The sequence below is a fragment of the Lactobacillus sp. UMNPBX16 genome (genome assembly GCF_002553775.1).
Lineage (GTDB): Bacteria > Bacillota > Bacilli > Lactobacillales > Lactobacillaceae > Lactobacillus > Lactobacillus crispatus.
In genome coordinates this window covers 57,672-105,458 of the sequence record NZ_PCYU01000020.1, presented here as the reverse complement: position 1 = coordinate 105,458, position 47,787 = coordinate 57,672, and the positions used below count along the sequence as shown (strand labels likewise).

General features: G+C 37.1%; 46 protein-coding genes and 1 pseudogene (1 of these 47 cut by a window edge). 36 read left to right on the top strand and 11 right to left on the bottom strand.

Annotated features, from left to right (window positions below; all coding sequences use genetic code 11):
• Positions 1 to 118 (top strand): annotated as a pseudogene (locus tag CP367_RS05710) (RNA-guided endonuclease TnpB family protein); the annotation flags it as partial.
• 159 nt (positions 119 to 277) lie between these two features.
• Positions 278 to 1,120, top strand: coding sequence for a helix-turn-helix domain-containing protein (locus CP367_RS05705; protein ID WP_255404445.1), 843 nt, complete (start codon positions 278 to 280; stop codon positions 1,118 to 1,120).
• Positions 1,121 to 1,838: 718 nt separating this feature from the next.
• On the opposite strand, the gene thiD is transcribed toward CP367_RS05705, so the two are convergent.
• Positions 1,839 to 2,654: a bifunctional hydroxymethylpyrimidine kinase/phosphomethylpyrimidine kinase gene (thiD, locus tag CP367_RS05690; RefSeq protein ID WP_005720042.1), complete on the bottom strand. Its 816-nt coding sequence runs from the start codon at positions 2,652 to 2,654 to the stop codon at positions 1,839 to 1,841.
• Between the two features lie 124 nt (positions 2,655 to 2,778).
• Between thiD and glpK the strand changes: the two genes are divergently transcribed.
• The 13 genes from glpK (at position 2,779) to CP367_RS05625 (ending at position 19,168) form a co-directional block, all read left to right on the top strand.
• Complete coding sequence (glpK, locus tag CP367_RS05685) at positions 2,779 to 4,278, top strand: glycerol kinase GlpK (RefSeq protein ID WP_023487729.1); 1,500 nt, start codon at positions 2,779 to 2,781, stop codon at positions 4,276 to 4,278.
• Between the two features lie 55 nt (positions 4,279 to 4,333).
• Positions 4,334 to 5,107 carry a tyrosine-protein phosphatase gene (locus CP367_RS05680; protein WP_005723724.1) on the top strand — a complete coding sequence of 258 codons (774 nt, stop codon included), beginning with the start codon at positions 4,334 to 4,336 and terminating at the stop codon, positions 5,105 to 5,107.
• A 7-nt stretch (positions 5,108 to 5,114) separates the two neighbouring features.
• The gene (locus tag CP367_RS05675) at positions 5,115 to 6,065 is read left to right on the top strand and encodes a LacI family DNA-binding transcriptional regulator (RefSeq protein ID WP_089146008.1); all 951 of its coding nucleotides are present in this window, start codon (positions 5,115 to 5,117) and stop codon (positions 6,063 to 6,065) included.
• A 143-nt stretch (positions 6,066 to 6,208) separates the two neighbouring features.
• On the top strand, positions 6,209 to 7,387 hold the full coding sequence (locus CP367_RS05670) for an acetate/propionate family kinase (protein WP_089146009.1): 1,179 nt from the start codon (positions 6,209 to 6,211) through the stop codon (positions 7,385 to 7,387).
• Positions 7,388 to 7,816: a PAS domain-containing protein gene (locus CP367_RS05665; RefSeq protein ID WP_005720047.1), complete on the top strand. Its 429-nt coding sequence runs from the start codon at positions 7,388 to 7,390 to the stop codon at positions 7,814 to 7,816. It abuts the gene before it with no gap.
• Between the two features lie 112 nt (positions 7,817 to 7,928).
• Positions 7,929 to 9,590 carry an alpha-glucosidase gene (locus CP367_RS05660; protein ID WP_089146010.1) on the top strand — a complete coding sequence of 554 codons (1,662 nt, stop codon included), beginning with the start codon at positions 7,929 to 7,931 and terminating at the stop codon, positions 9,588 to 9,590.
• A 3-nt stretch (positions 9,591 to 9,593) separates the two neighbouring features.
• Positions 9,594 to 11,315: a glycoside hydrolase family 13 protein gene (locus CP367_RS05655; protein WP_013086994.1), complete on the top strand. Its 1,722-nt coding sequence runs from the start codon at positions 9,594 to 9,596 to the stop codon at positions 11,313 to 11,315.
• Positions 11,316 to 11,486: 171 nt separating this feature from the next.
• Entirely contained in the window at positions 11,487 to 13,751 is a 2,265-nt protein-coding gene (locus tag CP367_RS05650) for a glycoside hydrolase family 65 protein (RefSeq protein ID WP_013086993.1), read from the top strand.
• A complete protein-coding gene (gene pgmB / locus CP367_RS05645; protein ID WP_005720051.1) occupies positions 13,744 to 14,406 on the top strand; it encodes a beta-phosphoglucomutase in 663 nt (220 codons plus the stop codon). The genes CP367_RS05650 and pgmB overlap by 8 nt, the downstream gene beginning before the upstream one ends.
• A gap of 21 nt (positions 14,407 to 14,427) precedes the next feature.
• Complete coding sequence (locus CP367_RS05640; RefSeq protein ID WP_089146011.1) at positions 14,428 to 15,534, top strand: ABC transporter ATP-binding protein; 1,107 nt, start codon at positions 14,428 to 14,430, stop codon at positions 15,532 to 15,534.
• Positions 15,535 to 15,648: 114 nt separating this feature from the next.
• The gene (locus tag CP367_RS05635; protein ID WP_005720053.1) at positions 15,649 to 16,875 is read left to right on the top strand and encodes an extracellular solute-binding protein; all 1,227 of its coding nucleotides are present in this window, start codon (positions 15,649 to 15,651) and stop codon (positions 16,873 to 16,875) included.
• Positions 16,876 to 16,949: 74 nt separating this feature from the next.
• A complete protein-coding gene (locus CP367_RS05630; protein WP_089146012.1) occupies positions 16,950 to 18,308 on the top strand; it encodes a carbohydrate ABC transporter permease in 1,359 nt (452 codons plus the stop codon).
• Between the two features lie 2 nt (positions 18,309 to 18,310).
• Positions 18,311 to 19,168: a sugar ABC transporter permease gene (locus CP367_RS05625; protein WP_005720055.1), complete on the top strand. Its 858-nt coding sequence runs from the start codon at positions 18,311 to 18,313 to the stop codon at positions 19,166 to 19,168.
• A 185-nt stretch (positions 19,169 to 19,353) separates the two neighbouring features.
• On the opposite strand, the gene CP367_RS05620 is transcribed toward CP367_RS05625, so the two are convergent.
• Positions 19,354 to 20,181 (bottom strand): AraC family transcriptional regulator, encoded by an 828-nt coding sequence (locus CP367_RS05620; protein ID WP_089146013.1) that lies wholly within the window; start codon positions 20,179 to 20,181, stop codon positions 19,354 to 19,356.
• A 28-nt stretch (positions 20,182 to 20,209) separates the two neighbouring features.
• Positions 20,210 to 21,049, bottom strand: coding sequence for an AraC family transcriptional regulator (locus tag CP367_RS05615; RefSeq protein ID WP_089146014.1), 840 nt, complete (start codon positions 21,047 to 21,049; stop codon positions 20,210 to 20,212).
• A gap of 284 nt (positions 21,050 to 21,333) precedes the next feature.
• Here CP367_RS05615 and CP367_RS05610 point away from each other — a divergent pair, with 284 nt between their 5' ends.
• From CP367_RS05610 to CP367_RS05595, 3 genes are all read left to right on the top strand, one after another.
• Positions 21,334 to 22,953: an alpha-glucosidase gene (locus tag CP367_RS05610; protein WP_089146015.1), complete on the top strand. Its 1,620-nt coding sequence runs from the start codon at positions 21,334 to 21,336 to the stop codon at positions 22,951 to 22,953.
• Between the two features lie 27 nt (positions 22,954 to 22,980).
• Positions 22,981 to 24,198 carry an extracellular solute-binding protein gene (locus CP367_RS05605; RefSeq protein ID WP_089146016.1) on the top strand — a complete coding sequence of 406 codons (1,218 nt, stop codon included), beginning with the start codon at positions 22,981 to 22,983 and terminating at the stop codon, positions 24,196 to 24,198.
• 639 nt (positions 24,199 to 24,837) lie between these two features.
• A complete protein-coding gene (locus CP367_RS05595; protein ID WP_089146018.1) occupies positions 24,838 to 25,341 on the top strand; it encodes an O-acetyl-ADP-ribose deacetylase in 504 nt (167 codons plus the stop codon).
• 36 nt (positions 25,342 to 25,377) lie between these two features.
• On the opposite strand, the gene CP367_RS05590 is transcribed toward CP367_RS05595, so the two are convergent.
• Both CP367_RS05590 and CP367_RS05585 read right to left on the bottom strand, forming a co-directional pair.
• Positions 25,378 to 25,695, bottom strand: coding sequence for a hypothetical protein (locus CP367_RS05590; protein WP_232779174.1), 318 nt, complete (start codon positions 25,693 to 25,695; stop codon positions 25,378 to 25,380).
• Positions 25,696 to 25,810: 115 nt separating this feature from the next.
• On the bottom strand, positions 25,811 to 27,058 hold the full coding sequence (locus CP367_RS05585) for an MFS transporter (protein WP_089146019.1): 1,248 nt from the start codon (positions 27,056 to 27,058) through the stop codon (positions 25,811 to 25,813).
• Positions 27,059 to 27,209: 151 nt separating this feature from the next.
• On the opposite strand from CP367_RS05585, the gene CP367_RS05580 reads away from it, so the two are divergent.
• Entirely contained in the window at positions 27,210 to 28,193 is a 984-nt protein-coding gene (locus CP367_RS05580) for a cytochrome C5 (RefSeq protein WP_089146020.1), read from the top strand.
• 70 nt (positions 28,194 to 28,263) lie between these two features.
• Here CP367_RS05580 and CP367_RS05575 read toward each other — a convergent pair whose 3' ends face one another.
• Positions 28,264 to 28,626 carry a hypothetical protein gene (locus CP367_RS05575; RefSeq protein WP_005726721.1) on the bottom strand — a complete coding sequence of 121 codons (363 nt, stop codon included), beginning with the start codon at positions 28,624 to 28,626 and terminating at the stop codon, positions 28,264 to 28,266.
• Positions 28,627 to 28,840: 214 nt separating this feature from the next.
• On the opposite strand from CP367_RS05575, the gene CP367_RS05570 reads away from it, so the two are divergent.
• From CP367_RS05570 to CP367_RS05550, 5 genes are all read left to right on the top strand, one after another.
• The gene (locus tag CP367_RS05570) at positions 28,841 to 31,378 is read left to right on the top strand and encodes a M1 family metallopeptidase (protein ID WP_065990773.1); all 2,538 of its coding nucleotides are present in this window, start codon (positions 28,841 to 28,843) and stop codon (positions 31,376 to 31,378) included.
• Positions 31,379 to 31,492: 114 nt separating this feature from the next.
• Complete coding sequence (locus tag CP367_RS05565) at positions 31,493 to 32,986, top strand: peptide MFS transporter (protein WP_089146021.1); 1,494 nt, start codon at positions 31,493 to 31,495, stop codon at positions 32,984 to 32,986.
• 58 nt (positions 32,987 to 33,044) lie between these two features.
• Positions 33,045 to 33,326 (top strand): SemiSWEET family transporter, encoded by a 282-nt coding sequence (locus CP367_RS05560; RefSeq protein WP_080514219.1) that lies wholly within the window; start codon positions 33,045 to 33,047, stop codon positions 33,324 to 33,326.
• 140 nt (positions 33,327 to 33,466) lie between these two features.
• Complete coding sequence (locus tag CP367_RS05555; RefSeq protein WP_013086981.1) at positions 33,467 to 33,916, top strand: LytTR family DNA-binding domain-containing protein; 450 nt, start codon at positions 33,467 to 33,469, stop codon at positions 33,914 to 33,916.
• Positions 33,917 to 33,918: 2 nt separating this feature from the next.
• Positions 33,919 to 34,677 (top strand): hypothetical protein, encoded by a 759-nt coding sequence (locus tag CP367_RS05550; protein ID WP_089146022.1) that lies wholly within the window; start codon positions 33,919 to 33,921, stop codon positions 34,675 to 34,677.
• 27 nt (positions 34,678 to 34,704) lie between these two features.
• Here the strand turns inward: CP367_RS05550 and CP367_RS05545 are convergent, their stop codons facing one another.
• Together CP367_RS05545 and CP367_RS05540 are read right to left on the bottom strand one after the other, a co-directional pair.
• Complete coding sequence (locus CP367_RS05545) at positions 34,705 to 34,896, bottom strand: hypothetical protein (RefSeq protein ID WP_013086978.1); 192 nt, start codon at positions 34,894 to 34,896, stop codon at positions 34,705 to 34,707.
• A gap of 91 nt (positions 34,897 to 34,987) precedes the next feature.
• Positions 34,988 to 36,190, bottom strand: coding sequence for a L,D-transpeptidase family protein (locus CP367_RS05540; protein ID WP_089146023.1), 1,203 nt, complete (start codon positions 36,188 to 36,190; stop codon positions 34,988 to 34,990).
• 157 nt (positions 36,191 to 36,347) lie between these two features.
• Between CP367_RS05540 and CP367_RS05535 the strand changes: the two genes are divergently transcribed.
• Positions 36,348 to 37,145, top strand: a complete 798-nt coding sequence (locus tag CP367_RS05535) for a DUF4931 domain-containing protein (protein ID WP_089146024.1) — start codon at positions 36,348 to 36,350, stop codon at positions 37,143 to 37,145.
• Between the two features lie 83 nt (positions 37,146 to 37,228).
• Here the strand turns inward: CP367_RS05535 and CP367_RS05530 are convergent, their stop codons facing one another.
• Positions 37,229 to 37,873 (bottom strand): hypothetical protein, encoded by a 645-nt coding sequence (locus tag CP367_RS05530; protein WP_005721800.1) that lies wholly within the window; start codon positions 37,871 to 37,873, stop codon positions 37,229 to 37,231.
• Between the two features lie 58 nt (positions 37,874 to 37,931).
• On the opposite strand from CP367_RS05530, the gene yaaA reads away from it, so the two are divergent.
• On the top strand, positions 37,932 to 38,693 hold the full coding sequence (gene yaaA / locus CP367_RS05525) for a peroxide stress protein YaaA (protein WP_089146025.1): 762 nt from the start codon (positions 37,932 to 37,934) through the stop codon (positions 38,691 to 38,693).
• Here the strand turns inward: yaaA and CP367_RS05520 are convergent.
• The gene (locus CP367_RS05520; RefSeq protein WP_013086974.1) at positions 38,690 to 39,445 is read right to left on the bottom strand and encodes an alpha/beta hydrolase; all 756 of its coding nucleotides are present in this window, start codon (positions 39,443 to 39,445) and stop codon (positions 38,690 to 38,692) included. The genes yaaA and CP367_RS05520 overlap by 4 nt on opposite strands.
• A gap of 129 nt (positions 39,446 to 39,574) precedes the next feature.
• Here CP367_RS05520 and CP367_RS05515 point away from each other — a divergent pair, with 129 nt between their 5' ends.
• From CP367_RS05515 to CP367_RS05500, 4 genes are all read left to right on the top strand, one after another.
• Positions 39,575 to 40,174, top strand: a complete 600-nt coding sequence (locus tag CP367_RS05515) for a histidine phosphatase family protein (RefSeq protein ID WP_089143623.1) — start codon at positions 39,575 to 39,577, stop codon at positions 40,172 to 40,174.
• Positions 40,175 to 40,292: 118 nt separating this feature from the next.
• Positions 40,293 to 40,817, top strand: a complete 525-nt coding sequence (locus CP367_RS05510) for a TetR/AcrR family transcriptional regulator (protein ID WP_089146026.1) — start codon at positions 40,293 to 40,295, stop codon at positions 40,815 to 40,817.
• A 2-nt stretch (positions 40,818 to 40,819) separates the two neighbouring features.
• Positions 40,820 to 41,881, top strand: coding sequence for an ABC transporter permease (locus CP367_RS05505; protein ID WP_023488372.1), 1,062 nt, complete (start codon positions 40,820 to 40,822; stop codon positions 41,879 to 41,881).
• Position 41,882: 1 nt separating this feature from the next.
• Positions 41,883 to 42,557 (top strand): ABC transporter ATP-binding protein, encoded by a 675-nt coding sequence (locus CP367_RS05500; RefSeq protein ID WP_005721793.1) that lies wholly within the window; start codon positions 41,883 to 41,885, stop codon positions 42,555 to 42,557.
• A 32-nt stretch (positions 42,558 to 42,589) separates the two neighbouring features.
• On the opposite strand, the gene CP367_RS05495 is transcribed toward CP367_RS05500, so the two are convergent.
• Positions 42,590 to 44,002, bottom strand: coding sequence for a C69 family dipeptidase (locus tag CP367_RS05495; RefSeq protein WP_013086967.1), 1,413 nt, complete (start codon positions 44,000 to 44,002; stop codon positions 42,590 to 42,592).
• A 107-nt stretch (positions 44,003 to 44,109) separates the two neighbouring features.
• On the opposite strand from CP367_RS05495, the gene CP367_RS05490 reads away from it, so the two are divergent.
• The 6 genes from CP367_RS05490 to CP367_RS05465 all read left to right on the top strand — a co-directional run.
• Positions 44,110 to 44,352 carry a hypothetical protein gene (locus CP367_RS05490; RefSeq protein WP_005721791.1) on the top strand — a complete coding sequence of 81 codons (243 nt, stop codon included), beginning with the start codon at positions 44,110 to 44,112 and terminating at the stop codon, positions 44,350 to 44,352.
• 127 nt (positions 44,353 to 44,479) lie between these two features.
• On the top strand, positions 44,480 to 45,103 hold the full coding sequence (locus CP367_RS05485; RefSeq protein ID WP_005720956.1) for a TetR/AcrR family transcriptional regulator: 624 nt from the start codon (positions 44,480 to 44,482) through the stop codon (positions 45,101 to 45,103).
• A 152-nt stretch (positions 45,104 to 45,255) separates the two neighbouring features.
• The gene (locus CP367_RS05480; protein ID WP_005720958.1) at positions 45,256 to 45,795 is read left to right on the top strand and encodes an NADPH-dependent FMN reductase; all 540 of its coding nucleotides are present in this window, start codon (positions 45,256 to 45,258) and stop codon (positions 45,793 to 45,795) included.
• Positions 45,796 to 45,808: 13 nt separating this feature from the next.
• Positions 45,809 to 46,357 carry an NADPH-dependent FMN reductase gene (locus CP367_RS05475; RefSeq protein WP_005720960.1) on the top strand — a complete coding sequence of 183 codons (549 nt, stop codon included), beginning with the start codon at positions 45,809 to 45,811 and terminating at the stop codon, positions 46,355 to 46,357.
• Between the two features lie 91 nt (positions 46,358 to 46,448).
• The gene (locus CP367_RS05470) at positions 46,449 to 47,240 is read left to right on the top strand and encodes a tyrosine-protein phosphatase (RefSeq protein WP_068813724.1); all 792 of its coding nucleotides are present in this window, start codon (positions 46,449 to 46,451) and stop codon (positions 47,238 to 47,240) included.
• Between the two features lie 2 nt (positions 47,241 to 47,242).
• Positions 47,243 to 47,787 carry the 5' portion of an FAD:protein FMN transferase gene (locus CP367_RS05465; protein ID WP_089145809.1) on the top strand. Its footprint extends 385 nt past the window's final position, so the window shows 545 of its 930 coding nt (coding positions 1–545); it begins with the start codon at positions 47,243 to 47,245; the stop codon falls past the right edge of the window.

Genomic DNA, 47,787 nt, shown 5'->3' with positions numbered 1-47,787 from the left:
GTTTGTCTGTTATAATCCTAACTGTCCTAATTACAATAAAAAGGTTGATCGCGATGAAAATGCCATGGCCAACCTAACGCTGCTAGTAAAGCATCCAGAGTTAAATCGAGCCTTATAAGATAATTGCGGGCGAGGCTACGTCCGAAAAAATGCCAAAAGAGATAGTCAATGCGATTACTTCTAAATTGAAATATCGGAATACTAGCGTAGACGTTGGTAAGAGAAATGGAAAGCACGAATAGTCCAAAATGTATGAAAATAAAACATAGTCATACATTTGCTTACATTTTTTATAGCAGAAGCACTACGCAAAGAAAGAATAAAATTAGGACTAACACAGGATCAAATGTGTGCTGGGATCCTTAGTCGTCCTTTTTACGCAAGGATTGAAAGTGGCAAAAATCGCATAAATGCGGAGAGCTTATTTAAAATATTGCTTGAGCATCAAGTTGATCTAGTAGAGTTTTGTGATCTTATTCAAGATGATTATACGTCAGAAGAACGAAAAGTTGAGAAGCAATTTGAATTTAAAATGAATCTAGCAGTTAGTGCAAAAGATACTGAAGCTTTGGATAAGTATTGTCAGCAGATAATGAATTCATCTAATAATGAGGTTTTGAAGTTGCGAGCATTAATTACTTCGGCATATTTTAAGGGTGAAACTGACAAGATTGATGTAGAAATCAGGACGAAGATAAAAGCTGAGTTTGATGGAGGGAATAATTGGCTTGAGCGACCAGACCTACTGCGATTATTGGCTAATACGATGCCGATGTGGCCACAAGATGAATTGGACTTTTTAATTGGGCGCTTGCTTGATTTTGCAAAAAAATCTGAGCTTTCAGAGTTAACGACTGAAAGATATATAAGATTGCTAGAAAATTATCTGGTGGTTTGTTACGACAGAAAGGTTCATAAGAAAACTACACATTTTGATCATATTGATGACGCGATGGAATATATTATTGATGCTACTGAGTCGTTTCATTTGATGATTTATAGAATTGAAGTGTTTTATATGAAAGCATTATTTTTGGATCAAATGGACAAAGCAAAAGAGATTAGACAGGATCTTGGTGTATTAGGCTATAAAAACTTTATTGCTAGTTGGCCTGAGTAATAATTTGTAACAAATATGATACAAAGTCAATCGCAGGAGAACTTACATGATTTAAAATAATAGTTGAAGACTTAGATGGAAGGAAAAATTTAAGTTAATGCAAGTCGACGTTGCTTCAATTGTAACTGCAGTAGTAATCTTAATTGCTGTTGTAATAATTATTATGAAAAAAGAAAGCAAAATATCTGGAATAGCAATTATTGCTGTTGGTGTGGTATTTCTAATAGATTCATGCTTTCTTAGATATAAACCAGTTATGCAACTAGTAGTATTATCGATCTTTTTTATTATGCTTGGTATATTTTGGATCATTAAGAGCTATAAGAAATAAGTAAATCCAAAAATTAATGGAAATCGAATATATGATTTAGAAGAAACAAGGTAAAATAAATTGCGTGAATCATTACTAAGTCCCAAACTTTATCAAGCTCTAAAATACATTTTAGCTGTAACACTGATAATAATCTTAATCTTGCCATTACCAGCAATTAATCAGAAAAAGATCAATTACTGGCTGGTAGGATCATATTGTCTAGTCCTGGGCGACTGGCTAGCTACTTGGATGCAACATCATCATATTCATTGGGTTATTAGCATAATCATGGGATACGTAATAGCGTTCATTATTTGTGTAATACTGTATCTCTACACAGCAATGATTTAATTGAAAACAGACATAAAAACACCGAAGTTCAAAATCTGAGCTTCGGTATTTTTTCTATCTATTTTCTTCCTGTGCAGCCAAGTGATTGATCGGACCCCATTTTGAACCAACATCAATTGGGTGAGAAATTGCAGCGTAAGTAAAGTCCTTACCAATTTTTATAGCATCAATTACAGACTTTCCCTTAGCTAATTCTGCCGCAATAACTGCGGAGAGAGTATCACCTGTGCCATTCACGCGATCAGTCTTAAAGAAAGGCTTGGTAAATTCGTGAAATGCGCCATCTTCAGTCAACAAAATATCAGTTACTTCAGTCTGATTATCTGAGTCATGACGTCCCTTCATCAAGACATTTTTAGCACCCATCTCTTGTAGTTTTTTAGCGCCTGCGTGAATTTCTTCCTTATTATTTAGCTTCAAGCCAGTTAGCTTTTGTTGTTCATAAAAGTTAGGCGTAATTACATCGGCTAGCGGCAATAATCTGTCTAAGAAGGTCTGGTAGGCATCATCGTCAAGTAGGGTGGCACCGTGCTTAGTGATGATGACGGGATCAAGCACGATTTTACCCATGTCGTATTTTTCAAGATTATCGGCAACGCAATCGATAATTTCCTTGTTAGCCAGCATCCCTGTCTTAGTCGCATTAATCTTGAAGTCGTCGTTTAACACATCGAATTGCTTTTGGATAAAATCAAGCGGCATAATTTGTTGGGCAAAAATTCCTTTTGTATTACCAGCTACAGCCGCGGTCATCAGCCCCATGCCATAAACGCCCCGTGCATAGAATGAATGCAAATCTGCTGGCATTCCTGCACTACCATCACTATCGTTACCCGCAATTGTTACCGCAATTTTTTGATTTTTTTCCATTAAAATGCCCTCCTTAAAAAATCCTTATAAAAATTATACCGTATCTATTACATTAACTGCTAGAATCTGCATTAGAAAAACAGTAATATTATAAGAAAGCGCTTTTGCAGAAAAGAGAATAACTATGACAGAAAAATATATTTTAGCAATCGATGAAGGAACCACCTCTACTAGAGCAATTATTTTTGACCATGATGGACGTGAAGTTGCTTCTGCCCAAAAAGAATTTCACCAATATTTTCCAGAGCCTGGCTGGGTTGAACATGACGCTAATAAAATCTGGATGGCGGTCCAAACGACAATTGCCAATGCTTTTATTAATTCGGGCATTTGGCCTAATCAAATTGCCGCAATTGGCATTACCAACCAACGTGAAACGACCGTTGTTTGGGACAAGGATACAGGTGAGCCAATTTATCATGCAATCGTTTGGCAGTCACGGCAGACAACAGAATTAGCTGAAAAATTAAAAAAAGAAGGCTATAGTGATGAAATTCGTCAAAAAACAGGCTTAATTATTGACCCATACTTCAGTGCAACTAAGATTCGCTGGATTCTTGATCATGTACCTGGCGCGCAAGAAAAAGCTGAACAGGGAAAGTTGCTTTTTGGTACGATTGATAGTTGGCTAGTTTGGAAGTTAACTGATGGTGCTAAACACGTGACTGATTACACTAATGCTTCACGGACCATGCTGTTTAATATTCACACGCTCAAGTGGGATGACGATATTTTGCATTTGCTCAATATTCCTAAGCAAATGTTGCCTGAGGTGCGCTCGAATTCAGAGATTTATGGTGAAACAGCGTCATATATGTTCTTTGGTGGACAAGTGCCAATTGCTGGGATGGCCGGTGACCAACAGGCAGCCTTATTTGGTCAATTAGCTTTGAAACCAGGAATGGTGAAAAACACATATGGCACCGGTGCCTTTATTGTGATGAACACAGGGGACAAGCCAACAGACTCTAACAATAATCTGTTAACGACCATTGGTTATGGCATTAATGGTAAGATTACTTATGCTTTAGAAGGATCAATCTTTGTGGCTGGTAGTGCAATTCAATGGCTACGCGATTCGATGAAGTTGATTAAGCATGCGCCAGACTCTGAACAAGCAGCGCTTGAGTCGACATCAGAGAACGAGGTTTACGTTGTCCCTGCCTTCACTGGGTTAGGCGCACCATATTGGGATGCGGAGACTCGTGGTTCAATCTTCGGTGTTACACGTGGAACTACTGACAAGGATATAATTAAAGCAACTTTGCAGTCATTAGCTTATCAAACCCGTGACGTTGTTGATACGATGCAACAAGATTCAGGCATTGAAATTCCTGCTTTACGTGTTGATGGCGGTGCTAGCAACAACAATTACCTGATGCAGTTTCAGGCTGACATTTTAGGGATTGAAATTGAACGCGCTAAAACGCTGGAAACAACCAGCATGGGTGCAGCCTTTTTAGCTGGCCTTGCCGTTGGCTATTGGAAAAATATTGACGAGTTAAAGCATACCTTTACGATTGGACAGGCCTTTGAGCCGAAAATGAGTGCAGTTGAACGTGAAAAACTTTATTCAGGTTGGCAAAGAGCAATTCGTGCTGCTCGGTTATTTGCACATGACTGATAATGATATAATAAAAGTACGGTATTAACACTTTAATGAGGAAAGGCAAGGAAAAATGAAGCATGATCGAATATTAGCTTTGGATGGACCGCTGAATTTCAGAGACATCGGCGGCTACCAAAATGACAAGGGTCAACATGTAAAGTGGAACAAAATATATCGTTCTGATTCACTTAGCTCCTTGTCGAAGGAAGATCAAGAAAAGTTAGTTGAACGCCGAATTACCGTAGATGTTGATTTACGCTCTAAGTATGAACAAAATTCAGCGCCTGACAAGCTTTGGTCAAATGTCCGTTTTGTTGATGCACATATTTATTCTGAAAACCGCAAGCAAAATAAAGGCGATAACAAGTTATATCGCTTTGTCCATCATATTCCTGATATGGGTGACAATTGGCTTGGTCAAATTTACCAACAGGTTTTGCTTAATTCACATAGCCAACATGAATTTGCTAAAATTTTTGCGGAATTGATTGAATTACCTGAAGAAGATGCGCTAGTTTATCATTGTAGTGCAGGCAAAGATAGAACTGGAATGACTTCAGCACTGATCTTAACTGCATTAGGTGTTGATGATGACACCATTTCGCGTGATTATTTATTGACCAATGAATTGTATGACTTTGCTTTGGCTAAACAGTTCCCCGATGATAATGAAATTGCTAGCCTAGTTTCTAAAATGAACATTACCAAGGGAGAGGGACCGGCTATTCGTGGAATTACGGAAACTATTCGCCAAGGCTGGGGCAGTTTTGATGGATTTTTCAAAAAAGAGCTTGGCTTTAGCCAAAAAGATTTAAACCGATTCAGAAAGATGTACTTAGAATAGGAATAATATGACTACTTTATCAGATGTTGCTAAAGAAGCAAATGTATCAAAAATGACGGTATCACGAGTGATTAATCATCCTGAGCAAGTAACGCCAGAATTAAGAGCAATGGTAGAAAAAGCAATGGAGAAACTAAACTACCATCCCAATTCAATTGCACAGGCTTTAGTTAATAATCGGACTAACGTGGTAAAATTCGTCACTTTAGAAGATATTGATACCACTGAGCCATACTATATGAACTTGCTTTTTGGTTTTGCTCGTGGTTTAAATACTAAGCAGTATGCGATGCAATTAGTTACGGATCCTAATCAAATTGAAAAGGAACATGCAGATGGCTATTTAATTACCGGGGCGCGAAACAAAGATTATGAATTATTTGATAAACTCGATAAGCCTTTTGTTTTATTTGGTGAAAATCACCGCGGCTATGACTTTGTTGATTCTGATAATCAGTTAGCAGAGAAGATGGCTACTCAATATGCTTTAGACCGGTTATATAAGCACATTATCTTTATTGGAATTGATTTAAAAGAGCCATTTGAATATTCACGTGAAGCTGGTTATATCAACACTTTGCAACAACACCAGTTGATGCCACAAATTTTTCGGGTTTCTAATCATAGTCATGCTGCGCAAGATGTGATTCATGAACATTTTAAGGAATTTAAAAAAGATACTTGTTTCGTCTGTGCCAGTGATCGAATTGCAGTGGGTGTTGTACGGCAATTGCAAGATGAAGGCGCTCGAATTCCGGAAGACTTTGGAGTTATTGGTTTTGATGGTGTCTTTTTAGATCAAGTTTCTAATCCAAAGCTAACGACAATTAAACAACCAATTTTTGAAATGGGTGAAATGTTAGCTAAAATGCTACTGCAAAAGATTGCCCAATCAGGTTCACCTCAAGGTGAAGTAATGCTTAAACCTAAGCTAATTCGGCGCCAATCAACTAGATAAATCGAAAAAATAACGAGCACGTCTGATATCTCAGAGGTGCTTTTTTACTGCCTTTAAAATTGTTTCCTATTATGAGTGAAAGCGCTATACTGGAAACAAGAGGCAATTTATTGAGAGATAAAATATGAATAGAGGTCACGATTATGAAAAAAGTTTTGGCAATAAATTCTGGTAGTTCATCATTTAAATATAAGCTTTTTTCATTTCCAGACGAAAAAGTTATTGCTTCAGGGATGGCTGATCGTGTAGGAATGGACAATGCTGTTTTTAAAATAAAGTTGAACGACGACAAAGAATATATTAAAAATACTTCGATTCCAGACCAGGAAGCAGCTGTTAGCTTATTAATTGAAAATTTAAAGAAGTTTCACGTATTAAAAAGTCTGGATGAACTAGCAGGCGTAGGTCATAGAGTAGTTAATGGGGGCGAAGTTTTTAGGGAGTCTGCCTTAATTGATGAAAAAAAGCTTCAACAAATTTTTGACTTGGGTGAATTAGCACCATTGCATAATGTGCCAGAAGCCATGGGAATTAAGGCATTTATGAAGATTATCCCGGATGTGCCACAAGTAGCAGTGTTTGATACTTCATATCATACTAGTCTTGATCAAGTTAATTATCTTTATCCAATTCCTTATAAGTATTATGAGAAATATGGGATCAGAAAATATGGTGCACATGGTATTTCAGTAAGCTACGTAGCTCCACGTACTGCTCGACTAATGGGAAGAAACTTATATACGCTTAAGTTGATTGTTTGCCATTTAGGTTCTGGTGCATCAGTTACAGCGGTTAAAAACGGCAAATCACTTGATACTTCAATGGGCTTTAGTCCATTAACTGGGGTAGCAATGGGAACACGTAGTGGTGATTTTGACCCATCTGCTCTTGAGTATATTATGCAAAAGACCAGTATGACAGTAGAAGAAGCGGTAGACATGTTAAATCATAAGTCAGGGATGCTTGGCGTATCAGGTGTTTCCTCTGATATGCGTGATCTGTTGGCAAGTAAGAAAAAGCATGCTAGATTAGCAAGAAAGATTTTCGTAAATCGTGTCGTACGTTATGTTGGTGCATATGCAGCAGAGATGGATGGTATTGATGGCATTGTATTTACAGCAGGTATTGGCGAACATGATCCAGGTGTTCGTGCAGGTGTAATGTCGGCACTCCACTACCTTGGCTTAGAGCCAGACTATAAGGCAAATCGAACAGATGGTGAAAAATTTATTTCTAAGCCTGATTCAAAAGTAAAAGCATTGATTGTACCAACCAACGAAGAATTGATGATTGCCCGTGAAGTTATAAGGTTAGCAAAGTAAATGACAGATAAAATCGAATTAATAGGCGGCAGTTTAAGTGTCGAACAGTTAAATGCTATCTTTGAGACTATTCCTCAGGAAATGGATGTCTTAGATGAAAATGACGTGGTTGTTTGGTCATCGATGAATAAACATCGTTTGTTTAAGCGAACTGAAAAAGATATCGGCAAAACTGTCTTTGAAGTTCATCCCGGTCACAGTCAAGGTCATGTTAAGGCAGTTTTAAAGCAGATGCACGAAGGCAAACGTGGTAAATTGTCGATTATGATTCATAAAGATGGGATTCCGGTGAACATTGCCTTTTATAGTTTGCATAATGATCAAGGAAAATATCTTGGCTGTATTGAGGTAACGCAGCCAGTGGCTGATTTGCAGGAGAAAGGCAGCAAGTGGCGGAATGTTTGGAACATGATATTTAAAAAGAAGTAAGCAAAGAGCACAATTCAAATTTGAGTTGTGCTTTTTTGATACCGCTAACAATAAATATGATGTTGAAAACGGTTTCTCATTTCCCTTAAACTATGCGTGGAGGAAATTAATTATGGCACATTGGTACGATCACGCAATTATATATCAAATTTATCCTAAGTCTTTTCAAGATAGCAATGGCGATGGCGTTGGTGACCTTAATGGTATTCGCAAACGCATCCCTTATTTGAAAAATTTAGGAGTTAACGCCGTCTGGCTTAATCCTGTGTTTGTTTCACCACAGGTGGACAATGGCTACGACGTTTCAAACTACTTCGCAATCGATCCTCATATGGGGACCATGGAAGATATGGAAAACTTAATCAAGGATTTGCATAAGGCAGGGATCCACCTCATCATGGATTTTGTCTTGAATCATACATCTGATCAACATCCTTGGTTCCAAGATGCCATCAAGAACCCCGATAGCCTTTATCGAGACTACTATATTTTCGCTGGTCATGATGGCAAGCGACCTAATAACTGGGGTTCATTCTTTGGTGGCAGTGTATGGGAGCCAGATCCAGCAGGCACAGGTCAATCTTACTTTCACTTGTTTGATAAACAGATGCCTGATTTGAATTGGAAAAATCCCGAAGTTCGGCATGCTATGTTGGAAGTGGCAGAGTATTGGCTGAAAAAAGGGATTGATGGTTTGCGTTTAGACGCTTTTATCCATATTGGCAAGGCAGATTTGCGACAAAATTATCCAACTGGAGATGGGGACGTGAACAAGCCAATTGTTGCGGAACCATTTTTCGCTAACTTACCACAGGTGCAGGAATGGATGCGGCCTTTCTGTGAGCAGATTAAGCAGGATTATCCAGATACGCTTTTATTAGGTGAAGCTGCAAGTGCTAGTGTCAATCTAGCTGTTGATTACACGACTAAGCGTAATCACCTAATGGATAGTGTAATTACTTTCCGGTACTTTACCGATGATGATTCTAATTGTGATCAGCGTTTTTCAAAGCAATATCAGCCTAAAAAGTTAGACTTGACGGCCTTTAAACAAAATCAAGTGGTTTGGCAACAAACATTAGCAGGCGTATCGCAGCCTACTCTTTATTGGAATAATCATGATATGGCCCGTTTGGCTACACGCGTAGCTAGAACACAGACTCAGGCTAAGAGCTTGGCGATGTTGATGTATTTGCAACGCGGAATTCCAGTAATTTATTACGGTGAAGAATTAGGGTTAAAGAATCTACATTTCACTAGTGCAGATCAATTCGAAGATCAAACTGTAGCGCCATGGTTAAAGGATGCAGAAAAAGTTTTGAGCAAAGATGCGGCCTTAGCTATGGTTAGTGAAACACATAAATTGCCGGCCCGTGGTCCAATGCCGTGGGATGCAACTGAGAACCATGGTTTTAGTGAAGTTAAACCATGGATAACAGGTATTAAACAGGATGATGCTTGCGTAGCTAACGAGATTAACGATACCACCAGCATGTTTAATTTTTACAAAGAACTGCTGGAACTCAAAAAAGAAGCCTTATTCCAGACTGGAACGTATTATATGATTTCAACGGATAAGAATAGCTATGTTTATCAACGTGATTTACATGATGAAAGTGCCATTGTAGCTGTTTCATTGAGTGATCAAAAGACAACTGTTGAAATACCAGCCGGTTATACTGTTGCAACACTAAAAGCGGGAGAATATCAATTAACTAATGAAAAATTAACTTTGATGCCTTATGCAGGTGTTGTGTTGAAAAAGGAGAATTAATATATGCAATTAGCAGCTTTAAGACACCGAACTGAAAGTGAAGATAGTTTTGTAGTTGATCCAAGTCATGTTCGCGTGCGTTTTCACAGTGCTAAAAATGACGTTAAAAAAGTAATTGTTCACTACTGCGATAATTATTTGCCACTTGAACAGGCTAAAACATGTGAGATGGAAAAAATTGGCGTAGGGCAGTGTGAAGATCATTGGGGCATTACGCTTGAAGCACCATATCATCGCTTGAAGTATACCTTTGAAGTAATTGGCAGTGATGGCACTAGTGTAGTTGTCGGTGATCGTGCAATTAGCGGTGATGTAGACAAGGCCATTATGGAAGATGGTTCTTATTTCAAAGTGCCATATTGCCATGAAATTGATATGGTGAAAACGCCAGAATGGGTTAAACATACTGTTTGGTACCAAATCTTTCCAGAACGTTTTGCAAACGGTGATAAGTCTAATGATCCCCAAGGGGTTAAAGCGTGGAATCCGGAGGATCATCCTGGCCGCGAAGACTTCTATGGTGGTGACCTGCAAGGCGTGCTTGACCATCTAGATTACTTGAAGAAACTAGGTGTTAATGGCCTTTATTTCTGTCCTATTTTTAAAGCCAGTTCTAACCATAAATATGATACGATTGACTATTTGCAAGTTGATCCGGCATTCGGCGACAAGGATTTATTTGCGAAAGTTGTTAATGAAGCTCATGCCCGCGGAATGAAGGTCATGCTGGACGCGGTTTTCAACCACCTGGGTGATCAATCAATGCAATGGCAAGATGTTGTTAAAAATGGTCCAAGTTCTCGTTTTGCTAGTTGGTTCCACATTAATGAATATCCAGTTGAACCTTACCGCGATCCATTAAAGGGTGAGGGTAGTCCTAAGTTCGATACTTTTGCCTTTGAAAAGCATATGCCAAAGCTGAACACAGCTAATCCAGAAGTACAGGATTTCTTGTTAGAGATTGCTACTTACTGGGTAAAATACTTTGATATTGATGCTTGGCGGCTAGATGTGGCTAACGAAGTTGATCACCACTTCTGGAAGAAATTCCACAAGGCCGTTACTGATATCAAGTCAGACTTTTATATTGTAGGTGAAGTTTGGCACTCAGCTCAGCCATGGCTTAACGGTGATGAGTTTACTGGCGTAATGAATTATCCATATACATTGCAGATTGAAGATCACTTTTTCAAGCATAAGCTGTCAGCACAAGAATTAACTAGTCGTTTGACCGACCAGTTGATGAAATACCGGGATGCTACCAATGCAGCCATGATGAACATGCTTGATTCACACGATACAGCCCGAATTTTGACAGTAGCTAATGGAGACCAAGATTTGGCTTTACAAGCCTTAGCTTTTGAATTTATGCAAAAGGGTAGTCCATGCATTTATTATGGAACTGAAATGGGTATGACTGGTGGCAACGATCCTGATTGTCGTAAACCAATGGATTGGGCAAAAGAAGACGGCCCGGTTTGGCAACGAGTTCATCAATTGATTGACTTTCGTTTGCAACATGATGAAACTTTCGGTAAAGGTCGAATTAAGTTACACGTAACAGAGAATGGGTTAATTGAGGTCGATCGTGAGGGGAATGAAAGCATTAAAGCATACTTTAACACGACCGATCATCCAGTAGAGATCAATTGTGAGAACACGTTTAGTCAAGATTATGAGAATAATCAATTGGCACCAAAAGGCTTTGTAGTGAGTGTTCATTAAAAGTTACTTTTAATAAGCAAAAAAAGAAGGCAGATTAAGATCTACCTTCTTTTTCTATTAACTAATCCTGATAACGGTAACAGCAGATTTAATATTGTAAACCGCTTTCAACTAAAGGATAATGAAAGCGTAAACAAGAGAGAACCTCGAATATTACGGGAGATAGAATATATGAAACGAATTTTTGAAATTGATCCTTGGAAGGTCGTTACCCATAAGTTCGAACCAAAAGATAAAAGATTGCAAGAAAGTATGACTGCAATCGGCAACGATTACATGGGTATGAGAGGAAACTTTGAAGAAGGCTATTCAGGTGACAGCTTACAAGGTACTTACCTTGCTGGTGTTTGGTTCCCTGATAAGACGCGTGTTGGTTGGTGGAAGAACGGATATCCAAAGTACTTTGGTAAGGTTCCTAACTCACCAAGTTTCATCAACATGGGAATTACGATTAATGGTGAAAAACTTGACTTAGCTAAAGTTAAGTTTAGTGATTTCTACTTAGCACTTGATATGCACCAAGGTCTTCTGACTAGAAGTTTTACTTATGAAGGTAAGGATACTAAGGTTAAATTCGAATTCGAAAGGTTTTTACATATTACCTTAAAAGAAGCAGCTTTAATTAAAGTTAAGGCTACCGTTTTAAGTGGTAAAGCTAAGATCGACTTTGATGCAGCACTTGATGGAACTGTTGTTAACGAAGACAGTAACTACGATGCAAAATTCTGGATGCCTTTAGGTGAAAATGCTGAAGCAAGAACTATTAAGGTTGAAACTAAGGCTAACCCATACAAGGTTCCACAATTTACAGTCCTCCTTAAGCAAAGTCTTCGTCATAATGGTGAAGTAGTTAAGGGTGATGTTTCAACTGAAGCAGCCCAACTTCATGAAAAGCTTTCAGTTGAGTTAAATGAAGGCGAAAGCTACGATCTTGAAAAAGATGTTATTGTTGTTACTAGTCGTGACGTCAAACCAGATGATCAAGATGCTAAGGCAGCTGAATTGATGACCAAGCTTCAAGCTAAGAGTTTTGAAGAAAACTTAGCTGATCATGAAGCCGTTTGGCAAAAGCGCTGGGACAAATCAGATGTTGTAATTGCTGGTGATGATGCTGCTCAACAAGGTATCCGCTTTAACATTTGTCAATTATTCATGACTTATTACGGTGAAGATGAACGTCTTAACGTTGGTCCTAAAGGTTTTACCGGTGAAAAATACGGTGGTGCTACTTACTGGGATACTGAAGCCTACATTGTTCCAATGTACTTATGTGTTACTGATCCTAGTGTTACTCGGGCACTTTTACAATACCGTCACGATCAATTGCCAGGCGCATACCATAACGCTAAAGAACAAGGCTTACCAGGTGCATTGTTCCCAATGGTTACCTTCAACGGGATTGAATGTCACAATGAATGGGAAATCACCTTTGAAGAAATTCACAGAAATGCGGACATTCCTCACGCAATCGCTATGTACACTGATTACACTGGCGACGACAGCTACGTTAAGAACGAAGGTATGGACGTTTTAGTTGGTACCGCAAGATTCTGGGCAGCTAGAGTTCACTGGTCAAAGTGGCGTAACAAGTACGTAATGCACGGTGTAACGGGTCCTAATGAATACGAAAACAACGTAAACAACAACTGGTTCACCAACACCATGGCAAGATGGCTTCTCAAATACACTTTGGAACGTTTGCCACTTGCTACTAAGGAAGCTCAAGAAAGAGTTCGCGTAACTGACGAAGAAAAGGCTAAATGGCAAGACATCGTAGATAACATGTACTTACCAGAAGACAAGGAACGAGGCATTTTCTTACAACAAGATGACTTCCTAGACAAGGATATTCGTCCAGTTAGCGAAATCGAAGATCAACGTCCAATTAACCAACACTGGTCATGGGACAAGATCTTGAGATCACCATTCATCAAGCAAGCCGATGTTTTACAAGGTATCTACTTCTTGAACGATGAATACACTGTGGAACAAAAGGAAAAGAACTTCGACTTCTACGAACCATTAACAGTTCACGAAAGTTCACTTTCACCATGTATTCACTCAATCTTAGCTGCTGAACTTGGCAAGCAAAAGAAGGCTGTTGAGCTTTACCAAAGAACTGCTCGTCTTGACCTTGATAACTACAACAACGACACCGTTGATGGTTTGCACATCACTTCAATGAGTGGTTCATGGCTTACAATTGTTCAAGGTTTCGCAGGCATGCGTTACGATCACAACCAATTGAAGTTTAACCCATTTGTTCCTGAAGGTTGGGATCACTACAGCTTCAAGATCAACTACCGTGGTCGCTTGATCGAAGTTTATGTTGATCATGAAGGAACTAAGCTTACTTTGCTTAAGGGTGAAGATATTGATGTATTAGTTCACGATAAGAAAGTTACTCTTAAAGAAGGTGAAACTACAAATGCTTAAAGGATTGTTATTCGATTTAGATGGTGTTTTAACTAACTCAGCTAAGTTTCACCTTACAGCTTGGAACAATTTAGCTAAGGAATTAGGCATCACCTTGACAGATGCTCAACTTGATAGCTTGCGTGGTATTTCAAGAATGGATTCACTTAACCTGATCTTGAAGTACGGTGGTCAAGAAGACAAATACACTGAAGCAGAAAAAGAAAAGTTCGCAGCTGAAAAGAACGCTAAATTTGTTGAACAAGTTGAAACTATGACACCAAAGGATATCTTGCCTGGTATTCCTGAATTGTTAGCAGATGCTAAGAAGCAAAACTTAAAGATGGTAATTGCTTCTGCTTCAAAGAATGCACCAAAGATTTTAACTAGATTAGGTATTATGGATGAATTTGATGGCATTGTTGATCCAGCAACACTTCATCATGGTAAGCCAGATCCTGAAATTTACATCAAAGCGCAAGAAATTGCAGGGTTAAAGGCTGATGAAGTAATCAGTTTTGAAGATGCCAAAGCTGGGGTCGAAGCAATCAAGGCTGCAGGTCAATTTGCCGTAGGAATTGGTGATAAGGAGCTTTTGAAAGAAGCTGATTACATCGTTCCAACAACTGCTGAGTTGAAATTGAGTGAAATTGAAAAAGTTTTTAATGAAAAATAATTAAAGAGAGTAGGGGAAACAATGGTTGAGGTTGATTTAAACCATATTTACAAAAAATATGCAGGTAACGACAGATATTCTGTTAACGACTTTGACTTACATATCAAGGATAAGGAATTCATCGTTTTCGTTGGTCCATCTGGCTGTGGTAAGTCAACTACTTTGAGAATGGTTGCTGGTTTGGAAGACATCAGTAAGGGTACTTTGGAAATCGATCATAAAGTAATGAATGATGTTGCTCCAAAGGATAGACACATCGCGATGGTTTTCCAGAACTACGCTTTGTATCCACACATGACCATTTATGACAACATGGCCTTCGGTTTAAAGTTGCGTCACACGCCTAAAGATGAAATTGATCAAAAGGTTAAAAAAGCAGCTAAGATGTTAGGCCTTGAAGAGTACTTGGATAAGAAGCCAGGTGCTTTGTCCGGTGGTCAAAGACAGCGTGTTGCATTAGGACGGGCAATCGTTCGTGCGGCACCTATCTTCTTGATGGATGAACCTTTATCAAACTTGGATGCTAAATTGCGTGTGGTAATGCGTACTGAAATTGCTAAGCTTCACCAAGACTTGGGTACTACAACTATTTATGTTACCCACGATCAGACTGAAGCGATGACTTTGGCTGATAGAGTTGTTGTAATGTCTGTTGGTAGAGTTGAACAAATCGGCTCACCACTTGAAGTTTACAACAAGCCAGTTAACATGTTCGTTGCCGGATTTATTGGTTCCCCACAAATGAATTTCTTCAATGTTCACTACAAGGACGGTCGAATTTCTGATGGCAAAGGCTTGAATATTGGTATTCCTGAAGGTAAGGCAAAACTGCTGGAAGAAAAGGGCTACAACGATAAAGACTTGGTCTTCGGTATTCGTCCAGAAGATATTCACTCAGAAGAAGCATTTATGGAAACATGGCCAGATTCAGTAATTGGATCAAAGGTTGTTGTTTCAGAGCTTCTAGGTGCAACTATTCAGCTTCACCAAGAAGTTGATGGTACTGAATTTACTGCTATTGTAAATTCACGTGATTATCACAAGCCAGGTGACAAGGTTAAGATGGGCTTTGATGTTAACAAAGCTCACTTCTTTGATAAAGATTCCACCAAGGCGATTGTTAACTAATCTGGTACTGAAAACGCAGTACAGATAATTATTAATTAAGCTTACAACCATATGTAGCAGAAGCTACTGTTGTTAAGAATTGTTTATTGTTTTAATTTTTAGGAGGAAAAAGTCATGAAGATTTGGAAGAAAATGGCTTTAGGTAGTACTGCTGTTCTTGCTGCATTATCATTAGCAGCATGTTCAAACGGCTCAAGTAATTCATCATCAAGTAGCAGTAATTCAAACAAGAAGGCTAACTTGACTCTGTGGGTGGATACTGAACAAGTTCCTTACTACAAGCAAATTGCTAAGGACTTTACTAAGAAGAACAAGAATATTAAGGTTCGTGTAGTTCAAAGTCCTAACGGTTCAGCTAACGCTAAGACAGACGTTGGTAAGGACCCATCAAAGGCTGCTGATGTCTTTGAAGTTCCTAACGATCAATTAGGTCAAATGGCTGAAGCTGGTTACATTAACCCACTTTCACCATCAGCAACTAAGGATATCCAAGACAACTATGTCGATGTTGCTTCAAAGGGTGTAACTTGGAAGGGCAAGGTTTACGCATTCCCATACGCACAACAAGCTCAAACCATTTACTACAACAAGTCTAAGTTATCAGCTAACGACGTTAAGGACTGGAAGACTTTAACTTCAAAGGGTGTTGTAGCTACCGACTTTACTAACGCTTACGTAATGTGGCCAGTAATGTTCTCAGCAGGTACTACACTTTACGGTAAGAATGGTGAAGACCTTAAGGGCTCAACTTTCAACTCACAAAACGGTGTTAATGCTTTGAAGTGGTACGCAGCTCAAAAGAAGAACAAGGGCGTAATGCAAACTTCAAACGCTTTGAACCAATTGAAGAAGGGTAACGCACAAGCTATTTTGGACGGTCCTTGGAACGCTGCTAATATCAAGAAGATCTTGGGTAAGAACTTCGCAGTTGCTAAGTATCCTAAGATTGAAGTTGGTGGTAAGAGCGTACAAATGGAAGCATTCCTTGGTATTGAAGGCTTCGCAGTTAATGCTAACACCAAGAATGCTAAGGCTGCTTCAGATTTAGCTGCTTACATTACTAACAAGAAGTCACAATTAATTGCTCATAAGAACGCTGGTCAAATTCCAGTATTGAAGAGCGCTGTCAACTCAAGTGCTGTTAAGAGTGACCCGGTTGCTGAAGCTGTAATCGAAATGGCTAAGCCAGGTAACTCAGTATTGCAACCTAAGCTTCCACAAATGGCCGCATTCTGGAATGGTGCAGCTCCACTTATCAGTGGTACTTACGACGGCAAGATTAAGCCAGCACAATACAAGCCACAACTTGCTAAGCTCGCTAAGAACATTGAAAAGAAATAATTTGCTAAAAGCATAAGCAAGGGTTGGGCTAAATAAAAATTGTCCAGCCTTTTTGCCTAAGAAGGGGAGAAGTTATGTTTCTAAAGAAAAAGCATGTAGCTCCTAAAGCAACATATCGCGAGGTTTGGTCAAAAGGTGACATTGCTACCAAGTTATCATTCTTCTTAATGGGTAGTAACGCCTTGGCAAACAAACAATGGGTAAAAGGTATTTCATTCTTACTTTCAGAAATTATCTTTATTGTTTGGTTTATCCTCAGTGGTATCCCTACTTTAAATTCATTAGCTACATTAGGTACTATTAAAACCAAAAAAGTTGTTTATGATGCCGCACAAGGCGTTTATGTAACCAAGCAACCATCAAACTCAGTTTTGATTTTGTTATTCGGTGTATTGGCCTTGATCTTATGTGTAGCAATCATTTATCTATACATTGTCAACTTACGCTCAACTAGACATAATTATATTTTGAAGCGTGATGGGGACCATATTCCAACTAACGTTGAAGAACTTAAGAGTTTGCTTGATACTCGGTTACACGCAACCTTGATGGTTATTCCATTATTGGGTATCTTGTTCTTTACGATTTTGCCAACGATCTTCATGATTTCAATGGCCTTTACCAACTATGATCGTCAACACCCAATCGCTTTCTCGTGGACAGGTTTCCAAGCATTTGGAAATGTTTTGAGTGGTGACTTAGCTGGTACTTTCTTCCCAGTCTTAGGCTGGACTTTGATCTGGGCTGTAGCAGCTACTGCTACGACTTTCTTCTTTGGTGTTTTGCTTGCCTTATTGATTGAATCAAAAGGTATTAAGTACAAGGCATTCTGGAGAACTGTCTTCGTAATTATTTGGGCTGTCCCACAATTCGTATCATTATTGATGATGGCTCAATTCTTGGACTACCAAGGTGCTTTAAACAACATCTTGATGAACTTGCACTGGATTAGTTCGCCAATTCACTTTATTGACAACCAAGCTTCTCCATTAGTTGCAAGAATTACCGTTATTCTTGTTAACATGTGGATCGGTATACCAGTTTCTATGTTGGTTTCAACAGCGATTATTCAAAACTTGCCACAAGATCAAATTGAAGCTGCTAAGATTGATGGTGCTAATGCTGCACAAATTTTCCGTTCAATCACTTTTCCACAAATTTTATTTGTGATGGCACCTTCACTTATCCAACAATTTATTGGTAACATCAACAACTTCAATGTTATCTTCTTGCTGACAGGTGGTGCACCAATGAACAGTAAGTATAATGGTGCCGGATCGACTGACTTGCTAGTAACGTGGTTATATAACTTGACCTTCGGTCAGGAACAGCGTTATAACGCCAGTGCCGTATTGGGTATCTTAATTTTCATTATTAGTGCAACTGTTTCACTGATTGCATATCGTCGTACTAATGCATTTAAGGAGGGCTAGACATGAAGTCATATTCAAATCAAAGACGGCTCTCATTAATCTTTCGGTATATCCTATTAATTGTTTTAGCGATTCTATGGATTTTACCGATTGTCTGGATCGTCTTAGCAAGTTTTTCATTCAATGATACTGGATTCGTTTCGACCTTCTGGCCGGAAAAATTCACATTGCAAAACTATATTGGGATTTTTACTAATCCACAATATCCATTTGGTAACTGGATCATTAATACTTTAGTTATTTCATTGCTTTCAATGGTAATTTCAACTTTCTTAACTATTTCAGTTGCTTACGTTTTATCACGACTTCGCTTTGCATTCAGAAAACCATTCTTACAAATTGCATTGGTTTTAGGGATGTTTCCAGGCTTCATGTCAATGATTGCTTTGTACTATATCTTGAAGGGTCTTAACATGTTAAACCTCTTCGGGTTGTTATTGGTTTACGTTGGTGGTGCCGGCTTAGGCTTCTACGTTGCTAAGGGATTCTTTGATACTATTCCTCGGTCAATCGACGAAGCTGCCGAAATCGACGGTGCTACTAAGTGGCAAGTATTCTTACATATTGGTTTGCCACTTTCAAAGCCAATGATTGTTTATACTGCTTTGACTGCCTTCATCGCTCCATGGACAGACTTCATTTTCTCAGGTATTATTCTTTCAACTTCAGGAAATGCTAAGACTTATACAGTTGCTTATGGTTTGTATAACATGGTGCACACAGCTAAAGGTAACGCGACTGCATACTTCGCTCAATTCGTTGCAGGGTGTGTAATCATCGCTATCCCTATTACTATCTTGTTCGTCTTCATGCAGAAGTTCTACGTTAACGGAATTACTGCTGGTGCCGATAAGGGTTAATGAAAAATTTGCTTATGCTAAAAGCGTCTTGCTCGAAAGGGCGAGACGCTTTTTTGATACGGATAAGAATTATTCTTCTAGAATGATAAGTTTCAGTAGTAGATATCCATTATTTTGTGGTAGAAAGTAGAGTTACATACTGACAATAAAATTAGTTGCAGTAAGTTTAATCATCATATTTTCTTTTATTTCATACTTTTTTGATATGCTTTAGGACTCATTTTTGTACTTCTTTTAAAGGATCTTGAAAAATTAAACTGATTTGAGAATCCTAGTTCTTCGGCAATCTGACCTATAGATATATTGGTATTACATAATTTCTTCTTAGCTTCGTTTATTCTTAATTCTTTTATAAAGGCCCTAGGAGAAAGACCAATTTTATTAAGAAATAGAGTATATAAATAACTTCGAGATATTTTTAAATGGTTACATATCGTATTAATGGAACATTCCTTTTTGGTGAAGTTTTGTTCAATATAATTAACAGCTAAATTAAATTTCAACTTATAATCTCTATTGTGATTTTCAGATGTATCAGCATATTCAGTAATCAAAAAATAAAATAATAGATATGATAGCGATTCAATCATTGCCTCGTTACTTAAAGAAGAGGGTTGATTTAAAAGAGAAAATAATTTTTGATACGTATCCCCAGTCTCACTTTTCGTAATATCATGGAGATACTTTTTAGAAAAGATTATAGAATTAGATATCATTGTATAAATTTTGATCCCTGAAAAAGCTATCCAATTATATGACCAGGGATTTTTCAAATCAGCTTGATAAAAGTAAGGAGATTTTCTTGGTAACAAAAATAAATCTCCAGTTGATAACATATATGCTTGGTGGTTACTGACAGAAAGTGTACCTTTTCCAGATTTTATATAGCATAAAATGAAAGATGAAGATTCTTGTTCAGTATAAAAGGAATTTGAGTTACAATTTCTTTTCCCAAAAGATTGAATTCTACATTCAGTACTTGGAACATTGATATAATTATATGAATAATTCATTTATAATCCTTTCCTAAATATTTTTAATTTAATTCATGTGTGAACTTTCTCGATAATAAATAGGGCTGAGTCCAGTATATCGTTTAAAGGCTTTAGAGAAAGTATACTCGTCAGTATATCCAACTTCCTTAGCTATCTCTTTTACTAATTTTGAAGTAGACGAAATAGCTACTTTCGCTTTTTCCATCCTTAGTCTCAGAAGATAGTTCGTTGGTGTAATACCAGTATTTTCTAAAAACATTTTATTCAAATAACTTCGAGAGATATTATTTTCTTTACTAAATTTCGTAATTGAAAAATTATTTTTCGAAATGTTTTGCTTTAGTTCATTTAATAAGGAATTAAAGTGAAATTTCTGTCCAACTTTTTTTGAATATAATTTATTTGGAAATTCAGAAGTTAAATTAGAAAAGAATCTATATACTAAGGCTTCCGTTAATACATCGTTTTCTGGTGTGCTTTTTTTATGAATAAAATTAAATAGATTTAAAAAGCTATGTAGAGTTTTTGATCTGCTCACATTTCGCAAATAATTTCTTTTTGAAAATTGTGAACCAAGATAAAAAGATTGAATCTGAATACCTGAAAAGCCTATCCATTGATAAATCCATGGATTTTTAGAATCCGCCTTATAAAAACAAGGAATATTTCTAGGCAAAATAAACATATCCCCCTTTTTTAAAGACACAAAATGATTATTAGCGGATAAAAAAATACCTTTTCCAGATTTAATATAATGTATTACATACTCATCTCTAATATTATTGCCCTTAAATGCATAATTAGGTTCACATCTCTGCAAGCCAAAAAATGAAATATTTGCTTCCGAACTTAAACTATTTTTTGCTTGAAATTCTCCCCATTTCATATTTTCGCCTTTCTTGTATGCGCTAACAATATACCCAGCATTAATATTATATCATAATGCTAATCTTAAATTTAACATCTAAAATTATATCATCATGCTTTTTTTACCAGATACAATTACTAGATTTACTAAGAAAGTGGGATTGGTGATGTCATTTTGTGTTTCAACATTATGATAGAAAAAAGGATTATTGCTCCATTTAAAAATATTATTACTAGAGCATAATAAGCTATAGATAATGAATCCGCTTACCAGTAGGAATCTGTTAGAAGGGACTAACAATTATGAAACATTGGTGGAAAAATGCAGTAATATATCAAATTTATCCTAAATCATTTCAGGACAGTAATGGAGATGGTATCGGAGATTTGCGGGGAATTATTCAACGATTACCATATTTAAAAAAACTAGGAATTGATGCAATTTGGTTAAGCCCAGTTTATAAATCACCTGAAATAGATAATGGATATGATATTTCAGATTATGAAGATATTGATCCATCTTTTGGAACCCTGAACGATATGGATGAACTGATTAAGCAGGCTCAACAGCTAGGGATCCGAATTGTTATGGATTTAGTAGTCAATCACACATCGGATCAACATCCGTGGTTTATTGAATCTAAAAAAAATAGAGATAGTCCATACCGAAATTTTTATATTTGGCGTGACCCAGTAAATGGTCATGAGCCTAATAATCTCCAGTCTGGCTTTTTAGGATCTGCTTGGAAATATGATAAAAATAGTGGACAGTATTATTTTCATTTATGGTCTCCAGAGCAACCTGATTTAAATTGGTCAAATCCCCAAGTTAGAGAAAAAATTTATAAGATGATTAACTTCTGGATTAATAGGGGAATCAGCGGTTTTAGAATGGATGCAATAGAATTAATCGGAAAGGATCCAGATAAAAAAATAATAGCTAATGGTCCAAAATTACATGACTATTTGAAGGAGATGAATAAATATACTTTTAGTAAAAAAGATATTTTAACAGTAGGAGAAACGTGGCAAACAAATCCAAAAATCATTGAAAAATATACGGATCCTAAGAACAAAGAATTTTCAATGGTGTTTCAATTTTCAGGTCAAGGAATAGATACGATACCTGGAAAAGAAAAATGGGATTATAAATCAGTTACCCCTCAAGAATTAAAAAAAGTTTTTACTGACTGGCAAGTAGGATATAATTTTGAACACATGTGGCTGGGTTTAGTTTTAGAAAATCATGACTTACCTAGAGTTATCTCAAGATGGGGAAATGATAATAATTTACGCATACCATGCGCAAAAATGTTTGCTATTGTTACACACATGATGAAGGGTACACCCTTTATTTATCAAGGTGAGGAAATTGGTATGACTAATTTTCACTTTAAATCTATTTCGGAAGTAAGAGATATTGAAAGTAAGAACATGTACAAAGAGAGGCTTTCTAAAGGATATTCAAAGGCTGAAGTTATTGCCGAGATAAATGCTAAAAGTAGAGACAATGCCAGAACTCCTATGCAATGGAACACAAAAAGAAACGCTGGATTTACTACAGGTACACCTTGGATAAATATAAATCTAAACTATAAAAGTATTAACGTTGATGCTTGCCTAAAAGATCCTTTGTCCATTTTTAATACTTATAAACGTTTAATTCAATTACGGCATGATAACGAAAATATAATGGAAGGCTCATTTAGAATATATGAAAATCAAAATCAAAATGTACTTTCATATATTCGGCAATCAGCAGATAAAAAGTGGTTAATTGTTGCGAATTTATCTTCAGTTGAACAAAACTTTTCATCTGGTTACAAAACGAAAAAAGTTTTGTTGACCAATTACCGTCCAAGAAAAAGTATGGAGAAAATAAGATTGAAGCCTTATGAGGCTTTTGTGGTAAGTGTATGTTAGATGATTTATTGAATGGGGGATTTAAAAATGAAATTATGGAAGAAAATTGGTTTATGTAGTATATCTTTTTTTGTAGCACTAAGCCTAAGCGCTTGTGGCAATCACCAAAAGACTAGTAATAACAGTTCTGACACAAAAGTGATTACTTTATGGGTTGATAGCAACAGAGTACAATTTTATAAAACTATGGTAAAAGGATTTCAAAAAAGATATCCTAAAATCAAAGTTAGAGTAACAATGAGTCCGGATGGTTCTGCAGGTTCAATGAGAGATGTAGGAAAAGATCCATCAAAAGCCGCGGATGTATTTCAAGTACCACATGATCAGTTAGGACAACTTGCAGATGAAGGGTATATAAACCCGCTTGGACCTAAAGAAGTTAATAATATCAAAAATAAAGACACCTTAGTAGGTTATCAAGCAGTAAATTGGAAAGGAAAAGAATGGGGCTATCCATTTGGATTGCAAGCCGCAGCAATTTATTATAATAAAAAGAAGTTAAATCAATCTGATTTAAAAAAATGGGAGACATTAACACAACATGGAGTAGTAGGTATGGATTTTACAAACTCATACTATTCATGGCCAATTTTCTTTTCAGCCGGAACAAAATTGTTTGGAAATAACGGTCAAGAACTTAATGGTTCCACTTTTGCGAGTTCAAAAGGGGTAAATGCTTTAAAATGGATTCAAGAACAAGGTAAGAATAAAGGCGTAATGCAAACTAAGAATTTTGTACACGTTATGAAAAATACTAGTGCTTCTGCAATCGTTGATGGTCCTTGGGATTATCAGAATTTACGTAAAGTTTTAGGTAAAGATCTAGGAGTTGCGCCTATGCCAAGTACAAAAGTCGGTGGTAAAGAAGTACCAATGCGTGTATTTTTAGGGATTCAATGTCTAGCCATCAATTCAGCATCTAAGCATCAAAAAGAAGATCAATTACTAGCCAGCTACTTATCAAATAAAGAATCTCAAACAACTGTATGGAAAAATTCTGGAGAGATCCCTATTAATAAAGAAGCTTTAAAGAATAAAGAAATTACAAATAGTGATGAGGCAAAAGCTTTGGATATAATGGCTAGACCAGATAGATCAGTAGTTATGCCTAAGATGCCTCAAATGTCAATATTTTGGGATAATGCTTCACCGCTAACTAGTGGTGTATTTGATGGCAAAGTAAAATCAAATGAATTCATGGCGAAATTAGTACGATTACAAAAAATGATAGAAAAAAAGATTTAATTAAGAATATAGTTTTGTATTAAAAAAGAGATTAGATATTGTTCTGCAATGTTATTAAACTAAGGCATTGACAGAAATCCGACATTTTTTGGAACTGAATCCTTTGGATTCGGTTCTTTTTTCTAATTGAAAAATTTTGAAATAAATGACTATTGGTTAAAAAAGATTTGGAGAAAAATATGTAATAAATTCTACAATACTAATTGTGATCAGAACTTGTCTGTGCTTGTACTAGTAACAAAAGTAAATTTAGAATTGAATAGACGACAAACGGCGTATAAACAATACCTATTGTTGGATATTTGATCCAAGTGAAAATCGTAATGAGTAATAATATGATGTTTAACCACATTGAAATTTTGTCCAAATTGGAAAATAGAATAAAAATTCCACTTCCTAAAATACCAATGAAGTAGAGTATGAGTAATAAATCATTTAGATTTAGTTCGTTTAGGTGAATATTAGGCATAATTAAGTTGATTAAGGCAAATATTGTCAGAATAAGAGAAAAGAAGAATAGACTAATTCTAAATGCTTTTTGCATAACAAACCTCACTTTTTAGTTTTAAATGAGCGAGCGCTTTCGTGTTAAAATGAAACTGATAAGAAACATTATAGAGTTTCTCAGGGATACGAAAAATGACTAAAATCAAAATTATTCAAGGCGATATTACTAAAATGAAGGCCGATGCCATCGTCAATGCTGCTAACAATTCTCTTCTTGGAGGCGGCGGAGTTGATGGCGCTATTCATACGGCAGCCGGTCCACACTTACAAGAAGAATGCATGACTTTACATGGTTGTCATACTGGGGATGCCGAAATAACGCAAGGCTATAATTTGCCAGCCAAACATGTGATTCATACGGTAGGCCCGGTTTATTCTGGCAACAAAAGCGATACGGATTTGCTTAAGTCATGCTATCAAAAGTCACTTGATTTAGCTAAAAAGGCTAATTTACATAGTATTATTTTTCCAGCAATCTCAACCGGAGCCTTTGGCTTTCCAGCTCAAAGGGCAGCGCAGATAGCCTACAATACAATTACTACTTGGCAGACGGCAAATAAAGATTACCCATTAGAAGTATCACTGTGTGCTTATGATAATAAGATGTATCAATTATATAAGAAAATCGCAGCGTAAAAAAGGCGTTTAGTTGTAAAAACTAAACGCTTTTTGTTAACGAATATTTTTCTTATATCTACGCCAATTAATAATCCCGTAGATTTCCATTGCTATTATGCATACAAAAATCAGGAAGAAAATCAAACCACGGTAGGAAACAAGAAAACTTGGTAGCCATACCTGAACATCAATCCAAATTAGCATGAATAAACCTATAATTGGTGCAAATTTAGGATCTGCTTTTAGATCACCAAAATAAATCACTGCAAACACAATCAATAAGCCTAAATAAGACCAAGTTCTGACTGGTGATCTATTAGTTAGAAAGATATTTGCATGAACTGCGACTAATCCGATTGCAATGTAAATCACAGAAAATGTAATCCGCTAACCTTTACTCCAGTTTCTCATTGTCATTCATCTACTTTCACTAACTCTGTTAGTCATCTTTATTATAGAGCAAAAGTAAAAAAATGAAAGCGATTACTTAGCGATCATGATAAGAAATGCCCCAAGCAAAGATCAAAACAAGGATAAAGTTGAGTAGCAATGTAAATCCAGTTACCCAAAAAACAGTGGCATAGTTTGAAAAACCAGAAATAGTTGAGCCCATTAATGAACCAAGTACGGCACCAACTGCCTGGAAGGACTGATTATAACTGAAAATTCGACCAAAACTTTCCTGTAGTGTATTTAAAGTTAAAACAGTTTGCGCTGCAGGTAACATCCCCGCACTAGCAATACCTAAGAAGAATCGCAGTACAGCTAGTACCCATGGATTGTTGGTTAAAGCCATCGGAATAAATAGAGCAAAACCGACAATCAGGCCAATTCTAAGCACTCTTAGTGGCCCGATTTCATCCATCTTATGTCCAATCTTTGATGCAGCAATCAAAGTACCTAGTCCTGGCGTTGCCGCAACAACACCTGCAACAAAGGCAACATCCCCGCCATGAGGCATCATTGATTTTACGTATAATGAAACAATTGGATCAATTGACATTGTTGATGATTGTACCAACATGGTAGTAATAAACATCACCACAATCAATTTTACGCTAGGCAAGCTTTTCATGATTTCGCCCATTGGTTTCATCTTTTCACGAGAAATTGGAGTAAAGTCTTCGTGAACTAAGAACGTTGTACCTAAAAAGACGATGAACATTAAAACACCGGTAATGAAGAATGGAATCCGATACCCCCAAGCACCGCCCAATAGGTTGCCAAAGAAACTGGAAAGTGCCCCACCAAGAAGTGGCCCCACCAAATTTCCGGCAGTCCCGGCCGTCATCATTTGACTCATGACCCAGCCGCTACGTTCATGCGGCGTTTCACTTGCCATTAAAGCGGTGGCGTTGTTAATATAACCAGAAAAAGAACCTTGAATAAAACGCATTACAATAATATAAATTGCATTGGGTGCAAATCCAGTTAGGGTAATAGTTAAAGCCATCACACCAGAAGCACGCATACACATTAGTTTTCTACCTTTGCGGTCAGCGAGGCTGCCCCAATATGGTGAAACTATTGCCTGGGCAATAAAAGTCATTGCAAAAGCTAATCCTGAATAAAGATTGATTTGCAGTTTAGAATAATTACCCAAATCTGAAATAAATAGTGAAATAAAGGGCATTGTCATTGAATAGCCCATCCCAGTGATAAAGCAACCGAGCCATAAAGTATAAAAGGCCATATGCCAACCAGCTGGCAGTTTTGCTGATTTAGTTTTAGTCAAAAAGTCATCTCTTTCTAAAAAAAGCACAATTATTAATATTCATTTTAGCACATGCAAAACAAAGCTAAATTTTCTCTGAAATTTCATTCTTAATTCAAGCAAAAAAGTGATAATGTGCTACTATAGTGCTTTGAGAAGGGGGCTGCAGTTTATGGCACATATGTCGCGGCGTGAATATCGCATGAAAAAAGAGCACGGTCAAGCCGGCGCAGATCGTTCACGGACCGATTATACTAAGACAAGAGCAACAACACGTGAAGAATTTCGCAGCAGAAAAATTAGTAATCCTCAGCCGATTATTAATCAAAATGTCGCAAATGCATCAAGGGAAAATTACCATCATGTTAAGTTGAACTTTTGGAATATTTTTTCTGACCGACCATATATTTCGGTTGCGATTATTGTTTTAGCCTTATTTTTCGCCATGATTAAATTCTGGTGGGGATTGGTTATCTTAGCCTTGATCGTCATTGCAGGGATTTTTATCATTGGTCACAGTCACCATCCTGATCGAGTTTTAAGTCTGGAATTTCATCTGAAAGCTTCAAGAAAATTAAGCATGTTAAGAGCACTAGAATTAGGTGGCTCAGTTACCATGTTTTTAGCTACTTATATGAAGCAAGTTGTGTCGGTCGATTTTTCATCGGCTGGATCAACTGATAGTTTCCAACTTGTTCAAGGTATTCTGTCCAATAATGGTGGTGTTTATGGACAACGTGGATCTTATTTCTTGAGTTTGCTTAATACCTTATCTGGTGGATCGCTTTGGAGCTCATATCGTTATGCCACTAATAGTGCGCAGATGATGAATTCAAGTTCTGGGCGCTGGATTATTATGTGGATCTTGCTATTGATGATTGCTCCAGCATTCTGCGTATTAGCACAGTTCTTTAAAGAACCATATTCGCGTAATGTAGCGTTAGTGACTTCAATTATTAGTACAGTTAGTTTTGTCTTGACGCCGGTATTAATGCGTAAATGGGTTGTGGGCTATGCAATGGAAAATCAAGTAGCCCGTGAGGCTGCTAATAATGCAGTTCATATTGGAACAATGGCCTATGTAGGGATGGCGTGTTCGATCTTAGTTTTAGTCATTGCACTTTATCGTTTTATCAAGCAAGATAATTTTGAGTAAAACAAAACCAGTTTAGTCAATTGGACTAAGCTGGTTTTCTTTAGCTTTTGGGAATTAAAGGAATTTAATTTTAGTACCAGTTGTGAGCTAACCAAAATCTCTTGGCGTTAACCCATGAACCGTAACGACCGTAAACGTAATTATCAGCAACACGTTCTTGGTTCTTAGGTGAAAGGTTACCATGTAAGTAGCCAATGTTTAATTGGTATTTGCCGTAACAAACACCGTTTCTAGCAGTGTAGCTACCACCTGATTCGCGCATTGCGATCCATCTCTTAGCAGCTTTTTCAGCTTTTGAAAGCTTTCTTGCAGCTTGAACAGTTTGAGTAGTTGAAGTATTGGTAGAAAAAGCATTTGCAACTGCAACACAAGCAAAGGCAAGTGCTAAGGCAGCTAAGATTTTTACTAAAGTAGATTTAACATGTTTATTCATTGATGTATTCATTCCTTATTAAATTTAATTAATTCTTTCAAAACTTATTTATTTCTTAATGACTATGCTTCTATAGTACAAGCTCAATATGACAGCAATGTTACAGAACTGAAACGTCATCCTTACAATCAATAAGAAATAGCCTTTTTTGAGCGCTTTCGCGCTTATTTTGGTAAAATTAAAAGTAAATGATCTATTAATTAGGAGGAAAAATATGGCAGTTAAACGTTTTTATGAAACTTTCCACCCAGAACATTATGATTTACGTATTAACGTAAACCGTAAGCAAAAGGAAATTAATGGTACTTCAACGATTACCGGTGAAGTAATTGAAAATCCAGTATTTATTAACCAAAAATATATGACCATTGACAGCGTTAAGGTTGATGGTAAAAAGGTAGATTTTGAAGTACTTGAAAAAGAGGAAGCTATCAAAATTTCAACTGGTGTAAACAGCAAGGCTGTAATTGAAATTGCTTATAGTGCACCACTTACTGATACTATGATGGGTATTTATCCTTCATACTACGAGTTAGAAGGTAAGAAGAAGCAAATTATTGGTACCCAATTTGAAACTACTTTTGCTCGTCAAGCTTTTCCATGTGTTGATGAACCAGAAGCTAAGGCTACTTTTAGTCTTGCGCTTAAGTGGGATGAAGAAGATGGCGAAGTTGCTCTTGCCAATATGCCTGAGGTTGAAGTGGACAAGGACGGCTACCACCACTTTGAAGAAACTGTTCGCATGTCTAGTTACTTGGTTGCCTTTGCCTTTGGTGATTTGCAATCAAAGACTACTCACACTAAGGATGGCGTCTTAATTGGTGTTTATGCAACTAAGGCCCACAAGCCTAAGGAATTAGACTTTGCTTTGGGTGTTGCTAAGAACGCAATTGAATTTTACGAAGAATTTTACCAAACTAAGTATCCACTTCCACAATCATTGCAATTGGCTTTGCCAGATTTCAGTGCTGGTGCCATGGAAAACTGGGGGTTAGTAACTTACCGTGAAGCATATTTACTGCTTGATCCAGACAATACTAGCCTTGAAATGAAGAAATTGGTTGCTACAGTTATTACTCACGAATTGGCTCACCAATGGTTCGGTGATTTAGTAACCATGAAATGGTGGGATAATTTATGGCTTAACGAAAGTTTTGCTAACATGATGGAATACTTGTCAGTTGATGGTCTAGAACCTGATTGGCATATTTGGGAAATGTTCCAAACCAGTGAAGCACCTGCAGCTTTGACTAGAGATGCTACTGACGGTGTTCAACCAATTCAAATGGAAATCAATGACCCAGCAGATATTGACTCTGCCTTCGACAGTGCCATTGTTTATGCCAAGGGTTCTAGAATGTTAGTTATGGTTCGTTCACTTCTTGGTGACGATGCCTTAAGAAAAGGCTTGAAGTATTACTTTGATCACCACAAGTTTGGTAATGCCACTGGTGACGATCTTTGGGATGCTCTTTCAACCGCAACTGACCTTGATATTGGCAAGATTATGCACTCATGGTTAAAGCAACCAGGTTATCCAGTAGTTAGTGCATATGTTGATAGTAGCGATGGTCACTTAAAGCTTTCACAACAACAATTCTTTATTGGTGAAGGCAAGGACGTTGGTAGACAATGGCAAATTCCGTTGAATGCTAACTTCAAGGCACCTAAGATTATGTCTGATAAGGAAATCGACTTAGGTTACTACAAGAATTTACGTAGTGAAGCAGGTCATCCACTTAGAATTAATGTAGGTAACAACTCACACTTTATCGTTAAGTATGACAAGACTTTGCTTGATGATATTTTGGCTCATGTTGATGAACTTGATCCAATTGCCAAATTGCAATTATTGCAAGACTTACGTCTTTTAGCAGAAGGTAAACAAATTTCTTATGCTGCTGTTGTGCCACTTTTGACTAAATTTGCTGACTCGAAGTCAAGTGTAGTTATTAATGCTCTTTACGCTACTGCTGCTAAGTTGCGCCAATTTGTTGAACCTGAATCAGCTCAAGAAAAGGACTTAAAGAAGCTTTATGACAAGTTATCCGCTAGTCAAGTTGCTCGTTTGGGCTGGAAAGTTAAGCCAGGTGAAAGCGATGAAGATGCACAAATTCGTCCATATGAATTAAGTGCCAGTCTTTACGCTGAAAATAAAGACTCAATTAAAACAGCTCATGAGATTTTCACTGCTAATGAAGACAATTTAGAAGCAATGAATGCTGATGTTCGTCCGTATGTTTTAATCAATGAAGTAAAGAACTTTGGTAGCCACAACCTAATCGAAAACCTAATCAAGGAATATCAAAGAACCGCTGATCCTTCATACAAAGTTGATCTTCGTAGCGCAATTACTAGTACGATTGATCCGGCCGAAGTTGCGTTAATTGTTGATAATTTTGAAAATGCTGACGTAATTAAACCACAAGACTTGCGTGGCTGGTATGCTGGTTTGCTCAGCAACCATCATGGTCAACAAGCAGCCTGGGACTGGATTAGAGAAGATTGGGATTGGCTTGATAAGACTGTCGGTGGTGACATGGAATTTACAACATTCATCACAGTAACTACTCGCGTCTTCCATACTCCAACTAGACTTAAAGAATTTAAAGAATTCTTTGAACCAAAGGTAAATATTCCACTTCTTAGTCGTGAAATTAAGATGGATATTAAAGTTATTGAAGGTAAAGTTGACTTGATCGAAGCTGAAAAAGTAGCTGTTAACAATGCAGTTGCTAAAGCAATCGATTAATTTGAAGCAATAATTACCTAATAAATAAGGATTCACTGTAAAAAGTGGATCCTTATTTTTTCGTGGTATAATTATTTCTATTGTGCTTATCTATGATAAGAAGGGAGTTTTCATTTGGGGAAACAAGATTCAAATACAGCATTTTTCGGACAACCAAAGGGTTTGTCCACGTTATTCTTTACTGAAATGTGGGAGCGCTTCAGTTACTACGGAATGCGCGCCATCCTGCTTTTCTACATGTATTATGCAGTCACCAAAGGTGGTCTGGGAATGGACCAAACAACGGCTGCATCAATCATGTCAATCTATGGTTCACTTGTTTATTTATCAACCCTAGTTGGTGGCTGGCTATCTGACCGTGTTTGGGGTTCAAGAAAAACCGTCTTTTATGGCGGCGTTTTGATCATGTTAGGTCACATTGTCTTGGCACTTCCAGCTGGTGTAACGGCGTTATATGCTTCAATTGCCTTAATTGTGGTTGGTACTGGTTTATTAAAGCCAAATGTATCTGACATGGTTGGTGGTCTTTATTCAGTTGAAGATCGCAGAAGAGATGCGGGTTTTAGCATCTTTGTCTTTGGGATTAACTTAGGATCATTTCTTGCACCTTGGTTAGTTCCATGGGCAGCACAAGGTTTTGGCTTTCATATTTTTGGTAATGAAATGAACTTCCATGCCGGCTTTTCTTTAGCTGCAATCGGGATGTTCTTTGGCTTAGTGCAATATGTTTGGGGCGGTAAAAAATACCTTTCTCCTGAAAGTTTGACGCCTAATGATCCTATTGATAAGGGTGACTTGCTTAATATTATTAAGTGGGTAGTTATTGGGTTCGTGGTGATTGCCCTTGTATTAGCTGCAATGGCCGGCTTTGGTCAATTGAACGTTGACAATGTCATTACTTTATTGACTATTTTAGCAATTGCACTGCCAATTTATTACTTTGTGATGATGCTACGTAGTTCAAAAGTAACTAAGGTTGAGCGTTCACGAGTTAAGGCTTACATTCCATTGTTCTTTGCTGCAGCTATCTTCTGGGGCATTGAAGAATCAGGCTCAGTAGTTTTAGCTCTGTTTGCCGCTCAAAGAACCGTGCTTCATATTGGTAATTGGCACTTTACAGCAGCCAACTTTCAGTCTCTTAACCCATTATTCATTATGATTTTAACGCCAATCTTCGTTTGGCTTTGGGAACATTGGAAAAAGCAGCCAACAGCTCCAGGCAAGTTTGCAGCAGGGCTAGTTTTTGCTGGTCTATCTTATATGTGGATGGCTTTGCCAGGGATGCTTTATGGTACAGCAGGCAAGGTTAGTCCATTTTGGCTAGTTGGTTCTTGGTTCTTAGTTGAAATTGCGGAAATGTTGATTTCACCGATTGGACTATCAATCACCACTAAGTTAGCGCCAGAAGCTTATCGTTCACAAATGATGAGTCTATGGTTCATGGCTGATGCGACAGGTCAGGCGGTTAATGCGCAGATTGTTAAATTTTATTCAACTGGCACGGAAGTCCAATATTTCATGGCTGTTGGTTTGGTCAGCGTAGCCTTTGCGGTAATAATGTTCTTTTTAGTTAAGAGAATTAATGTGCTAATGGAAGGTGTCCACTAAAATTAGATTTTTTGCAATGATCTCTGGTTTTTCATACAATAAACGATAAGGGAGAGATTTGTTGAAAAAATTTAAAGGATTAGATCGAAAAACTGTATTAACTATAGGACGTATTGGATCCGTGTTATCTGTACTGATGTACGTTTCTTATATTCCACAAATTATTAATAACTTGAACGGAAATTATGGGAATCCTGTTCAGCCATTAGTGGCAGCGATTAACTGTACGATTTGGGTACTCTATGCAGTTCTGGGTGAAAAGAAAGATTGGCCACTATTTACGGCTAATTTCCCAGGAATTATTTTCGGATTGATAACGTTTTTTACTAGTTTACATTGATAATAAGCAATAAGACGGCAGATGTCGTCTTATTTTTTTACCACTTAGAAGGTAAAATTTACCGCTTAGTTCAAAACTATGGAAAAGTTAGCTAAAATATTTTTTAATATGATTATCAGATTTGGAAGGGAGTGAGGAACATGAAAGTAAAACTTGAGATTGATCCAGATGCCTCAGAAGATGAATTGATTATTAAGGCTAAAAATATTTCTCCAGAAATGGAACAGCTTTATCGCAAATTGCAAAATATAGAGCATGAAGATCAAATCGAGTGCTTCAAGGATAATGTTTCTTACTACTTACCACTGAACAAAATTTTATTTTTTGAAACAGATGCTAAGCAAGTAATTCTACATACACAAGACAGGGCATGCTTGGATAAACATAAATTGTATGAGCTAGAAAATATTTTAGGCGCAGGTTTTATGCGGATTTCCAAGTCGACAATTATTAATTTAGATCAAATTTATGGTCTAACTAGATCGATTTCGGATTGTAAAATCCAATTTCATGATACCTATAAAACCGTATATGCATCCCGTCGATATTATAAAGAATTGCGTATGCGCTTAGATGAAAGAAGGTCTTAATTATGAAAAATAATTTTAGCAGAATTTTATGGGGTGTGGGATTGCTAGCTGCAGCTGTACTCCTAGTTGTGAGTCAATTGGGACTATTAAGTTTTAAAATAGGCTTTTGGATGATTATTTTGACCGTCATTTTTGTGGCTTGCTTAATCAAAGGCTTGCTTGATCGCAGTATCTATGTTTCAGTTTTCTCAATTGCCTTTTTGGTAATTACTTATGCCGGACCGCTAGGAATTAAAAAGCTTTTATCAGCTTGGATGATCCTATTTATCGCTTTACTGGTTTCAATTGGCTTGAGTTTACTCTTTAAAAGAAGCGTTAAACCAACGATAACCATCCAAAAATCATTTGATTGGAGTAGCGGCGATGGGGATGCAGAAGCAAACGCCCAACCAAAACATCGCGTCAGCCATCAAGATATCATTGAAGATGGCGACAACATCGTTATTAATCAAAAAATAGCTGGCGATTCTTCGCGTTACATTCACTCCCAACATTTGCAATCAATTACGCTAGATGCGTCATTTGGTAATGCTAATATTTATCTCGATGATGCGAAGGCGGCAGGAGATACAGTAATTTTGAATTTAACAGCTTCAATGGGCAATGTTAATCTCTATATTCCACTATCATGGGAGCTAGAGAATCAATTGAGCGTTAGCTTAGGCAATGTTATTGTAAAAGGCAAGAGCAATGGAGGCGGCCCAACTTTGGTTTTAAAGGGTAGAGCTAACATGGGTAACGTGGTAATCCATTATATTTAAAAAAAGACGTGAAAATTCACGTCTTTTTTAGCGCAATGCAATCCAATAACCGATTAATAAAATTCCGAAAACAAGGAAAATGATGGCTAAAGTGCGTTGCCATTTTGCCTCGTTTTTGTTTTCTGCTTGCTTTTGGTTGGCTTGTCCGTTTTTTTCGCTAAGATACTTGAAGTAAGAAATCACTGCCACAAATAGGCAGATAATACCAATAATTAACATGTCTAATCCTCTCAAAAATCTATATCTTTTCTATTAATTTTACGCAAAAAAATCGCCTGCTTCAATTGAAGTAGACGATTAATCTTTATTTTTAATATACGATAACAGCGTCGTTGGTCAAAACATTGTTCCAAACACTTCTAATTTCAGCTGGACGAATGTTAACACAGCCATGTGAGCCACCAGTAAGATAGGCTGACTTACTCCAATCGCTACGCCAGCTAGCGTCATGTAAGCCACAGCCGCTCAAAGTAAATGGCATCCAATATTGTACTTTGGAGGCATACTTAGAGCCATCGTCGTTATAACCACGCAATACGCTAGGTGATTCTTTGTACATGATGTACCAAACACCTTTAGGAGTAGCGTTACTCTTATTTTCAGTACCTGTGACAACGTCAGTTAAGTGAACGGCAACTTTCCCTTTACGGACAACCCATAGTTCCTGATTTTTGATGGAGACAACGACGTAGTTTTTACCAATACCATGATTGCTCTTGCCATAACCATGAGCATAGGTACTATAACCCTCGCCATAAATATACTTACTACCATCAACAACATCTTGACCATTAATAAAAGCATTTTCTACTGCTGCTACAGCTTTCTTGACATAAATTCCCCAGCCATAGCTTTCGTTCTTAACGGTAATTGTTTTGCCGTTGACCTTGTTGCCGACGGGAACAGTGAACTTGTAACTCTTCTTCAGAGTTTTAACTTCCTGATCGATTTTTTCCAATTTGGCATGTAACTTCTTAACGTCAGTGAACTTGTACTTGCCATCTTTGTAAGTAACTTCGTGGATTAATTCATCAGCTCTTAGTTGATATTCCTTGCCGTTAATTTTATAAGTTACGACAGCCTTTTGAATCTTTTGCAAATTCTTTTTGGCTTCATCCATTTTGGCGGATTTGAAGACGTATTTTTGCTTACTTGGCAAATCAGTATGTTGTTTAGTAAAAATATTTTTAACTTCAGCTTGACTGATAGTTTGAACATTATCGTCTTTTTCAGCAATAATCTTTTTATTTCTTAAAAAGACCACATTGTCTGCTTGATCATTGATCTTGGTAGTTGCCTTATTAACCGTCAGCTTTCCGACCTTTACACCGTAGATTGTAACGTTAGGATTAAAGTGTGTAGACGCATATTCACGTTGGCTACGCTCGGCTGCTACTCTTTGATTATGAATGATAAAGCCACAAATAATTGCAATTACGACAATTATGCCAATAATAATAAGATAGAGATTGTTGCGATTATTTCGTTTTCTCATTTCTGTTCTAGATTGCATTATTAAAACCCATCTCTTAGTAAATTTCGAATAAACGTTTGTTTTGACACAGTATAACAAGTATTTTTATGCTAGTAAAGCTACAAAATATTTTACATTATAGTAAAACTTTACCCATTAGACTTTAAACTATTTTAAATAAAAAAAAGGAATAAATATGACTAATGATCCACTTGTTTTTCAAATGAGCATTGCTAAAGGCAAACCGCAATCATATCGTAAGGATAAGAAGAAAAGCGTTTGCCCATTTTGTGATGTTGAAAATTTAACTGATATTTACGCCAAGGAAGATGACATGATTTGGCTTAAGAATAAGTTCCCGACCTTGCGCGATACCTGGCAGACTGTGTTAATTGAATCTAGTGATCATAACGGCGATATTAGTACTTATACGCAGGAACATAATCGCAAGTTGATGCATTTTGCGCTAGCTTGTTTTGAAAAAATGCAGGCTAGTGACCAATATGAGTCAATTGTTTGGTACAAGAACTATGGTCCACATTCAGGTGGTTCCTTGATTCACCCGCATATGCAGATAGTTGGCTTTGAACATGAAGATGGCTATAAATATATTCACCCGAATAATTTTGAAGGTGAGACCCTTTTTGAAAAAAGTGGGGTAGAAGTTAACATTGCTGAACATCCCGTTCAAGGCTACACTGAGCTCAATATTAACTTGTTAGATAAAAATAGCATTGACTTGTGGGCTGACTGGATTCAAAGTGGTGCCAAGTATTTGTTAAATATCATGTATAATGGCCGCTGCGATTCTTATAATCTATTCTTTTATCCGCGTAATGATGACGGTATTTGTGCTAAATATATTACACGTTTTGAAGCGCCACCTTATTTTGTTGGCTATAAGTTATCGCAAGTTAATGATGAAATTACTCTGGATAAAGAAGCACGTCGTTTTAGAGAATTTTTTGATAATGGTTCAGTAGTTAAAGCTTAAGCAAGAATAAATTTTTTTGAAAATAGAAATAGCAATTACATAAGATTGTAAAAAGGCGTTCTGCTACAAAGAACGCCTTTTTACTAAAATTTCGTTTCTAAAATGTCATCTTCAGGTCGGTGGGCTTGAATTCGCAACACTTGCCAAGCAAACTCATCATCTGGTTTGACTAAGTTAATAGTTAATTTTTGATCCTTATAGTTAAAATCAAGATCAGTTCGATGTTCAATCCATTCTACCCGGTTAGGTTCTTCGACTAGGCCTTCTACCACGATTTTGTCAGGAAGAGGACTAGGTAAGAAGACATATTTTTGGTAATTTGCATGGCGATTTTCTAAAATAAAACCATCGCTACTGGTTAAAGCACTAGTTTTTCCTTCGTTGAAGGCGTGACCGAATTGGTGCATCCAATCATTGATCGTATCCAGCATTGCTTGAGTTGCGGCAGAAAACTTGCCTGCTTCAACGGGCACATTAATAATTGTAGTCTTACCAGCTTTACGGTTATTGACCATGGTATCAATGACGTTATCCTTAGTTAAGTCAGTACTATTTTCTGGATTAGCTAAAAAAATAGTATACTTAGCGCAAGCTGTTTTGAAATCTTCAGTTTGCCTGTCAGTCATCACTGCACGAGCACCGATATTACGGGCTGTTTTTACTAAAAAGTCGGCATCAGCCTTATCATTAAGTTGATAATTTAAGACAATTGCAAAATCAGGATTCATTATTTTTCCTCCTTATTAATCACAACTTAAGTTTACCGTAAAGGAACAAAATCTAAAAATGAAAATTATTATTGCACCTGCAAAAATTATGAAAATTGATCGTGATTCATTTCCAATTCAGTCAAAACCGCAGTTCTTGGATAAGACACGAATTCTAGAAAGATTTCTTAAGTCAAGTTCAAATGAACAGTTAAAAGACCTTTGGCATGCTAGTGAAAATGTGACTAAGCAAAGCATATTGCAACTAGAAAATATGAATTTGGATGAACGATTAACTCCTGCAATTTTGGCTTTTTCAGGAATTCAATACCAATATATGGCGCCGGATTTATTTACACGACCTGCACTTGACTATATTCAAAAGAATTTGCGGATTCTATCAGGATTTTATGGTATGCTCCGGCCTTTTGATGGTGTTTGCCCATATCGCCTAGAATTAAATACTAAAATGGTTGGTTTTCGTGATTATAGCTTGTATCATTTCTGGGGCAGTGATATCGCTGAAAATTTATTTCAAGAAGATAATATAGTTATCGATTTGGCTTCCAAACAATATACACGTTTGGTTAAACCTTATTTGAGTCAAGGACGACAATTAATTACGGTTGACTTTCAGGAACTAAAAAATGATAAGTGGAAGACCGTTGGGGTTCACGCTAAGATGGCTCGTGGTGAAATGGTGCGCTACATTGCCGAGAAGCAAATAAAAAATCCCACAGATTTGCAGGACTTTAATGATTTTGAATTTCAATTTGAACCTGACGTAAGTACTAAGGATCATTACGTCTTTCGTACTGAGTTCGACTTTACTCGGCGCTAAAATAATGGTTTTAAAAATTGAGCAGTTAAATCTGATGCTGACTTTTTGTATTGACCAGTGAATCTGTGATCTGCATCCGTAATGGCATGAAGTTCGCTATTTTCATAAATATCATGGTATTTTTTAGCATATTTAGGGTTAACTACTTGGTCATTAGTACCATAAATGACTGATACTGGGCCACTAAAGCGGGCAGAGACCTCGTAAATCGGTAAAACTTGAGCGGTTCGGAGATAAAATCCGCCTAGTTTCATTCCTAATTTATTGCCGACTAGTGGAACAGTATCAGGAATATGGTTAGGATCATAGACTGCGCCTTGTGTGTTACCTTTAAGTGCATCGTCTTTTAATTGAGCAGCTGGTGCTAAAAGGACAACTTTTTTAATCACGTCAGGATAAAGACCGGCGAGCATTGATGCAATTACACCGCCTTGGGAATGACCAACTAAGAAAATATTACGTACATGTGGATCGGTGCGAACGTATTCTAAGATTGCCTTGCCGTCAGCGATTTCGTTTGGCACAGTCATATTTTCAAACTTGCCGTCACTTTCGCCATGACCATTAAAGTCAAAACGGACGCTAGCGACATTTTCGTCGCGTAGATCATCGGCAATTTGTCTTAATAATTCAGTGTTGCGGTTAGCGGTAAAACCATGCATGAGGATAGCCATGTCATAGATTTCGCCGAATGGTTCTTCGCGGTCTCCTACTAAGGTGAGACCATCTCTTTCAATTGTAACGCGGGACATAATGTTTCCCCTTTCTAATTATCTATTTATATTTTAAGCTTTTTAAATTTCAAAACGCTAAAAAAACAGTAAAGAAATGGAAAGATTAGTTAAATAAGGGTATGATTTTAAGAAAAGGTGATGTAAAAAATGGAAATAGTTTTTATTCGTCATGGACAAACAGACGTGAATAAAGATAATCGAATTCAGGGCGCACAAGTTGACGCAGACTTGAATGAATTTGGTCGTGAATATGCTAAAAAATCCGCCGCTAAGTTTGATGAAAATAAATTTGATGTTGTTTATTCCAGTCCAATGAAGAGAGCAGTAGAGACTGCGAAAATTTTTACTAAAGGTAAAAAGAAATTAAATTTAGACAAACGTTTGCTGGAATTTGATTTTGGTGATTGGGACGGCAAGAAGATGGATGATATTGCTAAGGAATATCCGGATGTCGTTGATCCATGGGGAAAAGTTACTCGCGACTATGTAAAATATGCCAAAAATGGTGAGGGCTACGAAGAGTTTGAAGCACGTTGCGCTAACTTTTTAGACGAAATATATCAAAAATATCCAGAAGGTAAGGTATTAGTAGTGGCACATGGTCGTTTGATTCGAATGATGGCAGCTCATTATTTGAGTAATGGCGACATGGACAAGATAGATACGCCAAATAATTGTGCATTAAGTAAATTTAGCGTCCGTGATGGTATTGCTAGGTTGTACTACTATAATCGAGTTTTAGTTTAGAGAAAGAAGGCAGAGGCCTTATTTTTTTGTGTATATGTATTGACAACTCGTCACAATCAGCTATGATATAAGTAATTGATGACAAGTCGTCATTTGTGTTGGAAAAGGGGAAAACAAAATGGTTAAGCAAACTTTTAAAAATTTACCGTCTGCTAAACGTAGACGTATTGAAGCGGTGTTGTTAGAAGAATTCAGCACTTATCCGTTAGCAGATGCTAAGGTGTCACATATTGTTAAGAATGCCAACATTGCTCGAGGAGCATTTTATAAATATTTTGATGATTTAATTGATGCATATGTTTATATGTATCACATCGCTATTAAAGACATTCATGCTGGGATGAGTCCTGATGAAAAATTTGATTCTAATCATTTTTATGCAAGAGTAGTTAAGTTTATTGATAAAGTTCAATACAGTAAATATGAACCAATGATGAAATTGCATATGTTGCAAAATGAGTACTTGATACCAGATAATTTCAAAATTTATTCAAGACAATTGTTGAATATGGGGCCACAATTGTGGAGTGCCATGGTACTTAGTCATGAAGTTATCAACTTATGCTTATCAGATCCCGAAAATCAGGAAAAGAACTTGGCGCGCTATAAGAAGAGCCTGGACATACTAGCAAAGGGGATGTAGTTATGTTTCTAGCACTGAAAGAAATTAAGCATGAAAAATTGCGCTATGGCTTGATTATTTTGATGATCTTTTTGATCAGCTACTTAATTTTTATGTTGTCATCTTTGGCTGTTGGGTTAGCAAGTCAGAATACACAAGCAATTGAAAATTGGAATGCGCAAAAGATTGTTTTAAATAAAAATGCCAATATCAGCATGAGTCAGTCAATTCTGACAAAAGACGATCTAAAAAACGCAAAAATTGGCAAGAATGAAGCAATTATTGGTCAATTAGGAATTGTAGCTAAGAAAAAGGGAAAAAGCTCAATTTCAGCTCAATTCTTAGGCATCAAAAAAGACCAGTTTATTTATCAAGATCAAGATATAATTGCTGGGAAAAAAGCAAAGAATGGTAATCAGATTACAGTAGACAGTAGTTTCAAAGACAAAGGCTACAAGCTTGGAGATCAAATTTCTCTGAATGGCTCTAAGAAAAAATATAAAATTGTTGGTTTTGTAAATAACGCCAAGATTAATATTGCGCCAATTGTTTATGGCTCAATGAAAACTTGGAAAAAACTGCGGATGGTCGCTCCTAATGTAGCCGCTTCTGCAGTTGTTTCAAAGAATAGTAATTATAAATTCAATTATAAGGATGCCAAGACATACCCAATTCAAGCCTTTATTAATAAGCTTCCAGGATATACGGCTCAAAACTTAACTTTTGAATTGATGATTGGATTCTTATTTGTTATTTCTTTGATCGTGATTGCTGTTTTCCTATATATTTTAACTATGCAAAAAATGCATAATTTTGCCGTTATGCGGGCTCAAGGAATTCCAAGTAAAACTTTAGTTGGTGCAACGATCAGTCAATCCATAATTTTAGTAGCTATTGGTGTTGTAATTGCGATTATCTTGATGTGGTTAACTGATTTAACTTTACCAGCAGCTGTGCCAATGACCTTTACGCCAGCAATTATGATTAGTGGTACGTTAGGGATGCTAGTCATGGGTATTATTGGTAGTTTGATTCCGATTAGATCAATTTTGAAGGTTGATCCAGCAAAGGCAATTGGTGAGTAAAATGGCAGTAATTGAATTAAAAGATGTTAATAAAGTTTATGGTAAAGGCGAAGCTAAAGTTGCAGCTTTGAAAGATATCAATTTTCAGGCTAATAAGGGTGAAGTGGTTTTAATTATGGGGCCTTCAGGCGCTGGTAAAAGTACATTTTTGACGATCGCCGGGTCCTTGCAAAAACCAACTTCAGGTGAAATTTTGATTAATGGTCGAGACATTAGTAATTTTTCTGCTAAGCAAAGTGGAGAACTACGCTTGAATAAAATTGGCTTTGTTTTACAAGCTTATAATTTAGTTCCATTTTTGACAGTTAAAGAGCAATTTACTTTGATTGATAAAGTAAAAAAGCAAAATAATTTGTCGCAAGATAAATTGCAAGGCTTACTCAAGCAGCTAGGGATTGAAAAGCTGGTTAATAAGTATCCAAATGAATTATCTGGTGGGCAACAGCAGCGAGTAGCAATCGCGACGGCCTTATATGCTAACCCAGATATTTTGTTAGCCGATGAGCCGACTGCTTCGCTAGATACGCAAAATGTGGAAGAAGTAGGACAATTGTTTAAGGATTTAGCGAAAAAGCGTGACAAGGCCGTTATTCTAGTAACGCATGATCCGCGGCTAGAAAAATACGCCGACCATATTTATGAAATGATGGACGGCTTAATGACTAAGAAAAAATAGTAAGAAAAAATGCCTCATTGAGGCATTTTTGTTTACAAGTTAGGATCCATTTGGAAACGCAGCGGTGAGTCACCAGTTTGTTCGGTGATTAGTTTAGCGATCAATTCTTTATAAGCATCAGTAGCAGTTTTAGCTAATTTGGCATTGGCTTCATCCACTAATTTAATTTGTTGTTCTTGATCCTTTTCTTGGGTTAATTTTTCATCATACTGATGTCTAATTTGAAGCAATTTTTCATTAGTAGTACTTTGCGTATTGCTTAAAGCAGTGCCGTACTTACCCCAATTACGATCAACCAGGACGCTAGCCAGTTTAAAGACCCAGTAAGCTGAATTTGGTGAGTAGGTTTCTTTTCCATTTTTCCAGGTATTTGGTACCTTAGTGCCTTGAGGATAGAATGGCACATAAACACTTTGCGCAGCCACACCCATAGCTAGCCAGTGAATCATGTTTTCACCGTTTAACTCAAGCAAGTGTGATTCCTGAGTAGTAGCCACAGAGATAGGTCTGAAAGTGGCATTATTTCTGTTTTTCTGATTGGTTAAATCATAGGCGGTGTTGTTGTAGTGATCGCTTAAAACGCGTTGAGCGTCTTGCGCAGAAATTGGTGCATCAGGCTTGCGAATAAATGGCAGGTTAAAGCTTTCGGGTTCTTGTGCTACAGATGGAGTAAGCAGCCGTTGACCGCTCCATACTCGTGGTGTGTTGTAGTGTAAGTCACTATCGTCATGAGTGCCAAAAATATCACGCCAAATGAATGGCTGATTTTTAGGCCAGAGTTTATTGTCGTAGACAAATTTTTGCAGGTCTTGAGAATACATGAAGTCGTCACTGGCAAAATCAATTTCTTGAATAGCTAGTTGATTGGCGACAACAGCGTAGGAATCATCTGGGATTCGTTGTGCAACCCAATGATGGCCAGAACCGATTTCCATGTACCAGGCTTCATCACGATCGCCAAAGAGAATTCCGTCAGCTTCTGCTGCACCATATTTTTCTACAATTTCTCCTAAGCGCTGAACGCCTTCACGTGCGGATTTAACATAAGGTAAAACTACGGTGACCATTGCCTCTTCTAAGATTCCTTTGTCAGTATCAAAGGGGTCAACAGCTAAAACGCGGTCATTTGCGTAGGCACTTTCGGTGGCGCTCATTGCTACATGATATTCATTAATTCCGTCTTCTTCGAATACTCCGTACTTATCTGTCCATTCTGGGGTTGAAGAATAAGAGTAGCTAGCTGTTGGTAAATCCATTTCAAACTTATTGTCTTTGGATTTAAAATGGTTTTTCTGTACATTATCTCGATGTGGATTAAAGGCTAAATGCTTAGGCCAAGCAGTCTTAGCATCTTCATTACGACCGATGATGATACTGCCAGAAAGAGAGGCCTTTTTCCCGATTAAAATTGAGGTGCATGATGAGCGCCAAGCTGAAACTTTCATTGATAAAAACACGCTTTCTAATTCTTTTGATTTTGTAATATAATTATAATAGAAATTTTTAAATTTTTAATTTTATTTGTTTTAGAACAAAAAGAGGTTGCAATAGAATGAGTAGTAAACCAGAAAATAAATCGATTGAATTGACAACGGATTATGCAAATCATTCGATTAATATGAAGTTCTCAGATAACCTGACAGATGATCGTGAACGCGGCTATATTTTATCTGCTGCATTCTTTTCGTTTTGTGCTGCACAAGGATTGGACAAGCAAGCAGTTATTGAAATGGCTTCTTCACATTATGATCAATTTACAGGAGACAACGGCTCATCGCTATTTAAGCGATTATAATATTTTTTAATAAGTTAGTGTATAAGACTTGCAATTGTTATTTTTTTGGATATATTATATTGATGAAGAAAAGAAAACAAGTGTATTGAAAAGCACATGTTTTATACAATGATTGAGGTGCATTAAAATGGCAAGAAAAAAAGAAATTAGTAAAGACAAAATTTTAGATACAGCCTACAAGATGGCAATCAAGGATGGTATTGAAGGTTTGACTGCTCGTGGCATTGCTAAAGCAGGACACTTCTCAACCCAACCTTTGTATCTAGAATTTAACAACATGGATGATCTTCGCAATCAAGTTTTGAGAAGAATCTCTAATGACTTGAGAACTCATACTTTACAACAAAAGTACGTTGGTGAACCTTTGATTGACTTGGATTTGTCATACATTGATTTTGCTCAAGCTCATGTTAACTTGTTTAGAGCAATGTTCGTTGATGGCAAGTTTGGTAGCAAGATCATCGCTGACACTTTGATGGAACTTGGAACTGAAAAGTTCAAGGAACAATATCCTGATGTTGATTACGATGATCAAAAGATTCATGACATCGTAATTGCTAACTGGATTTCTACTACAGGTATGGCTGCATTGATTGTTAATGAGATTGCAAGCTTCAGCCAAACTCAAATCGTCAATGTGTTGAATGCTCAAATCCACGATGCTATGCTTAACAATCGTCTCAGCGAAACTCAAGAAAACCCAATGTTTGCTGCCGACGAAGAAGCTTCGCTTAAGGATAACTTGGCATAGAAATTTCACCAATCATTTGTGCTTTTCATTCAGTAGAGGGCGCCTTCATTATCGAAGGCGTTTTTTCTTGTTGTTATTAAAATTAAAATGACATAAATTAAGCTACATTAGTCTATAATGATAACTAAGAGGATTTTTGAAAGGTGGTTTTTATGAAGGTATTAGCTTTATCGGGCTCCAATGCCGATAACTCATTTAACGAAAAATTACTTAAAGTCATTATTAAGGACTTAGGCGATAAGTATGATTTTGACTTTGCGACTGTTAAGGGCTTACCTATGTATAAAGAAGGCGTTGATGCTCCTGCTAGCGTATTAGCTTTAGGTAAAAAAATTGCTGATGCAGATATGGTTTTGATCGCTTCACCAGAACAGCAACACTCAGTTTCAAGTGCCTTAAAGAGTGCACTTGAATGGCTTTCTAGTTCTGTTCACCCATTCCATGATAAGCCAGTAGTTATTGTGTCAACTTCACCAATGCCTCAAGGTGCGTCTCGTTCGCAAACTCGCTTGAAGAGCATTTTGGGCGCACCTGGTTTTAGTGCTCATGTCTTTGCTGGTGACGAATTTATGATGGGTTTGGCACCAAAACAATTTGATGATAAAGGCGACTTGACCGATGCAGGTACACTTAAGTTTTTGAATCACTTCTTTGATGAAGTTGATGATTGGTATGCACAACTTACTAAGTAGGGGGCTTATTTAAATGAAAATTTTAGCAATTGTTGGTACAAACGCTCCATTTTCTTTCAATCGTTTTTTAGCAAAATTTATTGCTAAGCGTTATGGTGAGCAAGCTGATATTGAAGTTAAAGAAATCGATCAACTTAAGCCTTTCTGTAGAACTGATGAGCCAGATGATGTTACTAAGAAGTGGATCGAGGATGTTAAGAATGCGGATGGTGTAATTTTGGCTACACCAGAATATGATCACTCAATTCCAGCTGCCTTAAAGAGTGCGCTTGAATGGTTAGGTTCACATGCTGGTCCTAATGTGATGAAGATGAAGCCGGCTGCAGTTGTTGGTACTTCATACGGTATTCAAGGATCTAGTCGTGCGCAAGAAGATGCTCGTGAAATCTTGCTTTCACCAGACATGAGTGCCAATGTTTTGCCAGGCAATGAAATCTTAATTGGCGGTGCTGCAAGCAATTTTGATAAAGAAACTGGCGATTTGACCAATGAAGATTACATTAAGCAACTAGATGCTATGATGGCTAACTTTATTAAATTTGTTGAACAAGCTAACAAATAATTTTGCGTGACTTGCCACGTGATAGTAAAATTACCGGATAGGGACACTATCCGGATTTTTTATCAAAATACTTAATAAAGAGATGAAATTAATGAAACCAAATATTTTGCCATTAGAAAAAGTTTGTAATCCGCGTGATTTAGGGGGATATGTTGGCTATCAGGGACGTAAGGTCAAGATGCATCGGTTATTAAGAACGGGCAAGATTAGCAACATAACGAGATATGATCAAGAGTTTTTGCTCAATTATGGCTTGACTAAGATTATTGATTTGCGTTCACCAACTGAATGTGACCATTGTCCAGACAGCAAAATCACTGGCGTAGAGCATTTCTGTATTCCAATTTCTGTTGATGACAACACCAAAGGCGGTAAGAAAGACTTAACCCAAGTATTCGCAACTTATCGTCAAGATCAGTATGCTGGCTTTAGAATGATGTGTGAGCGTTACAAGTCACATGTATTGAAAGAACACGCTCAACATAGCTTGAATAAAATTTTAGAGCTGTTGGCCAATACTGAAAAAGGTGCTGTACTTTATCATTGTTCAGAAGGAAAAGACAGAACTGGATTGGTAACTGTAGTCTTGTTATATTTGCTTGGCGTAGATATGGAAACAATTAGACAGGACTATTTGTACTCAAATTATATGCTTAATAACTATCGGGCCAAAAGAGATAAAAAAATGCAAGAAGAGGGCGAGAATCTTTGTTTTCGCGCTAATATGCGAATTTTAGGTTCAGTTTCTGATGCTTTTTTGGATACTTCATTAATCGCTATTGAGCAGAATTTTGGTAGTTTCGATAACTTTTTACAAGAAAAAATTGGCGTAACGACAGAACTACGTGAGGCGTTGCGTGATTTATATTTGGAAGAGAAATAATTATGATTAAAGATTTAGCATTAGAGCAGGTGGTTGGTGATCATCATGCTTTAGGAACTTCAATTACATTGCAGATTTTTGGTACTCAAAATCGTGATCTATTACAAAAATCATTTGATTTAATTGATCATTACGAAGATATTTTTACCGTTAATCGAGATGAATCTGAAGTAATGGATATCAATCATGCTGCTGGAGAACATCCGGTACAGGTCTCTAGTGCTGTGTATGGTTTGGTTAAATTGGCAGTAGAAAAGAGCCGTGAGAATTTTGGCTTTAATGCTCTGATTGGACCAGTTGTTAAGCTTTGGCATATCGGTTTTAAAGGCGCACATGTTCCTAAAGATGAAGAAATTAAAGATAGAATGCTGTTAACTGACCCATTTAAGGTGGTTTTAAATGACAGTGACCAATCTGTTTTTCTTAAAATGAAGGGCATGGAGCTGGACCTAGGTGGAATTGCTAAGGGCTGGATTGCCGACCGAATTCGTGACTTGTGGCGTGCATATGGCGTTGAAGCAGGAATTATTAATCTGGGCGGTAATAT

Excerpts from the sequence above, each read along its gene's own strand:
- CP367_RS05625 (WP_005720055.1), top strand. The coding sequence starts at position 18,311 with ATGAAGTCATATTCAAATCAAAGACGGCTCTCATTAATCTTTCGGTAT.
- CP367_RS05615 (WP_089146014.1), bottom strand. The coding sequence starts at position 21,049 with ATGAAATGGGGAGAATTTCAAGCAAAAAATAGTTTAAGTTCGGAAGCA.
- CP367_RS05550 (WP_089146022.1), top strand. The coding sequence starts at position 33,919 with ATGAAAAATAATTTTAGCAGAATTTTATGGGGTGTGGGATTGCTAGCT.
- CP367_RS05510 (WP_089146026.1), top strand. The coding sequence starts at position 40,293 with ATGGTTAAGCAAACTTTTAAAAATTTACCGTCTGCTAAACGTAGACGT.
- CP367_RS05535 (WP_089146024.1), top strand. The coding sequence starts at position 36,348 with ATGACTAATGATCCACTTGTTTTTCAAATGAGCATTGCTAAAGGCAAA.
- thiD (WP_005720042.1), bottom strand. The coding sequence starts at position 2,654 with ATGGAAAAAAATCAAAAAATTGCGGTAACAATTGCGGGTAACGATAGT.
- CP367_RS05610 (WP_089146015.1), top strand. The coding sequence starts at position 21,334 with ATGAAACATTGGTGGAAAAATGCAGTAATATATCAAATTTATCCTAAA.
- CP367_RS05555 (WP_013086981.1), top strand. The coding sequence starts at position 33,467 with ATGAAAGTAAAACTTGAGATTGATCCAGATGCCTCAGAAGATGAATTG.
- CP367_RS05605 (WP_089146016.1), top strand. The coding sequence starts at position 22,981 with ATGAAATTATGGAAGAAAATTGGTTTATGTAGTATATCTTTTTTTGTA.
- CP367_RS05485 (WP_005720956.1), top strand. The coding sequence starts at position 44,480 with ATGGCAAGAAAAAAAGAAATTAGTAAAGACAAAATTTTAGATACAGCC.
- yaaA (WP_089146025.1), top strand. The coding sequence starts at position 37,932 with ATGAAAATTATTATTGCACCTGCAAAAATTATGAAAATTGATCGTGAT.
- CP367_RS05620 (WP_089146013.1), bottom strand. The coding sequence starts at position 20,181 with ATGAATTATTCATATAATTATATCAATGTTCCAAGTACTGAATGTAGA.
- CP367_RS05665 (WP_005720047.1), top strand. The coding sequence starts at position 7,388 with ATGACAGATAAAATCGAATTAATAGGCGGCAGTTTAAGTGTCGAACAG.
- CP367_RS05660 (WP_089146010.1), top strand. The coding sequence starts at position 7,929 with ATGGCACATTGGTACGATCACGCAATTATATATCAAATTTATCCTAAG.
- CP367_RS05630 (WP_089146012.1), top strand. The coding sequence starts at position 16,950 with ATGTTTCTAAAGAAAAAGCATGTAGCTCCTAAAGCAACATATCGCGAG.
- CP367_RS05495 (WP_013086967.1), bottom strand. The coding sequence starts at position 44,002 with ATGAAAGTTTCAGCTTGGCGCTCATCATGCACCTCAATTTTAATCGGG.
- CP367_RS05505 (WP_023488372.1), top strand. The coding sequence starts at position 40,820 with ATGTTTCTAGCACTGAAAGAAATTAAGCATGAAAAATTGCGCTATGGC.
- CP367_RS05475 (WP_005720960.1), top strand. The coding sequence starts at position 45,809 with ATGAAAATTTTAGCAATTGTTGGTACAAACGCTCCATTTTCTTTCAAT.
- CP367_RS05640 (WP_089146011.1), top strand. The coding sequence starts at position 14,428 with ATGGTTGAGGTTGATTTAAACCATATTTACAAAAAATATGCAGGTAAC.
- CP367_RS05650 (WP_013086993.1), top strand. The coding sequence starts at position 11,487 with ATGAAACGAATTTTTGAAATTGATCCTTGGAAGGTCGTTACCCATAAG.
- CP367_RS05570 (WP_065990773.1), top strand. The coding sequence starts at position 28,841 with ATGGCAGTTAAACGTTTTTATGAAACTTTCCACCCAGAACATTATGAT.
- pgmB (WP_005720051.1), top strand. The coding sequence starts at position 13,744 with ATGCTTAAAGGATTGTTATTCGATTTAGATGGTGTTTTAACTAACTCA.
- CP367_RS05490 (WP_005721791.1), top strand. The coding sequence starts at position 44,110 with ATGAGTAGTAAACCAGAAAATAAATCGATTGAATTGACAACGGATTAT.
- CP367_RS05470 (WP_068813724.1), top strand. The coding sequence starts at position 46,449 with ATGAAACCAAATATTTTGCCATTAGAAAAAGTTTGTAATCCGCGTGAT.
- CP367_RS05575 (WP_005726721.1), bottom strand. The coding sequence starts at position 28,626 with ATGAATAAACATGTTAAATCTACTTTAGTAAAAATCTTAGCTGCCTTA.
- CP367_RS05675 (WP_089146008.1), top strand. The coding sequence starts at position 5,115 with ATGACTACTTTATCAGATGTTGCTAAAGAAGCAAATGTATCAAAAATG.
- CP367_RS05515 (WP_089143623.1), top strand. The coding sequence starts at position 39,575 with ATGGAAATAGTTTTTATTCGTCATGGACAAACAGACGTGAATAAAGAT.
- CP367_RS05520 (WP_013086974.1), bottom strand. The coding sequence starts at position 39,445 with ATGTCCCGCGTTACAATTGAAAGAGATGGTCTCACCTTAGTAGGAGAC.
- CP367_RS05635 (WP_005720053.1), top strand. The coding sequence starts at position 15,649 with ATGAAGATTTGGAAGAAAATGGCTTTAGGTAGTACTGCTGTTCTTGCT.
- CP367_RS05670 (WP_089146009.1), top strand. The coding sequence starts at position 6,209 with ATGAAAAAAGTTTTGGCAATAAATTCTGGTAGTTCATCATTTAAATAT.
- CP367_RS05595 (WP_089146018.1), top strand. The coding sequence starts at position 24,838 with ATGACTAAAATCAAAATTATTCAAGGCGATATTACTAAAATGAAGGCC.
- CP367_RS05500 (WP_005721793.1), top strand. The coding sequence starts at position 41,883 with ATGGCAGTAATTGAATTAAAAGATGTTAATAAAGTTTATGGTAAAGGC.
- CP367_RS05530 (WP_005721800.1), bottom strand. The coding sequence starts at position 37,873 with ATGAATCCTGATTTTGCAATTGTCTTAAATTATCAACTTAATGATAAG.
- CP367_RS05540 (WP_089146023.1), bottom strand. The coding sequence starts at position 36,190 with ATGCAATCTAGAACAGAAATGAGAAAACGAAATAATCGCAACAATCTC.
- CP367_RS05655 (WP_013086994.1), top strand. The coding sequence starts at position 9,594 with ATGCAATTAGCAGCTTTAAGACACCGAACTGAAAGTGAAGATAGTTTT.
- CP367_RS05545 (WP_013086978.1), bottom strand. The coding sequence starts at position 34,896 with ATGTTAATTATTGGTATTATCTGCCTATTTGTGGCAGTGATTTCTTAC.
- glpK (WP_023487729.1), top strand. The coding sequence starts at position 2,779 with ATGACAGAAAAATATATTTTAGCAATCGATGAAGGAACCACCTCTACT.
- CP367_RS05580 (WP_089146020.1), top strand. The coding sequence starts at position 27,210 with ATGGCACATATGTCGCGGCGTGAATATCGCATGAAAAAAGAGCACGGT.
- CP367_RS05680 (WP_005723724.1), top strand. The coding sequence starts at position 4,334 with ATGAAGCATGATCGAATATTAGCTTTGGATGGACCGCTGAATTTCAGA.
- CP367_RS05480 (WP_005720958.1), top strand. The coding sequence starts at position 45,256 with ATGAAGGTATTAGCTTTATCGGGCTCCAATGCCGATAACTCATTTAAC.